At 72.2% G+C, this 56074-nt stretch carries 53 protein-coding genes and 1 tRNA gene (1 of these 54 running past the window's edge); 31 read left to right on the top strand and 23 right to left on the bottom strand.

What is annotated here, in order from left to right:
* Positions 1–60 precede the first annotated feature (60 nt).
* The 6 genes from N5875_RS13705 to N5875_RS13680 all read left to right on the top strand — a co-directional run bounded on the left by N5875_RS13705 (position 61) and on the right by N5875_RS13680 (position 7110).
* Positions 61–1686 carry an ABC transporter substrate-binding protein gene (locus N5875_RS13705; RefSeq protein ID WP_318209042.1) on the top strand — a complete coding sequence of 542 codons (1626 nt, stop codon included), beginning with the start codon at positions 61–63 and terminating at the stop codon, positions 1684–1686.
* A 128-nt stretch (positions 1687–1814) separates the two neighbouring features.
* Positions 1815–2738, top strand: coding sequence for an ABC transporter permease (locus tag N5875_RS13700; protein WP_318209043.1), 924 nt, complete (start codon positions 1815–1817; stop codon positions 2736–2738).
* The gene (locus tag N5875_RS13695) at positions 2731–3717 is read left to right on the top strand and encodes an ABC transporter permease (protein ID WP_318209044.1); all 987 of its coding nucleotides are present in this window, start codon (positions 2731–2733) and stop codon (positions 3715–3717) included. The genes N5875_RS13700 and N5875_RS13695 overlap by 8 nt, the downstream gene beginning before the upstream one ends.
* A gap of 6 nt (positions 3718–3723) precedes the next feature.
* Entirely contained in the window at positions 3724–4707 is a 984-nt protein-coding gene (locus N5875_RS13690) for an ABC transporter ATP-binding protein (protein ID WP_338493934.1), read from the top strand.
* Complete coding sequence (locus N5875_RS13685; protein ID WP_318209046.1) at positions 4700–5833, top strand: dipeptide ABC transporter ATP-binding protein; 1134 nt, start codon at positions 4700–4702, stop codon at positions 5831–5833. Before N5875_RS13690 ends, N5875_RS13685 begins: the two co-directional genes overlap by 8 nt.
* 338 nt (positions 5834–6171) lie before the next feature.
* Positions 6172–7110 carry a hypothetical protein gene (locus N5875_RS13680; protein ID WP_338493930.1) on the top strand — a complete coding sequence of 313 codons (939 nt, stop codon included), beginning with the start codon at positions 6172–6174 and terminating at the stop codon, positions 7108–7110.
* A gap of 1 nt (position 7111) precedes the next feature.
* Here the strand turns inward: N5875_RS13680 and N5875_RS13675 are convergent, their stop codons facing one another.
* Positions 7112–9304, bottom strand: coding sequence for a prolyl oligopeptidase family serine peptidase (locus N5875_RS13675; RefSeq protein ID WP_338493927.1), 2193 nt, complete (start codon positions 9302–9304; stop codon positions 7112–7114).
* Between the two features lie 180 nt (positions 9305–9484).
* On the opposite strand from N5875_RS13675, the gene N5875_RS13670 reads away from it, so the two are divergent.
* From N5875_RS13670 to N5875_RS13655, 4 genes are all read left to right on the top strand, one after another.
* Complete coding sequence (locus tag N5875_RS13670) at positions 9485–9679, top strand: hypothetical protein (protein WP_187622349.1); 195 nt, start codon at positions 9485–9487, stop codon at positions 9677–9679.
* A 34-nt stretch (positions 9680–9713) separates the two neighbouring features.
* On the top strand, positions 9714–10604 hold the full coding sequence (gene mshB / locus N5875_RS13665) for an N-acetyl-1-D-myo-inositol-2-amino-2-deoxy-alpha-D-glucopyranoside deacetylase (RefSeq protein ID WP_338493919.1): 891 nt from the start codon (positions 9714–9716) through the stop codon (positions 10602–10604).
* On the top strand, positions 10601–11017 hold the full coding sequence (locus N5875_RS13660) for a DUF6113 family protein (protein ID WP_338493916.1): 417 nt from the start codon (positions 10601–10603) through the stop codon (positions 11015–11017). The genes mshB and N5875_RS13660 overlap by 4 nt, the downstream gene beginning before the upstream one ends.
* A gap of 73 nt (positions 11018–11090) precedes the next feature.
* Positions 11091–13472: a hypothetical protein gene (locus N5875_RS13655; protein ID WP_338493914.1), complete on the top strand. Its 2382-nt coding sequence runs from the start codon at positions 11091–11093 to the stop codon at positions 13470–13472.
* Between the two features lie 88 nt (positions 13473–13560).
* On the opposite strand, the gene N5875_RS13650 is transcribed toward N5875_RS13655, so the two are convergent.
* Complete coding sequence (locus N5875_RS13650; protein WP_318209052.1) at positions 13561–13785, bottom strand: hypothetical protein; 225 nt, start codon at positions 13783–13785, stop codon at positions 13561–13563.
* 90 nt (positions 13786–13875) lie between these two features.
* Positions 13876–14241, bottom strand: a complete 366-nt coding sequence (locus tag N5875_RS13645) for a DUF1304 domain-containing protein (RefSeq protein WP_318209053.1) — start codon at positions 14239–14241, stop codon at positions 13876–13878.
* Positions 14242–14537: 296 nt separating this feature from the next.
* Here N5875_RS13645 and N5875_RS13640 point away from each other — a divergent pair, with 296 nt between their 5' ends.
* Together N5875_RS13640 and N5875_RS13635 are read left to right on the top strand one after the other, a co-directional pair.
* The gene (locus N5875_RS13640; protein WP_318209054.1) at positions 14538–14993 is read left to right on the top strand and encodes a hypothetical protein; all 456 of its coding nucleotides are present in this window, start codon (positions 14538–14540) and stop codon (positions 14991–14993) included.
* A 1039-nt stretch (positions 14994–16032) separates the two neighbouring features.
* A tRNA-Ala gene (locus N5875_RS13635) sits at positions 16033–16107 on the top strand.
* An 18-nt stretch (positions 16108–16125) separates the two neighbouring features.
* Here the strand turns inward: N5875_RS13635 and N5875_RS13630 are convergent.
* The 4 genes from N5875_RS13630 to N5875_RS13615 form a co-directional block, all read right to left on the bottom strand.
* Positions 16126–17748, bottom strand: a complete 1623-nt coding sequence (locus N5875_RS13630; protein ID WP_338493911.1) for a serine/threonine-protein kinase — start codon at positions 17746–17748, stop codon at positions 16126–16128.
* A complete protein-coding gene (locus N5875_RS13625; RefSeq protein WP_338493908.1) occupies positions 17748–19412 on the bottom strand; it encodes a protein kinase in 1665 nt (554 codons plus the stop codon). The genes N5875_RS13630 and N5875_RS13625 overlap by 1 nt, the downstream gene beginning before the upstream one ends.
* Positions 19413–19547: 135 nt before the next feature.
* Positions 19548–20510 (bottom strand): transglutaminase-like domain-containing protein, encoded by a 963-nt coding sequence (locus N5875_RS13620; RefSeq protein WP_318209058.1) that lies wholly within the window; start codon positions 20508–20510, stop codon positions 19548–19550.
* A gap of 7 nt (positions 20511–20517) precedes the next feature.
* Positions 20518–21519: a GNAT family N-acetyltransferase gene (locus N5875_RS13615; protein ID WP_318209059.1), complete on the bottom strand. Its 1002-nt coding sequence runs from the start codon at positions 21517–21519 to the stop codon at positions 20518–20520.
* Between the two features lie 112 nt (positions 21520–21631).
* Here N5875_RS13615 and fdxA point away from each other — a divergent pair, with 112 nt between their 5' ends.
* Together fdxA and dapC are read left to right on the top strand one after the other, a co-directional pair.
* A complete protein-coding gene (gene fdxA / locus N5875_RS13610; protein ID WP_015035968.1) occupies positions 21632–21952 on the top strand; it encodes a ferredoxin in 321 nt (106 codons plus the stop codon).
* A gap of 87 nt (positions 21953–22039) precedes the next feature.
* Positions 22040–23158 (top strand): succinyldiaminopimelate transaminase, encoded by a 1119-nt coding sequence (gene dapC / locus N5875_RS13605; protein ID WP_318209060.1) that lies wholly within the window; start codon positions 22040–22042, stop codon positions 23156–23158.
* 114 nt (positions 23159–23272) lie between these two features.
* Here the strand turns inward: dapC and N5875_RS13600 are convergent, their stop codons facing one another.
* Positions 23273–23734: an ATP-binding protein gene (locus tag N5875_RS13600; RefSeq protein WP_318209061.1), complete on the bottom strand. Its 462-nt coding sequence runs from the start codon at positions 23732–23734 to the stop codon at positions 23273–23275.
* Between the two features lie 451 nt (positions 23735–24185).
* Positions 24186–25142, bottom strand: coding sequence for a hypothetical protein (locus tag N5875_RS13595; protein ID WP_318209062.1), 957 nt, complete (start codon positions 25140–25142; stop codon positions 24186–24188).
* Between the two features lie 29 nt (positions 25143–25171).
* Between N5875_RS13595 and dapE the strand changes: the two genes are divergently transcribed.
* On the top strand, positions 25172–26266 hold the full coding sequence (gene dapE, locus N5875_RS13590) for a succinyl-diaminopimelate desuccinylase (protein WP_338493898.1): 1095 nt from the start codon (positions 25172–25174) through the stop codon (positions 26264–26266).
* 107 nt (positions 26267–26373) lie between these two features.
* A complete protein-coding gene (locus tag N5875_RS13585; protein WP_015035973.1) occupies positions 26374–27123 on the top strand; it encodes a TIGR00730 family Rossman fold protein in 750 nt (249 codons plus the stop codon).
* A 110-nt stretch (positions 27124–27233) separates the two neighbouring features.
* Here N5875_RS13585 and folP read toward each other — a convergent pair whose 3' ends face one another.
* Positions 27234–28094, bottom strand: coding sequence for a dihydropteroate synthase (folP, locus tag N5875_RS13580; RefSeq protein WP_318209064.1), 861 nt, complete (start codon positions 28092–28094; stop codon positions 27234–27236).
* A 127-nt stretch (positions 28095–28221) separates the two neighbouring features.
* On the opposite strand from folP, the gene N5875_RS13575 reads away from it, so the two are divergent.
* Together N5875_RS13575 and N5875_RS13570 are read left to right on the top strand one after the other, a co-directional pair.
* Positions 28222–28524: a hypothetical protein gene (locus N5875_RS13575; RefSeq protein WP_318209236.1), complete on the top strand. Its 303-nt coding sequence runs from the start codon at positions 28222–28224 to the stop codon at positions 28522–28524.
* On the top strand, positions 28521–29108 hold the full coding sequence (locus N5875_RS13570) for a DNA-3-methyladenine glycosylase I (protein ID WP_318209065.1): 588 nt from the start codon (positions 28521–28523) through the stop codon (positions 29106–29108). Before N5875_RS13575 ends, N5875_RS13570 begins: the two co-directional genes overlap by 4 nt.
* Positions 29109–29141: 33 nt before the next feature.
* Here the strand turns inward: N5875_RS13570 and N5875_RS13565 are convergent, their stop codons facing one another.
* The 3 genes from N5875_RS13565 to N5875_RS13555 all read right to left on the bottom strand — a co-directional run bounded on the left by N5875_RS13565 (position 29142) and on the right by N5875_RS13555 (position 32549).
* The gene (locus N5875_RS13565; protein WP_318209066.1) at positions 29142–30374 is read right to left on the bottom strand and encodes an FG-GAP-like repeat-containing protein; all 1233 of its coding nucleotides are present in this window, start codon (positions 30372–30374) and stop codon (positions 29142–29144) included.
* A 36-nt stretch (positions 30375–30410) separates the two neighbouring features.
* Positions 30411–31661 carry an FG-GAP-like repeat-containing protein gene (locus N5875_RS13560; protein ID WP_318209067.1) on the bottom strand — a complete coding sequence of 417 codons (1251 nt, stop codon included), beginning with the start codon at positions 31659–31661 and terminating at the stop codon, positions 30411–30413.
* 84 nt (positions 31662–31745) lie between these two features.
* Positions 31746–32549, bottom strand: a complete 804-nt coding sequence (locus N5875_RS13555; protein WP_318209068.1) for an enoyl-CoA hydratase-related protein — start codon at positions 32547–32549, stop codon at positions 31746–31748.
* 312 nt (positions 32550–32861) lie between these two features.
* Here N5875_RS13555 and N5875_RS13550 point away from each other — a divergent pair, with 312 nt between their 5' ends.
* The gene (locus N5875_RS13550) at positions 32862–33029 is read left to right on the top strand and encodes a DUF3117 domain-containing protein (protein ID WP_009997451.1); all 168 of its coding nucleotides are present in this window, start codon (positions 32862–32864) and stop codon (positions 33027–33029) included.
* A 136-nt stretch (positions 33030–33165) separates the two neighbouring features.
* Here N5875_RS13550 and N5875_RS13545 read toward each other — a convergent pair whose 3' ends face one another.
* Positions 33166–33831, bottom strand: a complete 666-nt coding sequence (locus tag N5875_RS13545; protein ID WP_318209069.1) for an O-methyltransferase — start codon at positions 33829–33831, stop codon at positions 33166–33168.
* A gap of 142 nt (positions 33832–33973) precedes the next feature.
* Between N5875_RS13545 and sigE the strand changes: the two genes are divergently transcribed.
* The 5 genes from sigE (at position 33974) to N5875_RS13520 (ending at position 38976) form a co-directional block, all read left to right on the top strand.
* Positions 33974–34732 carry an RNA polymerase sigma factor SigE gene (sigE, locus tag N5875_RS13540; RefSeq protein WP_073912007.1) on the top strand — a complete coding sequence of 253 codons (759 nt, stop codon included), beginning with the start codon at positions 33974–33976 and terminating at the stop codon, positions 34730–34732.
* Positions 34729–35676 carry an anti-sigma factor gene (locus tag N5875_RS13535; RefSeq protein WP_318209070.1) on the top strand — a complete coding sequence of 316 codons (948 nt, stop codon included), beginning with the start codon at positions 34729–34731 and terminating at the stop codon, positions 35674–35676. The genes sigE and N5875_RS13535 overlap by 4 nt, the downstream gene beginning before the upstream one ends.
* Positions 35677–35754: 78 nt before the next feature.
* On the top strand, positions 35755–37707 hold the full coding sequence (locus tag N5875_RS13530; RefSeq protein ID WP_338493891.1) for a trypsin-like peptidase domain-containing protein: 1953 nt from the start codon (positions 35755–35757) through the stop codon (positions 37705–37707).
* A gap of 91 nt (positions 37708–37798) precedes the next feature.
* The gene (locus N5875_RS13525) at positions 37799–38275 is read left to right on the top strand and encodes a sec-independent translocase (RefSeq protein WP_318209072.1); all 477 of its coding nucleotides are present in this window, start codon (positions 37799–37801) and stop codon (positions 38273–38275) included.
* 74 nt (positions 38276–38349) lie between these two features.
* The gene (locus N5875_RS13520; RefSeq protein WP_318209073.1) at positions 38350–38976 is read left to right on the top strand and encodes a hypothetical protein; all 627 of its coding nucleotides are present in this window, start codon (positions 38350–38352) and stop codon (positions 38974–38976) included.
* Between the two features lie 47 nt (positions 38977–39023).
* On the opposite strand, the gene N5875_RS13515 is transcribed toward N5875_RS13520, so the two are convergent.
* From N5875_RS13515 to N5875_RS13505, 3 genes are read right to left on the bottom strand one after another with little or no spacing between them, the layout of a single operon-like run.
* Positions 39024–40157 (bottom strand): Mrp/NBP35 family ATP-binding protein, encoded by a 1134-nt coding sequence (locus tag N5875_RS13515; protein ID WP_318209074.1) that lies wholly within the window; start codon positions 40155–40157, stop codon positions 39024–39026.
* Positions 40158–40201: 44 nt separating this feature from the next.
* A complete protein-coding gene (locus N5875_RS13510) occupies positions 40202–40777 on the bottom strand; it encodes a DUF1003 domain-containing protein (RefSeq protein ID WP_318209075.1) in 576 nt (191 codons plus the stop codon).
* Positions 40767–42050, bottom strand: a complete 1284-nt coding sequence (locus N5875_RS13505; protein ID WP_318209076.1) for a CBS domain-containing protein — start codon at positions 42048–42050, stop codon at positions 40767–40769. Before N5875_RS13505 ends, N5875_RS13510 begins: the two co-directional genes overlap by 11 nt.
* 268 nt (positions 42051–42318) lie before the next feature.
* Here N5875_RS13505 and N5875_RS13500 point away from each other — a divergent pair, with 268 nt between their 5' ends.
* A complete protein-coding gene (locus tag N5875_RS13500) occupies positions 42319–43077 on the top strand; it encodes a hypothetical protein (protein ID WP_338493884.1) in 759 nt (252 codons plus the stop codon).
* 60 nt (positions 43078–43137) lie between these two features.
* Here N5875_RS13500 and N5875_RS13495 read toward each other — a convergent pair whose 3' ends face one another.
* Both N5875_RS13495 and N5875_RS13490 read right to left on the bottom strand, forming a co-directional pair.
* Positions 43138–43647 (bottom strand): hypothetical protein, encoded by a 510-nt coding sequence (locus N5875_RS13495; protein WP_318209078.1) that lies wholly within the window; start codon positions 43645–43647, stop codon positions 43138–43140.
* A gap of 25 nt (positions 43648–43672) precedes the next feature.
* A complete protein-coding gene (locus N5875_RS13490; RefSeq protein WP_318209079.1) occupies positions 43673–44800 on the bottom strand; it encodes a magnesium and cobalt transport protein CorA in 1128 nt (375 codons plus the stop codon).
* A gap of 427 nt (positions 44801–45227) precedes the next feature.
* On the opposite strand from N5875_RS13490, the gene N5875_RS13485 reads away from it, so the two are divergent.
* Positions 45228–45812, top strand: a complete 585-nt coding sequence (locus N5875_RS13485) for a suppressor of fused domain protein (RefSeq protein ID WP_318209080.1) — start codon at positions 45228–45230, stop codon at positions 45810–45812.
* A gap of 22 nt (positions 45813–45834) precedes the next feature.
* Here the strand turns inward: N5875_RS13485 and N5875_RS13480 are convergent, their stop codons facing one another.
* Positions 45835–47064: an MFS transporter gene (locus tag N5875_RS13480; protein WP_338493881.1), complete on the bottom strand. Its 1230-nt coding sequence runs from the start codon at positions 47062–47064 to the stop codon at positions 45835–45837.
* 178 nt (positions 47065–47242) lie between these two features.
* Here N5875_RS13480 and N5875_RS13475 point away from each other — a divergent pair, with 178 nt between their 5' ends.
* From N5875_RS13475 to N5875_RS13465, 3 genes are all read left to right on the top strand, one after another.
* Positions 47243–47881, top strand: coding sequence for a DUF6758 family protein (locus tag N5875_RS13475; RefSeq protein WP_209496679.1), 639 nt, complete (start codon positions 47243–47245; stop codon positions 47879–47881).
* Positions 47882–47986: 105 nt separating this feature from the next.
* Positions 47987–48850 (top strand): PHP domain-containing protein, encoded by an 864-nt coding sequence (locus N5875_RS13470; protein ID WP_318209082.1) that lies wholly within the window; start codon positions 47987–47989, stop codon positions 48848–48850.
* 285 nt (positions 48851–49135) lie between these two features.
* Entirely contained in the window at positions 49136–49741 is a 606-nt protein-coding gene (locus tag N5875_RS13465; RefSeq protein WP_318209083.1) for a MarC family protein, read from the top strand.
* A gap of 117 nt (positions 49742–49858) precedes the next feature.
* Here N5875_RS13465 and N5875_RS13460 read toward each other — a convergent pair whose 3' ends face one another.
* Positions 49859–50011 (bottom strand): hypothetical protein, encoded by a 153-nt coding sequence (locus N5875_RS13460; protein WP_086024648.1) that lies wholly within the window; start codon positions 50009–50011, stop codon positions 49859–49861.
* A 175-nt stretch (positions 50012–50186) separates the two neighbouring features.
* Between N5875_RS13460 and N5875_RS13455 the strand changes: the two genes are divergently transcribed.
* Positions 50187–51116, top strand: coding sequence for an NYN domain-containing protein (locus N5875_RS13455; RefSeq protein ID WP_318209084.1), 930 nt, complete (start codon positions 50187–50189; stop codon positions 51114–51116).
* Positions 51117–51212: 96 nt separating this feature from the next.
* On the opposite strand, the gene N5875_RS13450 is transcribed toward N5875_RS13455, so the two are convergent.
* Together N5875_RS13450 and N5875_RS13445 are read right to left on the bottom strand one after the other, a co-directional pair.
* Positions 51213–52100 (bottom strand): alpha/beta hydrolase, encoded by an 888-nt coding sequence (locus N5875_RS13450; RefSeq protein ID WP_318209085.1) that lies wholly within the window; start codon positions 52098–52100, stop codon positions 51213–51215.
* 130 nt (positions 52101–52230) lie between these two features.
* Complete coding sequence (locus N5875_RS13445) at positions 52231–54900, bottom strand: DEAD/DEAH box helicase (RefSeq protein ID WP_338493874.1); 2670 nt, start codon at positions 54898–54900, stop codon at positions 52231–52233.
* 482 nt (positions 54901–55382) lie between these two features.
* Here N5875_RS13445 and N5875_RS13440 point away from each other — a divergent pair, with 482 nt between their 5' ends.
* On the top strand, positions 55383–56074 hold the 5' portion of the coding sequence (locus N5875_RS13440; protein WP_055599553.1) for a ferritin-like fold-containing protein. The gene runs 31 nt beyond the window's last position; the window shows 692 of its 723 coding nt (coding positions 1–692); its start codon is at positions 55383–55385; its stop codon lies off the right edge, out of view.

Below are 56074 nucleotides of genomic sequence, written 5' to 3'. Positions count from 1 at the left end.
CCGTCAATATCAGGTGATATTGGGGCCTAAGTCGGACTTAGGACATTCGGGAGGCACTCCATGCGCGGAGCCACGCACGCCAAGTGGGCCGCTCTGGCCACCGCAGTCGCCCTCGCGGCGACCGCCTGCGGTGGCGACGACAGCGGCGGTGGCGGAGGGGCCGACGGCATCGTGAGTTCCTCGTGGGGCGACCCGCAGAACCCGCTGGAGCCCGCCAACACCAACGAGGTGCAGGGCGGCAAGGTCCTCTCCATGATCTTCCGGGGGCTCAAGCAGTACGACCCGAAGACCGGCGAGGCCAAGGACATGCTCGCCGAGAAGATCGACACGACCGACTCGACCAACTTCACCATCACGGTCAAGGACGGCTGGACCTTCTCCAACGGCGAGAAGGTCACCGCCAAGTCCTTCGTCGACGCCTGGAACTACGGCGCCCACCTGAAGAACAACCAGAAGAACGCCTACTTCTTCGGCCAGATCGAGGGCTACGACAAGGTCCACCCCGAGAAGGGCGAGCCGACCGCCGAGACCATGTCCGGCCTCAAGGTCACGGGCCCCCAGACCTTCACGGTCAAGCTCACCCAGAAGTTCTCCACCTGGCCCATCACCCTGGGCTACGCGGCCTTCTCCCCGCTCCCGCAGGCCTTCTTCACGGACCACGCGGCCTGGCTCTCGAAACCCGTCGGCAACGGCCCGTACACCGTCGACTCGTACTCCAAGGGCTCCCAGATGGCCCTCAAGCGCTGGGACGGCTACCCCGGCGCCGACAAGGCCCAGAACGGCGGCATCACCCTCAAGGTCTACACCGACAACAACACCGCCTACACCGACCTGACGGCCGGCAACCTCGACCTCGTCGACGACGTCCCCGCCTCCCAGCTCAAGAACGTCGAAGCCGACCTCGGCGACCGGTACATCAACGTCCCCGCCGGCATCATCCAGACCCTGTCCTTCCCGTTCTACGACCCGGCCTGGAACAAGCCCGGCCAGGAGAAGCTCCGCCAGGGCCTCTCCATGGCCATCAACCGCGACCAGATCACCGAGACGATCTTCCAGAAGACCCGGACCCCCGCCGTCGACTGGACCTCCCCGGTCCTCGGCGAGGAGGGCGGGTTCAAGGACGTCTGCGGCGAGTTCTGCAAGTACGACGCGGCCGAGGCGAAGAAGCTCGTCGCCGAGGGCGGCGGCATCCCCGGCGGCACCATGAAGATCTCGTACAACGCCGACACCGGCTCCCACAAGGAATGGGTCGACGCGGTCTGCAACTCCATCAACCGCGCCCTCGACAACGACCGCGCCTGCGTCGGCAACCCCGTCGGCACCTTCGCCGACTACCGCAACCAGGTCACCTCGCAGAAGCTCAAGGGCCCCTTCCGGGCCGGCTGGCAGATGGACTACCCGCTCATCCAGAACTTCCTGCAGCCGCTGTACTACACGAACGCCTCGTCCAACGACGGCAAGTGGACCAGCCCAGAGTTCGACAAGCTCGTCAACGACGCCAACGCCGAGCCCGACATCGCCAAGGCCGTCGGACTCTTCCAGCAGGCCGAGGGCATCCTCCGCGACGACATGGGTGCCATCCCGCTCTGGTACCAGAACGGCAGCGCAGGCTACTCGGAGCGGGTCACCAACGTCTCCCTGAACCCGTTCAGCGTCCCGGTCTACGACCAGATCAAGGTCAACTGACGCCGTAGCAGGTCGGAGGCGTACGGCCCGGCCCGCGGACCCCCGCGCCGCCGGGCCGTACGCCTTCTCCGCACCCCGCCGCCACGCGGAGCCACCCCTCTTCCCGGAGCCAACCCCCGGAGCCCCCCATGGGTCGATATGTGATCCGGCGACTGCTGCAGATGATCCCGGTCTTCTTCGGCGCCACGCTGCTGATCTTCCTGATGGTGAACGTGATGGGCGATCCCATCGCCGGACTGTGCGGCGACCGCCAGTGCGATCCGGCGACCGCGGCCCAGCTGGAGAAGGAGTTCGGCCTCGACAAGCCCGTCTGGCAGCAATACCTGACCTACATGGGCAACGTCTTCACCGGCGACTTCGGCACGGCCTTCAACGGCCAGGAGGTCACCGAGCTGATGGCGAACGCCTTCCCGGTCACCATCCGCCTCACCCTCGTCGCCATCTTCTTCGAGATCGTCATCGGCATCAGCCTCGGCGTCCTCACCGGCCTCAAGCGCGGCCACCCCGTCGACACCACCGTGCTGCTGCTGACCCTGGTCGTCATCGCCATCCCGACCTTCGTCACCGGCCTCCTCCTCCAGCTCCTCCTCGGCGTGAAGTGGGGCTGGATCAAACCGGCCGTCTCCACCGACGCCCCGCTCGACGAACTGATCGTCCCCGGACTCGTCCTCGCCTCGGTCTCCCTCGCGTACGTCACCCGGCTCACCCGGACCTCGATCGCCGAGAACAAGCGAGCCGACTACGTCCGCACCGCCGTCGCCAAGGGCCTGCCCCGCCACCGGGTCATCACCCGCCACCTGCTGCGCAACAGCCTGATCCCCGTGGTGACCTTCATCGGCACCGACGTCGGCGCGCTCATGGGCGGCGCCATCGTCACCGAGCGGATCTTCAACATCCACGGCGTCGGCTACCAGCTCTACCAGGGCATCCTCCGCCAGAACACCCAGACCGTCGTCGGCTTCGTGACCGTCCTCGTCCTGGTCTTCCTGGTGGCGAACCTGCTCGTCGACCTCCTGTACGCCGTCCTTGACCCGAGGATCCGCTATGCCTGAGCAGCCTCAGCCGTTCGACGACGGCCGCGCGATCAACCACACCGGAGCCGGCGGCGGAACCGACCTCGCGATGGACGAGGGCGAGACGCTGGAGAAGACCCCGGGCGGCCCCCAGGGCACCGGCGCCGACAAGAAACCCCGCTCCCTCTGGTCCGACGCCTGGCACGACCTGCGCCGGAACCCGATCTTCATCATCTCCGGCCTGATCATCCTCTTCCTGGTGATCATCTCCATCTGGCCGCAGCTCATCGCCAGCGGCAACCCGCTCGACTGCGACCTCTCCAAGGCCCAGGAGGGCTCCCAGCCCGGCCACCCCTTCGGCTTCAACGGCCAGGGCTGCGACGTCTACACCCGTACGGTCTACGGGGCCAGGGCCTCCGTCCAGGTCGGCCTCTTCGCCACCCTCGGCGTCACGATCCTCGGCTCCGTCCTCGGCGGCCTCGCCGGCTTCTACGGCGGCGGCTGGGACGGCGTCCTCTCCCGCATCACCGACGTCTTCTTCGCGATCCCCGTCATCCTCGGCGGCCTCGTCCTGCTCTCCGTCGTCAGCAGCAACAGCGTCTGGCCCGTCATCGGCTTCATGGTGCTCCTCGGCTGGCCGCAGATCTCCCGCATCGCCCGCGGCTCCGTCATCACCGTCAAACAGAACGACTACGTCCAGGCCGCCCGCGCGCTCGGCGCCTCCAACTCGCGGATGCTGCTCCGCCACATCGCGCCCAACGCCCTCGCGCCCGTCATCGTCGTCGCGACCATCGCCCTCGGCACGTACATCTCGCTCGAAGCGACGCTGTCCTTCCTCGGCGTCGGCCTCAAGCCCCCCACCGTCTCCTGGGGCATCGACATCTCCTCGGCCGCCGCATACGTGCGTAACGCCCCGCACATGCTGCTCTGGCCCTCCGGCGCGCTCGCCATCACCGTGCTCGCCTTCATCATGCTCGGCGACGCGGTCCGCGACGCCCTCGACCCCAAGCTGAGGTAGGGACCCATGCTGCTCGAAGTGCGCGACCTGCACGTGGAGTTCCACACCCGGGACGGGGTCGCCAAGGCGGTCAACGGCGTCGACTACTCCGTCGACGCGGGGGAGACCCTCGCCGTCCTCGGCGAGTCCGGCTCCGGCAAGTCCGTCACCGCCCAGGCCGTCATGGGCATCCTCGACATCCCCCCGGGAAAGATCACCCAGGGCGAGATCCTCTTCCAGGGTCAGGACCTCCTGAAGCTCAAGGAGGAGGAGCGGCGCAAGATCCGCGGAGCCAAGATGGCGATGGTCTTCCAGGACGCGCTCTCCTCCCTCAACCCCGTCGTCAGCGTCGGCGACCAGCTCGGCGAGATGTTCCAGGTCCACAAGGGCATGTCGCGCAAGGACTCCAAGGCCAAGGCCGTCGAACTGATGGACCGGGTCCGCATCCCCGCCGCCAAGGAACGCGTCGGCCAGTACCCCCACCAGTTCTCCGGCGGCATGCGGCAGCGCATCATGATCGCGATGGCGCTCGCCCTCGAACCCGAACTGATCATCGCCGACGAGCCCACCACCGCCCTCGACGTCACCGTCCAGGCCCAGGTCATGGACCTGCTCGCCGAGCTCCAGCGCGAACTCAACATGGGCCTCATCCTCATCACCCACGACCTCGGCGTCGTCGCCGACGTCGCCGACAAGATCGCCGTCATGTACGCGGGCCGCATCGTCGAACAGGCCCCCGTCCACGAGATCTACAAGGCCCCCGCCCACCCGTACACCAAGGGCCTCCTCGAATCGATCCCGCGCCTGGACCAGAAGGGCCAGGAGCTGTACGCGATCAAGGGCCTGCCGCCCAACCTGCTGAACATCCCGCCCGGCTGCGCCTTCAACCCGCGCTGCCCCCTCGCCCGGGACCGCTGCCGCACCGACGTGCCCCCGCTCTACGAGGTGACCGAGTCCCCGGTGCCGCGCGCCAGCGCCTGCCACTTCTGGAAGGAGTGCCTCCATGGCTGAGACCGCTGTGACCGCCGCGAAGACCCGGTCGGGCGAGGCGATCCTCGAAGTCAGGGACCTCCACAAGCACTATCCGCTCACCCAGGGTGTCCTCTTCAAGAAGCAGGTCGGCGCGGTCAAGGCGGTCGACGGCGTCGACTTCGACCTCGCCGCCGGCGAGACCCTCGGCATCGTCGGCGAGTCCGGCTGCGGCAAGTCGACGGTCGCGAAGATGCTCGTCAACCTGGAACGGCCGACGTCCGGCTCGATCCGCTACAAGGGCGACGACATCACCACCCTGTCGCCCAAGGCCCTCAAGGCGGTCCGCCGCAACATCCAGATGGTGTTCCAGGACCCGTACACCTCGCTCAACCCGCGCATGACCGTCGGCGACATCATCGGCGAGCCGTACGAGATCCACCCCGAGGTCGCCCCCAAGGGCGACCGGCGCCGCAAGGTCCAGGACCTCCTGGACGTCGTCGGCCTCAACCCCGAATACATCAACCGCTACCCGCACCAGTTCTCCGGCGGCCAGCGCCAGCGCATCGGCATCGCCCGCGGCCTCGCCCTCCAGCCCGAGATCATCGTCGCCGACGAACCCGTGTCCGCCCTCGACGTCTCCGTCCAGGCACAGGTCATCAACCTGATGGGGAACCTCCAGACCGAGTTCTCCCTGTCGTACGTCTTCATCGCCCACGACCTGTCGATCGTCCGGCACATCTCCGACCGGGTCGGCGTCATGTACCTCGGCCGGATCGTCGAGATCGGCAGCGACGCGCAGATCTACGACCACCCCACCCACCCGTACACCCAGGCGCTGCTCTCCGCCGTCCCGGTCCCCGACCCCGAGGCGCGCGCCCACCGCGAACGCATCATCCTCACCGGCGACGTCCCCTCCCCGGCCAACATCCCCTCCGGCTGCCGCTTCCGCACCCGCTGCTGGAAGGCCCAGGAACGCTGCGCCCTCGAAGTCCCGCTCCTCGCCGTCCCGGCCGTCTTCCGCCTCACGGACAGCCCGGCGAAACACGACTCGGCCTGCCACTTCGCGGAGGAGAAGCACGTCGTCCCCACGGAGAACACCGACAACGGCCCCGAGACGCCACCGGACAACGGCCCCGGCCTCTTCAAGAAGCCCGAATCGCCTTAACGCACAGGCAACTTGACGGAATCGGATCCGATATACGAACACGGCAGTCTGTACACCGTACGGCCGTGCGGGTGCCGTGAAACCGGGCCGGGGCGCGCCATGTAGCCCCGGCCCGGACCCCTCTTTTTTGGGCTCGGTTCGCCTCCGGGCGCTTGGTGCCGCGCTCGCAGCCCCGACCGTGCTCGGCCCGATCGTTCCTCACGGGCCTCCGCGCGCTCGGGGGCTGTTCCCCCGGCGCGCCCTTCGGCTCACTCGCCGGCGTGGGCGTCCCCAAGCGGTGCGGGTGGGTTTCCCGGAACCGCTTGTTTCGGTCGGTGGCGACCGTGAGTATCGGGACCGTGACTGTGACACGACCGGCACGTCTCACGGGCGCCGCGCTCTGCGCCGCGCTCGCCCTCACCGCCGCCGTGTGGATCCTCAAGGATCTCGCCGCGCTCGGCTTGCCCGTCGACCTCGCCTGGCACTGGGCCGGGGACCACCACCTCCTCGTCCGGGGACGGTCCGCCACCTCCCTGACCGACGCCGTGCTGCTCGTCGTCTCCGTCGCCGCGGCCGCCGCCGCGATCCGCTCCCGGCACGCGGCCTCCGCGCTCGCCGCCACCGGCACCGTCACGCTCGCCCTGCGCCTGCCCGGACTCTGGGAGCCCGACAGCGGCGCCCTCGTCACCGCGCTCGTCGAACTCGCCCTCGCCGCCGCTCTGATCGTCACCGCCGCCGCCGGCCGCCGCCCGGCCACCGCGTCGTACGAGCCGCTCCCCACGCGCCCGCGTACGGGCCCCGCCGTCGCCGCCGGCGTCCTCCTCGCGGCCGGCGCGCTCGTCGTGGCCCTGTGGGAGCTGTACTGGGCCACCGAACTGCCCGTGGAGATCACCGTCGACCGCTTCACCGGCGGCCGGTCCATCATGAAGGCGGCCCTCGCGCCCCCGCCCGGCTGGCTGTCGCTGATCCTCGTCGCCCTGTACGGGACCGCCGCCGTCTCCGCCTTCGTACGGGCCCGCCACAGCCGGGCCTTCGGACTGCTCGCCGGGGCGTTCCTGGCGGTCGGCGGCATCGCCGAGGTCGCCAGGACCACCCGCTACGAACTGATCGGCCACCTCGGGGACCTCCCGACCGCCGGCCGGCTGAGCGTCCTCACCGCCTTCTTCGGGCTGCTCGCCGGTATCGCGGTGCTCGTCCTCCTCGCCGGGCGCGGCGCCCCCGCCGGCGCGCCGAGCCCGTACCCGCCGGCCGGGATGCCGCCCCCGGCCCCGCCCTACCCGCCGCCGCCCGGCTGGTGACTCAGTCCCGCTTCCCGCCGAGGGACCGCTTCAGGAAGTCCACCTGGAGCAGCAGCAGGTTCTCCGCGACCTGCTCCTGCGGCGTCATGTGGGTGACCCCGGACAGCGGCAGCACCTCGTGCGGCCGGCCGGCCGCGAGGAGCGCCGAGGAGAGCCGCAGCGCGTGCGCGACGACCACGTTGTCGTCCGCGAGACCGTGGACGATCATCATCGGCCGCGCGGGCACCTCCGGCGTGGAGAGCCCGTCGTCGGTGAGCAGCGACTGCGCCGCGTACACCTCGGGATCGTCCTGCGGAGTGCCGAGGTACCGCTCGGTGTAGTGGGTGTCGTACAGCCGCCAGTCCGTCACCGGCGCCCCCACCACCGCCGCGTGGAAGACGTCGGGGCGCCGCAGCACCGCCCGCGCCGCCAGATAGCCGCCGTACGACCAGCCGCGGATCGCCACCCGCTCCAGATCCAGCGGGAAGCGCCCGGCGAGGCCCTGGAGGGCGTCCACCTGGTCGTCGAGGGTCGGCCCGAAGTCCCGGGCGATCGCCTTCTCCCAGGCGGGGGAGCGGCCCGGCGTGCCCCGCCCGTCCGCCACGACCACCGCGAAGCCCTGGTCGGCGAACCACTGGGACGTCAGATGCGCGTTGTGCGCGGCGAGCACCCGCGGCCCGTGCGGACCGGCGTACGGATCCATCAGCACCGGCAGCGGCCCGTCACCCTCCTCGTACCCCGAGGGCAGCAGCACCGCGCAAGGGATCCGCCGCGCGCCGGCCTCCGTGAGCCGCACGCGCGCGCGGAGCAACGGATCCTGGGCGTACGAGGCCACCACCGCGACCTGTTCGCCGTCCCGCAGCACCCGGGCCACGCTCCCCGGCGCCTCCGGCCGCGCCGACACCAGGACGGTCACCGCCCCCGAACGCACCGCGCCGTGCACGCCGACGCCCTCGGACAGCCGCTCCGCGCCCTCCCCGGTCACCCGGTACACATGGATCTCGCCGGTCTCCGGGAGCGCCGCCTCGGCGCCGGCCGACGCCGACACGAGGACGTCGTCCTCCCCGACGTCGAGCACGGCCCGGACGTGCAGCGCGGCATCCGTCAGCACCTCGTCGCCCACGGCCAGGGCCCGCGCCCCGGTCTCGTCCGTGAGCCGTACGAGCCGCCCCTCGCGGGTGCCTCCCGGGCCGGGTCCCGGCGGAGTCCACGCCGGCACCCCCGGCAGCACCTCCAGCCACACCGGGTCCCGCTCCGCCCGTACGGTCGTCGTCTCCCCGGACTCCGGGTCCACCGCGAGGAACAACTGCTCCCGCTGGTCCCGCGCCTGGACCAGCAGCAGCGGCGCCCCGGCCGCCGACCAGTGCACGCGCGCGAGGTACGGATACCGCTCCCGGTCCCACTCCACCTCCGTGCGGACCCCGTCGAGGTCCATGACGAACAGCCGCACGTCCGCGTTGGCCGTGCCCGCCGCCGGGTACGCCACCGACTGCGGCTCCCGGTCCGGATGCGCGGGGTCGGCGATCCACCAGCGCCGTACCGCCCGGTCGTCGACGCGGGCCACGAGCAGCCGGTCCGAGGCGGGAGACCACCAGTGACCCCGGTCCCGGGTCATCTCCTCCGAGGCGATGAATTCGGCCAATCCGTAGGACACATGCGCCTCCTCCGGAACGGCCAGCTCCCGGTCGCCCGAACCGTCCGCGCCCACCACCCGCAGCGCGCCCTCCGTCACGTACGCGACCAGGCGCCCGTCCGGCGACGGACGGGGGTCGATCACCGGCCCCGGCACCGGCAGCTCCCGCGCCGTCCCCGCCCGCAGCTCCGCCGCGAACAGCCGCCCCGACAGGGCGAAGGCCGCCAACTCCACGGCCCCGTCCACCGCGTACGCCACCACGCCCGCCGAGCCCTCCCGGCTCCGCTCCCGGCGCGCCCGCTCCTGCGGCGACAACTCCTCCTCGCCGCCCGCGAGCAGCACCTCCGGATCGGCCGCCACCCGCTCCACGGGCGCGCCGCCGTCGCGGGGCAGGTCGAGGACCCAGAGCCGGTGCGTACGGTCCACACCGGACGCGGCCCGGACGAAGACGACGCGCTCCCCGTCCGGGGAGACCGAGAAGGCACGCGGAACCCCCAGGGTGAACCGCTGGGTCCGGGCGTGACGGCGGGGGAAGGAGAGCCCGGCGGAGGGTGTGGCCGGCTGCTGTCGAGACGAGGTCATGCGGCTGAAACTAGCGCTGTGCGCCCCCCTCGTGCCTCCGTCCGCCGATCGATGCGGCGGCACGGATAGTTATGATCCGTAGCGCTAGGTGGGTATGCATCCGACGGGCCTGCCCCCTGGCACATGCTGATCGACCGAACCACTCGAATATCCGACCGAAGAAGTGTGGAGGTGACCGCCGTGGCACTCTCGATCTCCGTGGTGGTGCTGCTGGCGATCGTCGTCTTCCTTCTGATCCGGAAATCCGGACTGAAGGCCGGCCACGCGGCGGTCAGCGCGCTCCTGGGCTTCTACCTGGCGAGCTCGTCCATCGCCCCGTCCATCAGCACCCTCACCACGAACGTGGCGAACATGGTCGGCGGCCTCAAGTTCTGAGCGCCCCCGCGCGCCGACCTCGTAGGGTGGGGACATGTCCGATCTCCCCGCCCGCCGTCTGCTGCTCGTGCACGCGCACCCGGACGACGAGTCGATCAACAACGGCGCCACCATGGCCAGGTACGCGGCCGAGGGCGCCCTCGTCACCCTGGTCACCTGCACGCTCGGCGAGGAGGGCGAGGTCATCCCGCCCGAACTCGCCCACCTGGCCCCCGACCGGGACGACCGGCTCGGCCCGCACCGGGTCGGCGAACTCGCCGCCGCGATGGCCGAGCTCGGCGTCACCGACCACCGGTTCCTCGGCGGCCCCGGGCGCTTCCGCGACTCCGGAATGATGGGCGTCGAGCAGAACAAGCGGGCCAACGCCTTCTGGAACACGGACGTCGACACCGCCGCCCCGTACCTCGTCGAGGTGATCAGGGAGACCCGCCCGCAGGTCCTCGTCACCTACGACCCCGACGGCGGCTACGGACACCCGGACCACATCCAGGCCCACCGGGTCGCCATGCGCGCCGCGGAACTGGCCGCCGACCCGGCCTACCGCCCCGACCTGGGACCGGCCCACACGATCGCCAAGATCTACTGGAACCGGGTTCCGCGCCCGGTCGCCGAGGCCGGCTTCGCCCGGCTGCGCGCCGAGGGCTCCGCCTTCCCCGCCGCCGCCGCGATCGACGACGTCCCCGGCGTCGTCGACGAGGACCGGATCACCGCCGAGATCGACGCGGGACCGGAGCACACGGCCCGCAAGAGCGCCGCGATGGCCGCGCACGCCACCCAAGTCGCGGTCGACGGCCCGTTCTTCGCCCTCTCGAACGACCTCGGCCAGCCGATCTTCACCACCGAGTACTACGAGTTGGTACGAGGCGTCCCGGGCGCCCCCGCCGGCACCCGCGAGACGGACCTCTTCGCCGGAGTGACCGCATGAGCCCCAAGCCCCCCGCGACGCCGGCGAAGCCCACCGCGCCGACCACGCGCACCGCGTCCACCGTCTCCCGTAACGCCCGATTCGCCTGGTACGCGGGCCTGGCCGTCCTCGGCGCCCTCGTCGGCATCGCGGGCGCCCTCGTCCAAGCCGCCTGGCTCCCCGGCGGCTTGGTCCTCGCCCTCCTTGCGACCGCCGCCCTCTTCTACGGAGGACTGCGAGCCACCGAGAACCAGGTCGGCGTCGTCGCGGGCGCGGTCGGCTGGCTCGTCGCCGTCATCCTGCTCAGCCTCGGACGCCCGGAGGGCGACGGGGCGTTCGGCGGAGGCGTCGGCGAGCTGCTCTTCCTCTTCGGAGGCATGGCGATCGCTGTGATGTGCACCACGCTGGCCCGAGTGCCCCGACCGATCCCGTGAACAGGACGACTTGAGTCCGCAGACGCCCTGACTTCGGCCGGATTGACCGTCGTCAGTCACCCACGGGTCGGCTATGCGACGGCGGCGCCCAGTATGGTGGTGCGCGCCGCCGAACCGCCCGGGTCATACGAGCATCAGCAAGAGCGGGCGGTGGAGCCAACCGGGAGATCCTGCTTTGAGTCGTGAAACTGGTCGAGAGACTGACAGTTCGTCCTCCGGCGCCCAGGGGCGCGGTGGAGCCGCGTACCCCTCGGGTACACCGCCGTACGGATCCCGCCAGTATCCGTCGCTCCACCCCTCGCAGGACGCGCCGGAGGAGAGTGCCGCCGCGCCCGCACCGCCGGAGGAGCCCAAGACCGAGACGACGCTGACGACCCGGATCCGGATCAACATCCCGGGTTCGCGTCCGATCCCGCCGGTCGTGGTCCGCACCACGGTCAACGAGTCGCCCACGGCGTCGCCGGCCACCGCGAAGCCAGCACCGGCACCCGCTCCCGCCGCGGAGCCGGAGCCCGAGCCGACGGCGGCCCCGGAGCCGCCGCAGGCCGAGGAGACGCCGAAGGCGAAGGAGACGAGCGACTGGTTCGCGCCCCGCAAGGCGGCGCCCCCGAGCCCCGCCCCCGAGCCCACGCCGCCCCCGGCACCCACCCCGACCCCGAAGCCCGCTCCGGGCACCACCGGACCGGACGACCGGGGCACCGGCTTCGCGGGCTCCGCGACCTCCGGCGTCCCGACGGTCGGCACCACCCCGTCGAGCCGCCCGCTCCAGGGCAGGCCCGCCGGAGGCAACCCCCTGTACGACGGCGGCACGCCCGCGGGCGGCACGCCGATGTACCCGGGCACGCCCGCGGGCGGCACCCCCATGTACACGGGCACGCCGGCCGGCGGGACCCCGATGTACGACGGGCCCCCCACCGGGGGGACCCCGATGTACGACGGCACCCCCGGCGCCGCCCACCCGGGCGCCGGAAACCCGCTCTACGACGGCACTCCCGCCGCCGGAACCCCGATGTACACGGGCACGCCGGCCGGCGGCACGCCCGCGTACCCCGGCCCCGCCGCGCCGACCGGCCCCACGACGGGCCCGGTCACGGGCACCGCGTCGCTGGGCGGCCCGCCCGCCGGCCAGGGCGGACTGGCCGGCCTGGCAGGCCTCGCAGGACCCTCCGGACCCGGCGGACCGGGACAGGGCGCGGCCTCCCCGTTCCCCGGCGGAGCGCCCGGCGGCGCTCCCCGCATGTCCGACGACACCGCGATCCTCACCCCGCAGGCACCCGCGCCGACCACCCCCGGCCGGGGCGGACCGGGCGGCCCCGGCGGAAAGCGCGGACCGGGACGGCCCGCCGACGGCGGTGGCAACGGCCACGTCTCCGGCGACACCCTCACCAGCGGCATCCCGGTCGTCCCGCCGAAGGCGGCCCGCCCGAACCTCACCCCCCGCATCGAGGAGCAGGCGACCCCGGCCCCCGCGCCGCGCCCCGCCCCCGCTCCCAACCGCGCCGCCCCGGCGAAGAAGGGCCGCTCCAAGCTGGTCCTCGTCGCCGCCGGGCTCCTCGGCATCGCCGGCGTCGCCTACGGCGCCGGGCTGCTCCTCAACCACTCCGACGTCCCGAAGGGGACCACGGTCCTCGGCGTGGACATCGGCGGCGGTACGAAGGAGGAGGCCGTCAACAAGCTGGACGCGGCCCTCGGCAAGCGCGCCGGGACACCGCTCCAGCTCGGCGTCGGCGGCAAGAAGGTCCAGCTCCCGCCGGACAAGGCGGGCCTGGCGCTCGACAGCGTGGAGACCGTCCGCGCCGCCGCGGGCAGCGACTACAACCCCGTCTCGGTCATCGGCTCCCTCTTCGGCGGCGAACGCGTCGCCAGGCCGGTCTTCCCGGTCGACGAGGAGAAGCTCGCCGTCACCCTCGCCGACCTCGCCGGCACGTCCGGCTCGGCGACCGAGGGCACGATCCTGTTCGCCCCGAACAAGGTGACGCCCGTCGAGGGCAAGCCCGGCAAGAGCCTCGACGTCCAGCGCTCGATGATCTCCGTCCGCGACGCCTTCCGCGCCCAGGTGGAGACCGGCCAGAGCAAGCTGGTCGAGCTGCCGGTCACCACCCGGCAGCCGAGCGTCGGCAAGGCCGAACTGGACCGGGCGATGAAGGAGTTCGCGACTCCCGCCATGTCCGACCGCATCACCATCAGGGCGGGCGGCAAGGAGATCCAGTTCGGGCCCGCGCGTTCGCTGCCGCAGATCATCTCCATGAAGGCCACCGACGGCCGTCTGGTCGCGGTCTACGACACGAAGGCGATCGAGCGTCTCCTCGACGGCGCCTTCAAGGGCATCATGATCACCAAGGCCGACGGCACCAAGCAGGAGGTCTCGCCCGAGGACGTGGCCTCCGTGATGGGCGAGGCGCTCCTCGGCAAGACCAAGGGCGAACGTACCAAGACGATCGACCTGAACCAGTAGAGCCGAAAGGCCCGAGCTCCCTGCCCCCGAGCCCCCGCCCGACGACCGTCGGCCGGGGGCTCGGGGCGTGGCGGGGAGGCCGTGGTGATCACCACTCGCCCCCGTACCGCTGCTGCTTGGCCCGCAGCCAGGCCTGGATCTCCCGGGTCTCGGCGGGGGAGGCGGCCCGCAGGTCGGAGGCGTGGATCGTCGCCACGAAGTGCGTGAACCGCACCCGTCGGTGGGCGCCGTCCACGGCGATGACCTTGCCGGGACCGTAGACGTCGGTGCCCGTATGGGCGACGAAGGCGCCCGGGCCGTGAGGGGTGTGCATCGCGAGCCTTTCGTAGGGGGTCGCCGATGGCGATCGAGGGCAACCCGGCATCAGCGGCGGCGAGGGCGGCGCCTGCCTCGAGTGGACGTCTCAGTAGTGGGCGACGAGGACGGCGGAGAGGGCGAGCGCGCCGGGGAGGGCCTGGGCGAAGAGGATGCGGCGGTTGGCCGTGGCGGCGCCGTACAGGCCGGCGATGACGACGCAGGACAGGAAGAAGACCCGGACGCGGAAGGCGGTCGGGTCGTCGGCGATGAGGCCCCAGACGAGCCCGGCGGCGAGGAAGCCGTTGTAGAGCCCTTGGTTGGCGGCCATGGCGGCCGTGTCGCGCGCCATCTTCGCGTCGAAGCCGGAGAAGCGACGGCCGGTCTCCTTCTCCCACAGGAACATCTCCATCACCAGGATGTAGGCGTGCAGCAGGGCGACGAGGGCGACGAGGATGTCTGCGGTCAGCGGCATGGCCGCATTCTGCCGCCGGGCGTCCGGGAGCCGGTGGGAGGCGCGCAACGACTCGCGTAGGGCAGTTCGCGCGAACGAACGGTTAATTCCGGATCCCAAACTGAAAATCAGAAAAAAGTCCTAAAAGCTCGACGGAGGAGCCCCCGGACCGGGAAACTGTTCACAACAGGCCTGCACACAGGCCTCGTTGGACAAAGTCCGCATCACATCCGGGGGATGAAATGGCAGGAACTGCTCGTCGTTGGGCTGCGCGCATATCGGGCGTGGGAGCCGCATCGGCAATGATTTTCGGCGGGATGGCGGGCACGTCGTTCGCTATCGAGAACCCGCCCACGGTCACCATCAGCGTGAACTTCGGCGTGGTTGCGACCACGCACCCGGACACCGTGGGCTGTAACGGCTACAAGGTGGTCGGGACGGGGACCGCCGGAGGGGCGCCGGTCAGCGGTGCTGCCTGGGCGCAGGACGAGGTGGCGTGCACCGCGACCGTCCCGGGCAAGTACGACATCAAGGGGACGGCGACGATGACGGAGAGCGACGGTGACAAGCTCTACATCAGCTACGAGCTCTCCGCGCCGCTGACGTCGGACACGATGGTCTACCCGTCCGGGACGTTCAAGATCCTGCGGGGCGAAGGGAACTTCGAGGACTCGACCGGTGGCGGCACGATGAGCGCCAAGGTCAACCTGCTGGACCACGACCACGCCAGCGCCACGCTGACGGGGTACATCCGTAAGTACTGGCAGGTCTGACGTACCGCCACCCGCCGGGGACGCCCGGCGGGTGGCGGGGGGCTTGGGGTCCTAGGGGTGGGCCGGGTACGCGAGTGTCGGGTGGGACCGCCCTCTTTCCGAGAGTCGCTCCTTCCGGTGGTGCGTCAAGGGCGCTCCCTGCGGTCGCGTCGCTGCGCGATGGCCTTCGGCCACCCTTGACCCACCACCTCCAGGAGCGAAAACACTCTCGGAGGGCGGTCCAGGGGACGGGGTCACGCGTACGGCCCGGGCAGCGGCCGGGGCGGGAGGGCGTGTGCCGGCCGGTGGGTGGGGGCTTGGTTCGCGGCCGAGGGGGATGGGCTTCCGTCGGCCGGTTCGGGTGCGCGGTTGTTGAATGGGGCGGCGGGGCGACGCTTAGCGTCGGAATGCCGATCGGAGCGGGGCTTCAGGCCCCGCTGGTCATTCCCGGTGGGTGGGGGCGTGAGTAACTCTGCACTTCTCGAAGTAGCAGGCCCCAGATTAAGCCTCATTGGGGGTGAATCGCCCTTATCGGGCGATGAAAGTGCAAGAAACTCTCACCGCCACCGCCGAACCACCCACCCACACAGACCAGCGGGGCCTGAATCCCAACCAACCGCCGGCCGCAACCCGCCAAGCCAAGCCGGGCCGCCCCATTCAACAACCGCGCACCCCCAACCCACCGGACTTCACCCACCGGCCCGAGCAACGAACCAAGCCCCACCCGCTCACCGGCACAGCCAAACCCACCGCAACCGATGCCCGGCCTCGCACCCCACCCACAAGCCCCACGCCGCCCACGACGCGCAACCACCCCCGAGGCCCCCGCGTGGCCCCGGCCCTCGGCCGCCCTCCGAGTGTGAAAAGGCGGCCTCCGCCGCCGGGTCAAGGGTGGAGCGAAGCGGAATCGGCGAAGCCGACGCGACGAAGGAGCGCCCTTGACGCGGTGGTGGAGGACGCCACACTCGGAAAGAGGGCGGCCGCACCCGCACCCCCACAGTCGGCCCACCCCAGAAACCCCTCGTCCCCGCACCTCTGCCCCGTTAAGATCGTCCCAAGGGCGGGGTCGTAGCACAGAGGTAATGCGCCGCGATGGCATCTCGGAGGACGCCGGTTCGAATCCGGTCGCCCCGCCCCCTTAAACCTCGCCCTCTCAGGACGCGTTCGGCATCGCCGACACCGCCGCCGCCGAGATCTTCTTGGCCTCCCCCTCGCACGTCTCCGCCTGGTGCCGCTTCCCGCCCAGGGACACGTACACCACCAGGTTTCCCCTGCGGACGTACAGCGAGCACGTCGTCTCCGCGCTGCTCGGAGCGCTCCAGAAGGCCTCGTCCGCGAAGTCGAGTCCCTTCTCCGGGCGTTCGCCCTCCGCGTCGTCCGCGAACTCCGCCTCCTGGCGTCGCGTGCCGTTCTCACTCGCGCCCGCGCTACGGCGCAGCTCCCAGCGGACCATCGCATGCGCGTGGTAGTTCCAGCCGTCCGACTGCGGCTCGTCCTTGTCGTTCCACGAGCAGCTGGTCTCCGCGTTGTCCGAGTAGTCCAGGTACTGGTCCTGGTCCGGGCGTCGTTCCCCCGGCACCGGCAGTTTCGCGGCCACCTCCGAGCAGACCGGCATCGTCACGTACAGGTCCGGCGGGCCTTCCCCCGGCCCACCGTCCCCGAAGTACCACCACGCCCCGGCGCCGAGGACGGCCAGGGCCACCCCCGCCGCAACGAACCGGCCGGTCCGGCCCCTCCGGCCCGCCCGGCGCGGGCGTACCGGGGCGGCGTCCAGCCGTGTGGCCACCGCCGTCGGCGCGGCCGCGCCGCCGCCCGGCGGCAGGACCACCGTCCGCTTGTGGTCATCGCTGCCGCCGGCCCCACCCCCGCCGACCAGCAGTCGGTCGATGTCCCGCCGCTGTTCCGCGATCGCCGCGTGCACCGCCGGTGGCCACTGCCGTGCCACCGGCGCCGCCGGTCCCAGCGACGCCAGGAGCTGCGCGGGCGTCGGGCGGGCCGCCGGGTCCTTCGCCAGGCACCACGTCACGAGCGGGCGCAGTCCGGCCGGTACGGCGGTGAGGTCCGGCTCCGTGTGGACGACGTTGTACAGGGCCTGGAAGGTCGAGGGTCCGGCGAACGGGCTCGCCCCGGTCGACGCGAGCGTCAGGACCGAGCCGAGCGAGAACACGTCGCTCGCCGGGGTGAGTTCCTTCCCCTCGGCCTGCTCGGGCGACATGAACGCGGGCGAGCCGACCACCAGCCCCGTCCCCGTCAGCTCAGTCACGTGCCCGGCCCCGGCCCCGGCTCCCGCCTCCGCCGCCCGCGCGATCCCGAAGTCGATGACCCGGGCTCCGTCCTCCGCCAGCAGCACGTTCTCGGGCTTCAGATCGCGGTGGATCAGCCCCGCCCGGTGGATCTCGTCCAGCGCCGTCGCCAGCTGCACGGCGAGCCGCCGTACCGTCTCCACGGGCAGCGTCCCGGACCGCTCGACCGCCGCACCGAGCGACGGCCCGGCGACGAAGACCGAGGCGAGCCAGGGCGTGGCCGCCTCGGTGTCGGCGTCCATCACGGCCGCCGTGCACGCGCCGGACACCCTCCGCGAGGCCGCGACCTCGCGCCGGAAGCGGGCGCGGAAGTCCTCGTCGGCGGCGAGCCGCGCGTGCACCTGCTTCACGGCGGCGAGCCGCCCGTCCGGTGCGGCGCCGAGGAACACGCGGCCCATGCCGCCGCGCCCGAGTTCGGCGAGGAGCCCGTACGGTCCGGCCGTACGCGGGTCGGTGGGTCCGAGGGGGCGCATCACTGGGCCCCCTCGGCCGTCGTCGCCGTCGCCGTCGCCGTCGTCGTCTTGGTCTTCGCCTTCGCCCTCAGTACCGCCATGGTCTGCTTCCCGAGGTCCTCGGTCACGGCCTCACAAGTCCCCACGGGGTAGTTCGTGCCCTTCACCATGACGAACAGCTCGGCGTTCACGTCCCGGCCGTACAGCACGCAGTAACCGCCGTCCGGCTTGTACCAGAGGGCCTCCTCCACGTAGTCGAGCGTGGAGACGCGCAGGGTCTTGCCCCGCATGTACATGCCCTCGTAGTGGGACTTCGACTGCTCGGCTCCGGTGGGGCCGCCGTTCTTCGAGCGGTAGATGCTCAGAGCGAACGTGATCTCGTCGCCGGAGCGGGTGCTCCAGGTGCACTGGTTCCGCTGTCCGTCCTCCGAGGTGATCGGCGGCCCACCGTCCTTGACCGGGAACGGGGTGAAGCCGGGAGGCCGCTTGATCGCCGCACCGGCCTCCGCGCAGGTCGGGATCGTGCCCGTGTACGCGTCGGCCACCTGGTTCAGCGGTACGTTCCCCGGCGTCGGTACGGGCTCCGGCGCGACCCAGTAGTACACGTCCGCCGCCCAGCCCGTCGCCGCGAACACCGCCCCGGTGACGGTGAGCGCCCCGGCGGTCACGGCGGCGGCGATCCACCTGCGCTGCCGTCGCGAACGCCGTGCGGGCGCGGGTACGGGCGCATGCACGGCCGGCCCCGCGTGCGTCGGTGCCGACCCCATGAGGCGGTCGATCTCCGCCGCCTGCTCCGCGATCCGGCGCTGCACGCCCTCCGGCCACGGCTGCCGCAGCGGGGCCACCGGGCCGATCATGCCGAGCACGTCCTGCGGCGAGGGCCGCAGGCCCGGGTCCTTGGCCAGGCAGGCCTCGACGATCCCCCGCAGGCCCGGCGGGACGCCGTCGAGGACGGGTTCGGTGTGGGCGATGGAGTGCATGAGGGCGGGGACCGAGGTGCCGCTGAACGGCGTGTTCCCCGTGCAGGCCACCACCAGCGTGGCGCCGAGCGCGAACACGTCCGTGGCGGGCGTCGGCGCCTCTCCCCGGACCTGCTCGGGTGCCATGAACGCGGGGGAGCCGATGAGAGCGCCCGTGTGGGTCAGCTTGGTCATCTGGTCGGCGGCCCGCGCGATGCCGAAGTCGATGACGCGGACGCCGTCGTCGGTGAGCAGCACGTTCGACGGTTTGAGGTCGCGGTGGACGAGCCCGGCCCGGTGGATGTCGACGAGGGCCTGCGCGAGACCTGCGGCGAGCCGACGTACGGCCTCCTCTGGCAGCCCAACCGGTGCGGACGCCACAGGGGACCCCGATGCCGCTACCGCCGTCCCCGGGGCTCCCGCTCCCGCTGCCGACGCTCTCGCCCCCGCCAAGGCCTCGCTCAGCGACGGCCCCGGCAGGAACAGCGACGCCAGCCACGGCGTCACCGCCTCCGGATCGGCCTCGACCACCGGTGCCGTGTAGGCGCCGGACACCCGGCGCGAGGCGTCGACCTCCCGCCGGAACCGCGACCGGAACCCGGCGTCGTCGGCCAGATCGGCGTGCACCTGCTTGATCGCGACGAGCTGTCCGTTCGCCGCCGTCCCGAGCAGGACCCGGCCCATCCCGCCCTGCCCGAGCACCGCCAACGTACGGAACGGCCCCACCTGCGACGGATCGTTCGGCCCGCATGGCTGCATGTCGTCGTCACCCTCCCCCGAGAACGCCAGGGGAGTCTAAGGGCTGGGCGGGCGCGCCGACTCGGGCGCCCCTCCCGCACGATCCGGCCCGTCGGCCACGTCCTAGTTGAGCCGTGCCCGCGCCGCCTGCGCCCGGCGCCGGATCGTCGTCGCCGACTCCGGGTCCACCGCGTCCATGACCTGCGCGTACGCCTCCATCTCCGCCGCCCCCGTGAGGAAGTCCCCGCGCTGGACGAGCAGCTCGGCGCGCTCGTAGCGGAGCCGCGCCGGGTGGGAGGGGAGGAGCAGGGAGAGTTCCACCGCCCACAGGGCCACGTCGGAGCGCTCCGGGCGCGGGGCCGCCCAGGCGCGGATGTTGTTGAGGACCCGCAGCACGATCGCCCCGGGCTCGGCGGGCCGGAGCATGGAGCGGTCGAGGGCCTCGCCCGTCGTGCTCGTCACCAGGAGCTCGGCGTCCGGGCCCGTCATGGCGCGGCCGCCCGCGAACGGGTCGGCGAGGTTCAGGTCGGCGGGGTCTCCGAAGCCCACGACGAAGTGGCCGGGCAGCCCGAGTCCGTACACGGGGGCGCCGGCCCGGCGTGCGACCTCCATCCAGACGACGGAGAGCAGGATCGGCAGGCCTCGGCGGCGCCGGAGCACCTCGTGCAGGAGCGAGGACTCCAGGCGCTGGTAGTCGGCGGGCACGCCCACGAAGCCCTCGCGGCTGCCGAGGAGCTCGGCGAGGGCGGTGGTCCAGTCGCCGGTGATCCGGGTGGCGTACGGGAGGAGCCCGGCGAGGCGGTCGAGTTCGATCTCGGCCTCGTTCAGGACGTGCCGGGTGACGGTGGGGTCGGCCACCGCTCCGATCAGCAGGCAGAGCCGGGCGAGGTCGGGCCGCTCCGACCGCGCCTCCTCCGCGAACTCCCGACGCCAGTCGGGCGGGCCGGGGCTCGCGCAGGCATCCTCACCCGCTGCCCCGTCCTGCCGCGGTGGTCCGTCCTCCGGCCCGTCCTCCGGCCCATCCGCCGGTGCGTCCTCCGGCCTGTCCTCCGGTCCGTCCTCCGGTGGTGGTACGTCCTCCGTCACGCCTCCGTCACGCCTCCGCCCATCGGTAGTGGTGGTAGTGGTGATGCGGCGCGAAGCCCATCCCGTCGTACAGCGCCCGCGCGCCGTCGTTGTCCGCCTCCACCTGGAGCCAGGTCGCCGACGCGCCCTCGTCGAGGGCTTGTCGGGCGAGCGCCGTCATGACGGACGTCGCCAGACCCCGGCGCCGCTGCTCCGGGTCCACCTCGACGGCCATGAAGCCGGCCCAGCGTCCGTCGACCACGCACCGTCCGATCGCCGCCGGTACCCCTCCCGTGCCCGCCACGGACGCGAACCACACACTCGGGCCGGACGTCAGCACCGACCGTACCGCCGGGCCCGGTTCGCCGAAGCGCTGGTAGCGGCGCAGCCACGACTCGTCGACGTCGCGGGAGAGCCGTACGGCGGAGACGTCGGCGTCCAGGTCGCCGATTGGGGCCAGGGCCGCGATCCGCACCTCGGCGGAGACCTCGCGCCGCCAGCCGTGCCGGTCGAGGGCCGCGCAGAGCAGCTCCTGGGTGCCCTCGGCGCCGGTGGCGGTCTGGATGTACGCGGGGAGCTTCCTCGCCTCGTACCACGCGCGTACGTGCGTCAGGGCGTCGGCGATCGGCAGCCCGGGATCACCGAGGGGGAGCACCGAGTTGGCCCGCCGGGTGAAGCCGTCGGCGGCCCGCAGGGTCCATTCGCCGAGCGCCTCGCTCTCGACCGGTCGCCACGCGCGCGCGGTGGCGCGGGCCAGCTCGGGGAAGGTGGCGGAGGGGCCGCGGCGGCGGGCCGGGGCGGCCGGGACGGTCTTCCCGGCGACCAGGGTGGATTCCGCGATCCGGACGCTCTCGCCGCTCTTTCGTGTGATCAGCAGCACAGAGTTGTCCCATGATGTGAGAACGCCGACCGCGTCGGTGAACTTCTCACCCGCTGCCGCTGAGTCCGTCACGTACCGAACGGACACACGTTTTCCCACGTCAGCGCTGGTGATTCGGACCTCAAGGCGCCCTCCGCCGGTGAATTCCACAGCTTCTCCGCCCCTCCTGTTCGGATCGCCCCCAAGAACGGAGATACTAGGTGCGGGCATCGACGACGCCGCGCTCCCGCGCAGACCAGCCCTATCGAGGAGGAACGACAGCGTGACCTACGTCATCGCGCAGCCTTGTGTCGACGTGAAGGACAAGGCGTGCATCGAGGAGTGCCCCGTCGACTGCATCTACGAGGGCAAGCGGTCCTTGTACATCCACCCGGACGAATGCGTCGACTGCGGGGCCTGTGAGCCGGTCTGCCCGGTTGAGGCGATCTTCTACGAGGACGACACCCCGGAGGAGTGGAAGGACTACTACAAGGCGAACGTCGAGTTCTTCGACGAGCTCGGTTCGCCCGGTGGTGCCTCCAAGCTCGGCGAGATCGAGCGCGACCACCCCTTCATCGCCGCCCTGCCGCCGCAGAACGGCTGATTGAACGACCGCATCCGGTCCCGTACGGCCTCGCCGCCGTACGGGACCGAGGCGTTTCCCCGTACGTACCAGGAAGTGAGCCAAACCGTGAGCGCAGTCTCTTCGCGCCTGCCCGTCTTCCCCTGGGACAAGCTGGAGCCGTACAAGAAGACGGCCCTGGCGCACCCGGACGGAATCGTGGACCTGTCCGTCGGCACGCCCGTCGACCCGGTCCCCGCGCTGATCCAGGAGGCCCTGGTCGCGGCGGCGGACTCGCCGGGCTATCCCACGGTCTGGGGTACGAAGGAGCTGCGGGACGCGCTGACCGGCTGGTGCGAGCGGCGGCTGGGCGCGGTGGGCTTCGCGCACGAGAACGTGCTGCCGGTGGTCGGCTCCAAGGAGCTGGTGGCCTGGCTGCCGACGCAGCTGGGTCTCGGCGCCGGTGACGTGGTGGCGTACCCGCGGCTCGCCTACCCGACGTACGAGGTCGGGGCGCGGCTCTGCGGCGCGACCCCCGTCGTCTACGACACGGAGACATTTGCGGGTGACCCCGCGGGCACCGAGCTGGACCCGGCCGGGCTCAAGCTGCTCTGGCTCAACTCGCCGTCGAACCCGACCGGCAAGGTCATCGCCAAGGACGAGCTGACCCGGATCGTGGCCTGGGCGCGCGAGCACGGCGTCCTCGTCTTCTCCGACGAGTGCTACCTGGAGCTGGGCTGGGAGGCCGACCCGGTCTCCGTGCTGCACCCGGACGTCTGCGGGGGCTCGTACGAGGGCATCGTCGCCGTCCACTCGCTGTCCAAGCGCTCCAACCTGGCCGGCTACCGCGCCGCGTTCGTCGCGGGTGACGCGGCCGTGCTCGGCGAGCTGCTCCAGATCCGCAAGCACGGCGGCATGATGACCGCGGCGCCGGTGCAGGCGGCGACGGTCGCGGCGCTCGGCGACGACGCGCACGTGGCCGAGCAGCGGGAGCGGTACGCGGCCCGCCGGGCGGCGCTGCGGGCGGCCCTGGAGGCGCACGGCTTCCGGATCGAGCACAGCGAGGCGAGCCTGTACCTGTGGGCGACCCGGGACGAGCCGTGCTGGGAGACCGTGGCGTATCTGGCGGAGAAGGGCGTTCTCGTGGCGCCGGGCGACTTCTACGGCGAGGCGGGGGAGCGGTTCGTGCGGGTCGCGTTCACGGCGACGGACGAGCGGGTCGCGGCGGCGGTCAAGCGGCTCGGCTGACCGTCCAGGGCATCGTCCGAGACATTGTCCGGGACATCGTCCGAGACGTACGCGGAAGGGCCCGGGGAGCATTCGCTCCCCGGGCCCTTCCGCGTGAACTGCTTCCCGGTCGGGTCAGCCGCCGACGGGCAGGCCACCGAGCGTCTGGCCGGTCGGCAGGCCGCCGAGGCCGCCGCCGAGGGCGCCGCCGGTCGGGCCCTCCGCGCTCTCGGCGGCGGCGCCGGCGGTCTTGCCGACGACCTCGCCCGCGCTGCCGGCGGTGTCACCGGCGACCTGCTGGGCGGCGGGGGTGGCGGTCTTGCCCGCCGAGCCGACCGCCTCGCCGGCGGCGGGGACGGCCGTGCCGACGGCCTGGCTGCCGGTGGCGCCGACGACGCCGGTGGCGGTCTGCGAGGCGCTGTCGACGGCGGTGCCCGCACTGGCGGCGTCCAGGGCGGAGATGCCGCCGAGGGCGCCGGTCGGCGCGAGGCTGTGGTCCAGGGCGCTCGCGGAGCCGGCCGCACCGACCACGGGGGCTGCTCCGGCCGCGATGAGGAGGGCGGCGCGGGCGATCCGACGGGTCAGGGGGAGGGACATGGTGCTCCTTCGACGAGGTGCGAGGTGTTGTTCGGACGCAGTGACAACCGGCCCCGGGGCGGGGGAGGTTGCGGCGGTCGAAGGTAAAGAATTGGTAATGCGTCGTATTGTCGGGTGGGGAGGAAGGCGGACGAACACGTCATTGCGTAGCCGTCTGCCGAACCGTCACTTCCCTTGTCCCGCATGGGAATCGAGGGGATGGGGCGCGATGCGGAAAAGACGGCGCGGAAGGGTCGCGAATTTCTCCGGACGCGCACCGGTGTCATGCCACGGGCGAGTGAATCGCCGTACGGGTGATCGGCTTCGGATTGACCGGAGACCGGAGACCGGTGGCCGAGCGACCGGAGGCCGGTGGCCGAGCGACGGTAGATCGACTGCCGATACCCGGAGACCGACCGCCGGTCACCCGGAGGCCGACCGCCAATCACCCGGAGATCGACTGCCGAGCGGGCTACTTTGCGAGTCGCATGCGGACGGATTCCCCGCCGGAGGCGGGCGCGCCCAAGGTCTTCGAGGCCCCTGAGACCTTCGACCAGCCGCCCCGTGCCTCCCCCGCGCGCCACACCCGGTCCCCGTACACGACCTCCGTGATGCGCAGCGTCTCCGCCCGCGCCACGGCCCACTGCGCCAGCTCCCAGCCGCGCCGCGCGTCCGAAGCCGCGCCCCCGGCCCTGGCCGTCGACCGGACCGGCACCACGAGCACCGGCGGCTCGGCCGCCGACCGGCCCGCGCTCGGGCCGCCCGTCACGGCCGTCGGAGCCGCCTTCTCACCGAAGGCGCGTACCAGCTCCGTGCGCACCTTCTCGGGATCGCCCGGACGGCCCTCGGCCTCGCTCGCCGTACAGGAGAGGGCGGCCGGAGACCGGCCGGTCAGCGCGGCCGACAGAAGGGTGGCGTCCGGCTCGTGCTTCGCGTACGCCTGCGGGAAACCGCTCTTCTGCACCTTCTGCGCCGCCACCGTCAGCGGCAGCCGCGAATAGCCCGGGACCTTCTCGAGACCGTCGTAGAACTTCCCCGACGAGTACACCGGGTCCATGATCTGCGCCGGCGTTCCCCAGCCCATCGAGGGCCGCTGCTGGAAGAGACCGAGCGAGTCCCGGTCGCCGTGCTCGATGTTCCGCAGGGCCGACTCCTGGAGGGCCGTCGCCAGGGCGATGGTCACCGCCCGCTCCGGCAGGCCCCGGGAGGTGCCCACGGCGGAGATCATGGCGGCGTTCGACGCCTGCTCCGGGGTGAACTCGTACCGGTTGTCCCCGGTGCCGACACTGCACCGGGGCGTGCCGCTGCTCCCCGTCATCTGGTGGAAGGCCACGTACGAGGCAAGGCCGAGGAGCGCGGCGAATGCGGCCGCGGAACGGGCGAGGCGGCCGCGACGGCGGGGGCGGGTGGGCTCGGACACGGGGCCCACCGTACTGGAGGCCGCGTTAGGGTCGGCACATGGCTGACATCACCCCGCTCGACATGCCCCTCGACCTGTCCCAGGACGGGGCCGCGCTCACCGCCGCCCTCGTCGACTTCCCGTCCGTCAGCGGGACCGAGCAGCCGCTCGCGGACGCCATCGAGCAGGCACTGCGCGCCCTGCCGCACCTCACGGTCGACCGGTACGGAAACAACGTCGTGGCCCGTACGCGCCTCGGCCGCGGCGAGCGGGTCGTCCTCGCCGGTCACATCGACACCGTGCCGATCGCCGACAACGTGCCCTCGCGGCTCGACGAGGACGGCATCCTGTGGGGCTGCGGCACCTCCGACATGAAGTCCGGGGTCGCCGTCCAGCTGCGGATCGCCGCCACCGTCCCCGAGCCCAACCGGGACCTCACGTTCGTCTTCTACGACAACGAGGAGGTCGCCGCCCACCTCAACGGCCTCGGGAAGATCGCCGACGCGCACCCCGACTGGCTGGAGGGCGACTTCGCCGTCCTCCTGGAGCCGTCCGACGCCCAGGTCGAGGGCGGCTGCCAGGGCACGCTGCGCGTGATCCTGCACACCGCGGGCGAGCGGGCCCACTCCGCGCGGTCCTGGATGGGCTCCAACGCCATCCACACCGCCGCCCCGATCCTCGCCCGCCTCGCCGCCTACGAGCCGCGCAAGCCGGTCATCGACGGCCTGGAGTACCACGAGGGCCTCAACGCCGTCGCGATCCAGGGCGGCGTCGCCACCAACGTCATCCCCGACGCCTGCACGGTCACGGTCAACTACCGGTACGCCCCCGACCGCTCCCCGGCCGAGGCCCTGGCGTACGTCCGCGAGTTCTTCGCCGACTGCGACATCGCCGAGTTCGTGATCGACGACGAGAGCCCCGGCGCCCTGCCCGGCCTCTCCCACCCGGCGGCGGAGGCCTTCATGAAGGCCGTCGGCGGCAGCGCCCAGCCCAAGTTCGGCTGGACCGACGTGGCCCGCTTCAGCGCCCTCGGGGTGCCCGCGGTCAACTACGGCCCCGGCGACCCGATCTACGCGCACAAGCGGGACGAGCACGTGCCGGTCGACCGGATCCACCACTGCGAGGCACGGCTCCGCGACTGGCTGACCGCCTGACCGCCCGACTTCCCTCGTCCCGACTTCCGTAATTTCGCGTTTCGTCACCTCTGTGGTCCTACGCTGACCGGACCAGAAGATCGTTGGATCGACGGAGGGAGCAGGCCATGGGTATCCCTGAGGGGGAGACGAAGCCGGAGGAGCAGCGGCTCGGGCCGGTGCTCAGGCGCCGGGACCAGGTCCAGCCGGGCACCACGGACCAGCGGCTGCTCGACACCGAGGGCGACTCGGAATGGGTGCACACCGACCCCTGGCGGGTCATGCGCATCCAGTCCGAGTTCGTCGAGGGCTTCGGCGCCCTCGCCGAACTGCCGAGCGCGATCAGCGTCTTCGGCTCGGCCCGCACGAAGCCGGACTCGCCGGAGTACGAGGCGGGCGTACGGATCGGCAGGGCGCTCGTCGAGGCCGGCTTCGCGGTCATCACGGGCGGCGGCCCCGGCGCCATGGAGGCGGCCAACAAGGGGGCCCGGGAGGCCAAGGGCGTCTCGGTGGGCCTCGGGATCGAGCTCCCCTTCGAGCAGGGGCTCAACCCGCACGTCGACATCGGCGTGAACTTCCGCTACTTCTTCGTCCGCAAGACGATGTTCGTGAAGTACGCGCAGGGCTTCGTGGTCCTGCCCGGCGGCCTCGGCACCCTCGACGAGCTCTTCGAGGCGCTCACCCTGGTCCAGACCCGCAAGGTGACCCGCTTCCCGATCGTCCTCTTCGGCACGCAGTACTGGAAGGGCCTCGTGGACTGGCTCCGCGACTCGGTCGTCGCGGGCGGCAAGGCCTCGGAGCGGGACCTGCTCCTCTTCCACGTCACGGACGACGTGGACGAGGCGGTCGCCCTCGTGACGAAGGAGACCGGCAAGTAATCAGCCCCGCCGGCGTTTGAGGCGCGGGGTCCGGGGCGGAGCCCCGGTTTCGGGAAGGGGCGGGGTGGGGGAGAGGCCCGCCGCAGGCGCCCCTTCCCCACCCCGTCCGACTACGCGAGCCCGCGCCGGGCCACGGCGGGCGGCCGGTGCCCGGCGATGGACGCGACCATGTCCAGCACCTGCCGCGTCTCGGCGACCTCATGCACCCGGTACACCTGCGCCCCGAGCCACGCCGAGACGGCCGTCGTCGCCAGGGTCCCGAGGACCCGCTCCTTCACCGGCCGGTCGAGCGTCTCGCCGACGAAGTCCTTGTTGGAGAGGGAGACGAGCACCGGCCACCCCGTCTCCGCCATCTCCCCGAGGCGCCGCGTCGCCTCCAGGCTGTGCCGGGTGTTCTTCCCGAAGTCGTGGCCCGGGTCGATCATGATCGCGTCCCGCCGCACTCCGAGCGCGACCGCCCGCTCGGCGAGTCCCACGGTCACGCGCAGGATGTCGGCCATCACGTCGTCGTACTCCACGCGGTGCGGCCGCGTCCGTGGCTCCGCGCCACCCGCGTGCGTGCACACGAGCCCCGCGCCGTACTTCGCGGCCACCTCGGCGAGCCCCGGGTCGACCCCGCCCCACGCGTCGTTCAGGACGTCCGCGCCGGCCTCGCAGACCGCCGCGCCGACGTCCGCCCGCCAGGTGTCCACGCTGATGACGACATCGGGGTGGCGCCTGCGGACCTCCGCGACGAATCCGACCGTGCGCCGCGCCTCCTCCTCGGCCGTGACCTCCTCGCCGGGGCCCGCCTTCACCCCGCCGATGTCGATGATCGCCGCCCCCTCGGCGACGGCCTGCTCGACGCGGGCGAGCGCCGGCTCGTCCCGGAAGGTGGCGCCCTGGTCGTAGAAGGAGTCCGGCGTCCGGTTCACGATCGCCATGATCACCGGCTCGTGCGGCCCGAATTCACGCCGTCCCAAGCGCAGCATCCCTTTTGTCCTCCCTCGTGTCCGTTCGCCTGCGACCCTAGCTGTCGGTGGCGCATGGCACGATCGGCACGGGACGTTTTCCACTCCGGGGAGAGGCGCGCAGGTGTTCTGGTTTCTGCTCATCACGATGGTCGTGGTCGTGGCCGCGGTGACCCTCGCCGTGGTCGGCGGCGGCGACAGCGAGGTGCTGCCCGAGGTGGCTCCCCAGGAGCTCGTCGACCCCCTGCCGGCCGCCCGCCCGGTCGACCGCGCGGACGTCGAGGCGCTCCGTCTCCCCGTCGCGGTCCGCGGCTACCGGATGGCGGACGTGGACGACGTGCTGGTCCGCCTCGGCGCCGAGCTGGCCGAGCGGGACGCCCGGATCTCGGAGCTGGAGGAGGCGCTCGCGGGAGCGGCCGCCGCCGGTGACGGAGAGGACGGGCGGGCATGACGGCCGGCGGCGCGGTGCCGGGCCCGGACGGGCGGCTGCGGTGCCCCTGGGGCCTGTCGACCGAGGACTACGTGGCCTACCACGACGAGGAGTGGGGCCGCGCGGTCCACGGCGACGACGCCCTGTTCGAGCGGCTCTGCCTGGAGGCCTTCCAGTCGGGTCTGTCGTGGATCACGATCCTGCGCCGCCGCGAGGGCTTCCGGGCGGCGTTCGCCGGTTTCCGGATCGCCGCGGTCGCCGAGTTCGCCGACGCGGACCGCGAGCGGCTCCTCGTGGACGCGGGCATCATCCGCAACCGGGCCAAGATCGACGCGACCCTCGCCAACGCGAAACTGCTGGCCGGCTGGGCACCGGGCGAACTGGACGAGCTGATCTGGTCGTACGCCCCCGATCCGAGGACCCGCCCGGTCCCGCGTACGGTCGCGGACGTCCCGGCGGTCACGGACGAGTCCACGGCCCTCTCGAAGGCCCTCAAGAAACGCGGCCTCCGCTTCATCGGCCCGACGACCGCGTACGCGTTGATGCAGGCGTGCGGGCTGGTCGACGACCATGTGAAGGGGTGCGTGGCCCGGGGCGGGGAGTAGCCCCGGACCACTGATTCCGTTCGGACGTCCGGATCAGAAGATGTGGACGGAGGGTGCGGTGATGTCGTACCCCGTCTCGAACTCCGGCGCGCGGAGACCGCCGACGCCGTCGTTCGCGTACACGTACAGCGACGAAGCCTCGATCGTCCGCATGATGTCGCCGAGTTCGTCACCGGTCACATCGCCGGTGGCGACGAGCGGGGTGCCCGACGGCCAGGCGTACGGCAGCCTGACCCGGGCGCCGAAGGAGCCCCGGCCGTTCCCCGGGTAGAGCCAGAGGGCGCGGGAGCCGTCGCGGGCGACCAGGTCGGACCTGCCGTCCCGGTTCATGTCGCCGGGCGCCGCGAGTGCGTTCATGGCGCTCCAGCCACCGCCGACCCTCGTGCGGGCGCCGAACCAGCCGCGGCCGTTGCCCGGGTACGTCCAGAGGACACCGGCGGTGTCCCGGGCGACCAGGTCGCGGCGGCCGTCGCCGGTGATGTCCCCGACCGCCTCGATCTCCTTCATGGTGTTCCAGCCGCCGCCGATCTTGAGGCGGGGCTTGAACCAGCCCTTGCCGTTGCCCGGGTAGAGCCACAGCACGCCGGCCCGGTCGCGGGCGTAGACGTCCTCGTGTCCGTCGCCGTCGTGGTCGCCGTGGCGGACGAGTGCGGTCATGGCGTTCCAGCCGCCGCCGACCAGGGCTCCCTTGGTCCGCCCGTCGGCGTCGCGTACGCCGTCGAGGAACCAGAGCCGGCCGGCCCCGTCACGTTCGAGCAGGTCGCCGGTGCCGTCGTCGTCGAGATCGCCGAACCTGGACTGGGCCGGGAGTCCGTCCGGGCGGGGAGTGGTGCCGGTGTCCCAGTCGATCCACGCCTGACCGGTCTCGACCTCCCACTGGGTGCCTCCCATCCGGATCGAGCTGATGGCGTTGTCGGCACCGGACGAGGAGCCCGGGCCCAGGTCGCCGTCGCCGCGCTGGTGGGGGCCGACCAGCAGCAACTGCTGCCCCGAGTAGTCGGCGGCCAGGTAGAGGATGGCCCACTTGTCGCTGCGGTTGAAGTAGGACGAGATCGTGTTGTTCCAGGTGCCCAGGGTGGGCTGACTGGCAGAGATGACCTTCATCTCGCCGCCGTAGCGGGGGTCTTTGAAGACACAGAAGCTGCCCGCGGGGCAGCGGTACTGGTCGGCCGACGCGGCGGGCGCTGCGGTCAGCATCGTGGCCAGGGTGGCCGCGGTGGTCACGGCGGCGGCGAGGGCACGCCGGATTGCGTAGGTGCGCGTCATGGCGCGGGATCCGTTCCTGAGGAGAGTCGGAAGGGGTCAGAAGACGAAGCTGCTGCTGCGGAGCTGGCCGAAATTCAGCGGGGCGCGCAGACGCCCGTCACCGGTGCCGGGGTAGACGAGCAGGTAGGTATGGCCGTCCCAGCCGAAGGGGGCGCCCGAGGCGTGTGCGACCAGGTCGGGCCGGCCGTCACCTGTGATGTCGCCGAGGCCCGCGAGCTCCTTGTGGCCGTTCCAGCCGCCGCTGCCGATGAGCTTGCGGGCGCCGAACCAGCCGAGCCCGTTGCCGGGGTAGAGCCAGAGCCGGCCCGCTGTGTCACGGGCGATCAGGTCGGCCTTCTTGTCGGAGTTCATGTCCCCGGCGCCGACGAGTTCGTTGATGGACTCCCAGCCGCCGCCGACCTTCTTGCGGGTGCCGAACCAGCCCTTGCCGTTGCCGGGGTACGTCCAGAGGACCCCGGTGGCGTCGGTGGCGAGCAGGTCGCCCTTGCCGTCGCCGGTCAGGTCCCCGGCGGCCGTCAGATCCCGCAGGGAGTTCCAGCCGCCACCGATGAGGCGGCGGGGCTTGAAGGTGCCCTTGCCGTCGCCGGGGTAGAGCCAGAGGGAGCCGGCGCCGTCGCGGGCGTAGACGTCCTCGTTGCCGTCGCCGTCCTGGTCGCCGTGCCGGGTCAGCTTCGTCATGGCGTTCCAGCCGCCGCCCACGAGGCGGCCGGTACTGGGACTGTACGGAGCCGTGTTGTGTACGGACCACAGCTGGCCGAACGGGTTGCGGCCGAGTACGTCGGCGTACCCGTCGCGGTCGATGTCGCCGAAGGCGCCCGTCGCGGGCAGCGGCGCGGGCCGGGACCCCAGGGCTTCGGAGAGCGTCGGGTAACGGCTCTCCCAGCTGCAGAAATCGTCCGCCTCGGGGCCGATGTCGATGGAGCTCACCGCCCTGTCGAGGCCGGGGTACTGGCTCTCGTCGAAGGACGTCGAGTTGTACAGGTGGTGTGAGCCCTCGGGAGCGAGGCCGGGCTCCGGGTAGAAGCACGCGGCGTACACGCCGGAGTGGTTGTTGACGAAGGACCGGATGCGGTTGTCCCAGGCGCCCAGGGACAGCATCGGCGTCTTGAGGACGAGCATCTCGCCCTGGTACAGCGGCTGGCTGAAGACGCAGAGGGAGTCCTGCGGACAGCGGTCGGCCCCGTCGGCCGCCCGCGCGGGCGAGGGCAGGACGGCGGCGGACAGGCCCAGGGCCAGACCCGCCGTGAGCGCGCCGCGAAGAAGGCGCGCCGAAGGAGATGGACGCACGGAACCCCCCAGGTATGTGCGTACGAATGGTGAGCGGATCCTATAGACGCGCCCACCACTCGTACGAACGGGTTCCGGGGTCCGTCACCTGCCCAGATACTTCGGCTTCTCCTTGGCGATGAAGGCGCGGACCGCGATCGTGTGGTCCTCGGAGGCGCCCGCGCGGTTCTGGAGTTCCTCCTCCTTGTCCAGTGCCTCGGACAGCGAGTGGTCGGCGCCGTAGGCGAGGGACTCCTTCAGCGCCGCGTACGCCACCGTCGGGCCCTCCGCCAGCTTGCGGGCCACCTTCTCGGCCTCGGCGGCGAGGTCGGCGGCCGGGACCACGCGGTTCGCGATGCCCAGCTCGTACGCCTCCTGGGCGCTGATCGAGCGGGGGAAGAGCAGCAGGTCGGCGGCGCGGCTCGGGCCGATCACGCGGGGGAGCGTCCAGGACATGCCGGAGTCCGCGGTCAGGGCGACCCCCGCGAAGGAGGTGTTGAACGAGGCGGTGTCCGCGACCACCCGGTAGTCCGCCGCGAGCGCGAAGCCGAAGCCGGCCCCCGCCGCGACACCGTTCACGCCGGCCACGACGGGCTTGCGCATGCCCGCCAGTGCCGTGGTGATCGGGTTGTAGTGGTCCCGGACCGTGTTCATGGTCTCCCGGGTGCCGTTCTCGTGGTCCGCCATGAGCAGACCCACGTGTTCCTTCAGGTCCTGACCGACGCAGAACGCCCGCTCGCCCGCCGCGGTGAGCAGCACCGCCCGTACGGCGGGGTCCGCCGCGGCCGTCTCGGCGGCGTCCCGGAGGGCGACTTTCGCCGCCACGTTCATCGCGTTCATGGCCTCGGGCCGGTTGAGCGTGATGGTGGCGAGCCCGTCGCTCACCTCGTACAGCACCGTGTCGGCCATGGGGTTCCCTTCGCCTCTTTGCGTGGTTGACCTGCACAGCATGGCGGACATCACCCGCCCCGCCCATGTGAGCTGCGTCAAAGATTTGAAGGGCCCGGCCGGACGCCGAGCGGCGAAGTATCGCAGGCCGATCGCCGAAATGTGGGGTTTTGAGAGAGCGCGTTGCGCAAGCGATGCCAATCGATGTTGGTCATCGGGTCCTGCCATGCGGGATAATGACCTGGAAGCAATGTGTTCGAAGCCGGTGACGCGTGCTCCAGGTCATGGAGCTGCCCGGCTGACAATGAGCTGGTTTCAGGAAGGGGAACAAGCATGGCGGCCATGAAGCCGCGGACGGGTGATGGCCCGCTCGAGGTGACCAAGGAGGGGCGGGGCATCGTCATGCGCGTTCCGCTCGAAGGCGGCGGTCGGCTTGTCGTCGAGCTGACTCCCGACGAGGCCGAGGCGCTGGGCGATGCCCTGAAGAAGGTCGTCGGCTGACTCTCCCTCGCATCCTGACCACTGCCCCGGCACGGCCCGCCCGTGCCGGGGCAGTGGTGTGTCCGGGGTGGGGCAGTGGTGTGTCCGGGGTGGGGCGGCGTGGGGCCGGGGGTGGGTCCGGTCGGTTGGGGACTGCTCAGCCGCGGCGGACCGCGCACAGCAGGCCGTCGCCCACCGGCAGCAGGGAGGGGATGAGCTCCTGGCTCTCCCGCACCGTGCGCAGCAGCTCACGGACCCGCTGGACCTCGGCCGGCTGGGCCCCCGAGTCGACCGTACGGCCGTCCGCGAAGACGCCCTCGAAGCAGACGAGCCCGCCAGGTCGCAGCAGGCGCAACGATTCAGCGAGGTAGTCCAGGTACTCGAGCCGGTCGCCGTCGCAGAACACGAGGTCGTAGCCGCCGTCCGCGAGGCGCGGCAGGACGTCCAGGGCCCGGCCGGGGATGAAACGGGCCCGGTTGCCCGCGAAGCCCGCCGCACGGAACGCCGTCTTGGCGAGCTGCTGCCGCTCCGGCTGGAGGTCCACCGTCGTCAGGACGCCGTCCGGTCGCATCCCGAGCAGCAGATAGATGCCCGACACGCCGGTGCCCGTGCCGATCTCCGCCACCGCCTTCGCGTCCGCCGTGGCCGCGAGCAGGCGCAGCGCCCCACCGGTGCCCGGCGACACCGAGGGCAGCCCTGCCTCCCGGGCCCGCTCCCGGGCCCAGTGCAGAGCTTCGTCCTCGGCGACAAAGGCGTCGGCGAACGACCAGCTCGTCTGCCGGTTGGCGGTAATGGCCCTCTCCTGTCCCCGTAGTTGACGCAACGGTGACTGTATCCGCTGTCAGCGGGAACCCGCAGATGGGACCGGGCGTTCACCAGGGGAAGGACGCGGCAGGAGGAAGCCGGGGGAGCCGGTTCCAAATTCGCGTAAAGATTCTTATCCGGAGCTAACGGGCGAGGTGGCTATGGTAGGGGCTCCACTGGACACCACCAGAGCCGACAGGGGAGGTGCGGCTGCGCCTGTGGATCGGGGAGGAGTGCTTCGGCGTCTTCTCAGGTCGGCGGGTGAGCCGAAATCCGTGACCGACACCGCTGACCGAATCCGCACCGCCGACTCCGCGCCCACCACCGCGACCTTCGCATCGGATGCGGAATCGCAGGCGTGGACTCCACCCACCTGGGAGGAGATCGTCAGCACGCACAGCGGCCGGGTGTACCGCCTCGCCTACCGGCTGACCGGCAACCAGCACGACGCCGAGGACCTGACCCAGGAGGTCTTCGTCCGCGTCTTCCGCTCGCTGTCGACGTACACGCCGGGCACCTTCGAGGGCTGGCTCCACCGCATCACCACCAATCTCTTCCTCGACATGGTCCGCCGCAAGCAGCGCATCCGTTTCGACGCGCTCGCCGACGACGCCGCCGAGCGGCTGCCCAGCCGTGAGCCCTCGCCGCAGCAGGTGTTCAACGACACCCACTTCGACGCCGACGTGCAGCAGGCCCTCGACACCCTCGCGCCCGAGTTCCGTGCCGCGGTCGTCCTCTGCGACATCGAAGGACTGTCGTACGAGGAGATCGCCGCGACCCTCGGCGTGAAGCTCGGCACCGTCCGCAGTCGTATCCACCGCGGGCGCTCCCACCTGCGCAAGGCCCTCAAGCACCGCTCGCCCGAGGCACGGGCGGAGCGTGCCCTGGCCTCCGTCGGATGGGAGGCAGGGACAGCGTGAGCGGCACACGTCCCTCGTCACCGTCCCCCGCGGAACACCACCTCGGGGACCGGCTGGCCGCGCTCGTCGACGGCGAACTCGGCCATGACGCCCGCGAGCGGGTCCTCGCCCACCTCGCGACCTGCGCCCGCTGCAAGGCGGAGGCCGACGCGCAGCGCACCCTCAAGAGCGTCTTCGCCTCGGCGGCTCCGCCGCCGCCCTCGGAAGGTTTTCTCGCCCGACTGCAGGGGCTACCCGGGGGCCCTGGTGAGCCGGGAGGCCCCGGCGGACCGCGAGGCCCCCTCGAAGAACTCCTCGGCGCGGGCGGCGTGAGGTCCGACGGCTTCGCCACGGCGGCCGTCGTCACCCCGCGCCCCGCACACGACGCCCCCCAGACCGGTTTCCGCATCCACGACGTCGGCGACCGTGCCGGATCCTCCTGGCGCGGCCGGCGCTTCGCCTTCGCGGCGGCCAGCGCCGTCTCGTTCGCGGCCATCGCCCTCGGCGGCACCCTGCCGCTGGAGGCCTCGGTGAACGCGAGCGGGCGCGGCGGCCAGGGCACCGGCACGGCGGTCACGCCGCTGCGCGCCCCGGCCACGGGCCCCGGCGGCGGCACTGCCGCGGTCCGGGGCACCCGCTCCGGCGAGCGCGGAGCCCAGTCCGTCGACGGCGCGCCGGTGACCTCGGGGGCTCCACTGACCCCCGGGACCCCGGCGGCGCTGCCGCACGGGCCGGTGTCGCCGGTCGGTCCGGGCACGGCCCCGGCGGGCGCCGTTCCGCCGAGCGCGGTGCACTCCCCGGCCATGCCCCTGGTGGCGGTACGGCTCCGGGACCCGGCCACGCAGTCGTTCCTCGCCCTCTCGCCGTTCATACGACCGACCGGGCCGGCCCTCCAACTGGCCTTCGGTCCCGGCCCCAGCCCGGCGCCCAGCCCGACCGCCGCACCGCTCGGCTCCCACCGCTGACGCGCGACCTGGTTGAATCCAGGGACAGGGGCGCCCGCCCAAGGGGGCGCGGACGGGTCAGCGGGTTGCGGGGAGAGCATGAACAACGGGAAGCCGAACTGGTGGAGCCGGCCGTCGAGCGCACCGGAGGCGGCACGGATACCCTCGCCGCCTCCGACCGACGACCTCACGGAGGGCGCCACGGCCGTCGCCGCGCATGACGCCGACGGCGACTTTCCGCTGCCCGCGCCGCAGCCGCCGGCCGAAGCACCTGAGGTGCCGGCCGCCGGCAGCGTCCTGGCCGACGTGACGGATGTGGCGGATACGGCAGGTGTGGTGGATGCGGCCGGTGTGACGGATGCGGCGGTGCCGAGTCAGGCCGTCGCCGCCGACGTGCCCGTCGTGCCGCTGACCAAGAGCGAGGCTCCCGCCCCGGCGGACGCGGCTCCGGCGGACGCGGTCCCGGCGGACGCGGCCCCGACCGAGGCCCTCCCGGTGACCCGGACTCAGGCGACGGAGACTCAGGCGGCCGGGGCTCAGGTGACCGACGCTCAGATGACCGAGGTCCTCCCGGTCCCCGACGCCCCCGTCGCCGACGCCCCCGTCGACGCCCCTCCGGCCGCGGTCGCCCCGGCGCCCGCCCAGCCCGCGCCGACGCCCCTGCACGCCCCCGACGAGTACCGGACGCCGCCCTACGGCGAGCCCGGACCCTGGGCGCCCGCGCCGCCCGTCCAGCGCCCCCCGGCGTCCGTACCGCCGCAGCAGGCCCACGTACCCCCCGTACCGCCGCAGCCCCAGCCGCACCCGCAGCCGCACCCCCACCCCCCGCTCCACGCCCAGGGTGGCGGCGTGCCGCCGCAGACCGGTGCGCCCTGGGTGCAGTACGACCCCTGGGGGGCCGGCGGGTCCGGGCTCCCGCCCCTGCCCGCGAAGAAGTCCCGCAAGGGGCTCGCCATCGCCGGTGCGCTCGCCTTCGCGCTCGTCACCGGGGTCATCGGCGGCGGCATCGGCGCCTACGTCGAGCGGAACGGCGGCATCACCACCGTCGAGCTCCCGCAGTCGGACGGCGGCGACACCGACCGCGCCCCGGACAGCGTGGCCGGGATCGCGGCCAGTGCCCTGCCCGGCGTCGTCACCCTGCACGTCAAGGGCGGCGGCTCGTCCGGCACCGGCACCGGCTTCGTCCTCGACACCAAGGGCCACATCCTCACCAACAACCACGTCGTGGACGGGGCGCAGTCATCGAGCGACATCTCGGTGACCTTCTCCAGCGGCGAGACCGCCCGCGCCAAGGTCGTCGGCAAGGACACCGGCTACGACCTCGCCGTCGTCCAGGTCACCGGCGTCTCCGGCCTCAAGCCGCTGCCGCTCGGCAACTCCGACAACGTCCGCGTCGGCGACCCCGTCGTCGCCATCGGCGCCCCCTTCGACCTCTCCAACACGGTCACCTCCGGCATCATCAGCGCCAAGGAGCGCCCGATCACCGCGGGCGGCGAGAAGGGCGACGGCAGCGACATCAGCTACGTCGACGCCCTCCAGACCGACGCCCCCATCAACCCCGGCAACTCCGGCGGCCCGCTCCTCGACTCCAAGGGCCGGGTCATCGGCATCAACAGCGCCATCCGCGCCGCCGGCGGCTCCGGCGAGGGCGAGGGCGCGGGCGCCTCCCAGCCCGGCTCCATCGGCCTCGGCTTCGCCATACCGATCAACCAGGGCAAGCGCGTCGCCGAGGAGCTCATCAACACCGGCAAGGCCACCCACCCCGTCATCGGTGTGAGCCTCGACATGCAGTTCAACGGCGACGGCGCCCGGGTCGGCGAGAAGGGCAAGGACGGCGCCGCCGCCGTCACGCCCGGCGGCCCCGCCGCGAAGGCCGGGCTCCGGCCCGGCGACGTCATCACCAAGGTCGACGGCCAGCGCGTGCACAACGGCGAGGAGCTGATCGTGAAGATCCGCGCCCACCGCCCCGGCGACCGGCTGGAGCTCACCCTGACCCGTGGTGGCAAAGAGCTGACAAAGACCTTGACGCTCGGCTCGTCCCAGGGCACCTGAGCGCCATGTGGCCGACACCGGGAGGTACCCGTCCGGCAGTTTCGGCGGGTACCGTGGACCGGGCCCTTGACCGGCATGAAGGAGCTACTAGGTGTTCAGCGACATAGGCGCACTCGAGCTGGTGACGCTCGTCGTCCTCGCCGTGCTCGTCTTCGGGCCGGACAAGCTCCCGAAGGTCATCCAGGACGTCTCGCGCTTCATCCGGAAGATCCGTGACTTCTCGGACAGCGCCAAGGAGGACATCCGCAGCGAGCTGGGCCCGGACTTCAAGGACTTCGAGTTCGAGGACCTCAACCCGAAGACGTTCCTCCGCAAGCAGATGGAGCAGAACGAGGACCTCCGGGAGCTCAAGGAGCTGCGCGGCAGCTTCGACCTCAAGAAGGAGATGAACGACGTCGCCGACGCGGTCCACGGCCGCGAGCCGCAGCCTTCGGCCGTCAACGGTTCCCCGTCGGCCGGCGGTTCCTCCGGCACCGTCACCTCCGCCAACGGCACCCCGGACCTGCTGAAGAAGCAGGACAAGCCGGACACCACGGAGCGTCCTCCGTACGACTCCGACGCGACCTGACGACGGGCTGTCACCGACCCGACGCGTCGCGGTGGCTATCCTCCCTCTGTTGACAGAACGAGGAGGCGGCCGAGATGGAGACCACGAGTCGGGTGGAGGGCGTGCCCACGGCCCGGCGTACGGCCGACGGCTATCTGCGCGCACCCTTCGCCTGGTACGGCCTCGACGAGGCGTTCACCGGGCCGCGCTGGCTGATGCAGGTCGGCACGGCGGCGGACGGCAGTGTGCAGCACGGGTCGACCGGGCACGGTGAGACCCCGTCGATAAAGACGGACGCGAGCGGCGCGGAGAAGGAGCGTTTCACGGTCGTCGTGACCGTGGCCGCGAGCCCGGTCCGGCGGACCGGTGACGGCACGGGCGTCCTCGACGCCACCACCGTGTCCTCGGCGGCCTGGCTGGCCGGCTCGGGGCTGCTCGTCCACACCTGGCCCGCGTCGCTGGACCACGCGACGCGGGACAACTGGCTGGACCAGCAGACCGAGACGGCCTTCGAGCTGGCCGACGACCTCGACGGGGCGGAGTGGTCGACGCTGTCGCTGCCGGTGGACGGGGTGCCGATGCCGTTCCACTACCGGGAGTCGGAGTTCGGGTGGGTCCTCGCGGGGTCCGCGGCGGGCGTGCACATCGGGGCGTACGGGCGTGGGATGAGCGCGTACGGGCTGGGGTTCGCCCAGATCAAGGACCTGGACGCCTACGCGTAGAACGGCGAAGGGGCACCCCGCACGGGGTGCCCCTTCGCCGCAAGCGGTCAGAACTTGTTGCGTGGCGTGATGCCCAGGCTCATGCCCGAGAGGCCTCGCTGGCGGCCGCCGAGCTTGCCGGCGATCGCGCGGAGGGCCGCGCCCGCCGGGGAGTCCGGGTCGGAGAGGACGACGGGCTTGCCCTCGTCGCCGCCCTCGCGGAGCCGTACGTCGATCGGGATCGAGCCGAGGACCGGCACCGTGGCGCCCGTGGTCTGCGTCAGACCGTCGGCGACCCGCTGGCCGCCGCCCGTGCCGAACACGTCGACCATCTCGTCGCAGTGCGGGCACGGCAGGCCCGCCATGTTCTCGACGACACCGACGATCTTCTGGTGGGTCTGGACGGCGATGGAGCCGGCCCGCTCGGCGACCTCGGCCGCCGCCTGCTGCGGGGTGGTGACGACCAGGATCTCCGCGTTCGGGACGAGCTGCGCGACCGAGATCGCGATGTCACCGGTGCCCGGGGGCAGGTCGAGCAGGAGGACGTCCAGGTCGCCCCAGTACACGTCCGCGAGGAACTGCTGGAGCGCGCGGTGCAGCATCGGGCCGCGCCACACCACCGGCGCGTTGCCCGGGGTGAACATGCCGATCGAGATGACCTTCACGCCGTTCGCCGACGGCGGCATGATCATGTTCTCGACCTGGGTCGGACGGCCGTCCGCACCCAGCATCCGCGGCACGCTGTGGCCGTAGATGTCGGCGTCGACGACGCCGACCTTCAGACCGTCGGCGGCCATCGCCGCGGCCAGGTTCACGGTGACGGAGGACTTGCCGACGCCACCCTTGCCGGAGGCGACCGCGTACACCCGGGTCAGCGAGCCGGGCTTCGCGAACGGCACCTCGCGCTCGGCGCTCGTGCCGCGCAGCGCCGCCGCCAGCTCCTTGCGCTGCTCGTCGCTCATCACGTCCAGCGAGACGTCGACGCCGGTGACACCCTCGACGCCGGAGACGGCCTCGGTCACCCGCTGGGTGATGGTCTCGCGCATCGGGCAGCCGGAGACGGTCAGGTAGACCGTGACGGCGACCTTGCCGTCCGGTTCGATCTCCACCGACTTGACCATGCCGAGCTCAGTGATCGGTTTGTTGATCTCGGGGTCGTTCACCGTCGCCAGTGCTTCGAGCACCGCGTCTTCCATAGCCATACCGACGATGGTACGGCGCCGACCACCGGCCCATGAAAGGCCTGTCAACGGTCGGGTACGTCACTTCCCCTGGTGTCGGCCGACGGGAATAGATCCCGGCGCTCCTCCAGGTCCTTGATCAGGTCCTGGAGCTCCGAGCGGATCCAGTCGCGGGTGGCCACCTCGCCGAGGCCCATCCGCAGCGCCGCGATCTCCCGGGTGAGGTACTCGGTGTCCGCGATCGACCGCTCGTTCTGCTTCCGGTCCTGTTCGAGATTGACCCGGTCCCGGTCGTCCTGCCGGTTCTGCGCGAGCAGGATCAGCGGCGCCGCGTACGAGGCCTGGAGGGACAGCGCGAGCGTCAGGAAGATGAAGGGGTACTCGTCGAACTTGAGCGCGCCCGGCGCGAAGATGTTCCAGACGACCCAGACGATGATCGTCAGGGTCATCCAGACGAGGAACCGACCGGTCCCCAGGAAGCGGGCGATCCGCTCCGAGAGCCGCCCGAACGCCTCGGGGTCGTACTCCGGAAGCAGCTTGGCCCGGCGCTCGCGCGGCAGGTCGAGCCGGATGCGGGGGCCCGGACGGTCGCGCTCCCGGTCACGGTCCCGCTCGCGGTCCTGCGTGCGCTCAGCCGCCATGCCCGGCCCCCTCCTCGTGGAAGTCGGTCTCGCGCCAGTCCTCCGGCAGCAGATGGTCGAGCACGTCGTCGACGGTGACCGCGCCGAGCAGCGACCCGCTCTCGTCCACCACGGGCGCCGCGACCATGTTGTACGCGGCGAGATAGCTGGTGACGGCCGGCAGCGGGGTGTCCGGGCCGAGCGGCGGCAGGTCGCTGTCCACGATCGAGCTGACGAGCGTGAACGGCGGATCGCGAAGGAGCCGCTGGAAGTGCACGGTGCCCAGGTACTTGCCCGTCGGCGTCTCGTCCGGCGGCCGGCACACGTACACCTGCGCCGCCAGCGCCGGCGACAGGTCCTGCTGCCGGACCCGGGCCAGCGCGTCCGCGACCGTGGCGTCCGGCCGCAGCACGATCGGCTCGGTCGTCATCAGACCGCCCGCCGTGCGCTCCTCGTACGCGAGCAGCCGGCGGACGTCGGCCGCGTCGTCCGGCTGCATCAGCGTCAGCAGCCGCTCCTTGTCCTCCTCCGGCAGCTCGGACAGCAGGTCGGCCGCGTCGTCCGGGTCCATCGCCTCCAGGACGTCGGCCGCGCGCTCCTCCTTCAGCTTGCCGAGGATCTCGATCTGGTCGTCCTCCGGCAGCTCTTCGAGGACGTCGGCGAGCCGGTCGTCGTCGAGCGCGGCGGCGACCTCGGCACGCCGCTTGGGCGGGAGGTGGTGCAGCGCGTTGGCGAGGTCGGCGGGGCGCAGCTTCTCGAAGGTGGCGACCAGGCTCTCGGCGCCCTGCCCGTGCTCCTCCAGGGAGAAGCCGGTGACCCCCGACCACTCGACGGTCAGCGTCTCGCCCTTGCGGCTCAGCACCCCGCCCTTCCCCTTGCGGACGAAGACCTTGTCGATCTCCCAGTCGCGGCGGGCGGGCAGCTGCTGGATGGCGACGTCGAGGACGGTGACCTCCTCGCCCTCCTGCCCGCCGGGCCCCACGAGCCGGACACGCCGGTCGAGGAGTTCGCCGAGGACGAGACGCTCGGTGGGGCGCGGTTCGAAGCGGCGCATGTTGACGACACCGGTCGTGATGACCTGGCCGGACTCCACGCCCGTGATCCGGGTCATCGGTACGAACACCCGGCGGCGGCTGAGGACCTCCACGACCATGCCGAGGAGCCGCGGCGGCCTGCGGCCGACCCGCAGCATGGCCACCAGGTCGCTGACCCGGCCGACCTGGTCGCCGACGGGGTCGAAGACCGGGACTCCCGCGAGGTGGGAGACGAAGATCCGGGGGGCGCCTGCCGCCATGCCACGCGCCTCCTCGGTGCCGCACGATTCGAGTCATTGCCGAGCTTTGCCGGGTTCAGGCTAGCCCGTGCCGTTCCGCCCCGCCCCGGCAGCGCCTCCGTACGGCTGCTGCCGGGCGCTTCACCCGGCCCGGGTACGCTGCGGTCTGCCGTCCCCACCGGCACGCCGGCCCTCCCACCCGGCAGAACCGGCAGCACAGAGGGCCGCCGCCCGGGTCTCCCCGTACGGGCCGCGGTCCGTGTCCCCCACGACATGAGAGGCAGCGCTGATGGCCGTTCGTGCCGCGTCGTCGCGTATCCACCGGGCGGTCGCGCCGCTCGCGCTCTGCGCCGGTCTGACCGTGGGGCTCACGGCCTGCGGCGCCGATCCGGACGAGGGGACCAACGGGGTCGGGAAGCTCTCCGCGACCGAGATCGAGGGGAAGGCGCGGTCCGCCGCGGACACCGCGCGGGCGGTACGGCTCTCCGGCACCCTGGTCAGCAAGGGCGACACCTTCAAGCTGAACATGCGCCTCAAGCAGGACGGCGCCACCGGCTCGGTGACGACGAAGAACAGCACCTTCGAACTGCTGCGGGTCGGCGAGGCGCTCTATCTGAAGGCGGACGCGGGCTTCTGGTCGCACGACACCCAGGGCAGCGACGAGCCGACGGAGGCGGACGCCGAGGCCGCCGACAAGCTCGACGACAAGTATGTGAAGGTGCCGCAGGGCGACCCCGCGTACAAGCAGCTGCGCGGCTTCACCGAGATGGACCTGCTGCTGACCGGGCTGACCGGGCTGCACGGCGAGAAGGTCAAGGGGGACCGGGACCAGATCGGCGGGGTCCGCACGGTCAAGGTCAAGGGCGGCGCGGACGGCGAGGGCGGCACCCTCGACGTGGCCCTGCAGGGCGACCCGTACCCGCTGCGGTTCGCGCGGGGCGGGGGAGCGGGCCTGGTGGTGCTCTCCGAGTGGAACAAGGACTTCCCGCTCACCGAGCCGTCGAAGGAAGAGATCCTCGACTACGGCAAGCAGCTGCCCAAGACCTGATGCGGGGCCGCGGCCACGGCGCGGATCCCGGACGGCGGCTCCCGCGGACCTGACGCCGGTTCAGCGTCGCTTGCGGCGCTTGAGCAGCAGCTTCGGGAGACCGGACGGCACCGGGTCGCGGGTCGTGGCCGCCGAGGGCAGCGGTACGGCCGCCAGGGAGTCGTCCGGCAGCTCCGTGGTCGAGGACCGGGGGTCGAGCCGCAGGACCCGGCACTCGCGCCCCCAGCGGCCCGTCATGGCCTCGCCGTCGGGTGCGTTGAGCCGCTTGCCCTTCAGCTCGGCGACCGCCGCGTCCCACTCCTCGGTGCCGTGCGCGATCTCGCGCACGGCGGCGGTCCAGGCGACGAGACGGCCGCCCTTGTCCTTGCTGCGGACCGTGACCTCGGCCGTCCCGCCGTCCACCAGGCCCGGCAGCGGCTGCTCGCCGGGGCCGTCGCCGACGACGAACGCGGCGCCGTCGAACCAGACGTGCCAGAGCGCGCGGGCCGGGCCGGTGCCGCGGACCCACACCAGGCCGGACTTCTTGGTGGCCTCCTCGACGAGGGCGGACCCGAGCTGCTCTTCAGTCATGGCCCGAAGCCTAGCCCCCGGGCGGTCACAGCCAGCCGTTGCGCTTCAGCGTGCGGTGGATGGTGAAACAGATCGCGACGATGCCGGTCAGCACCATCGGGTAGCCGTACTTCCAGTGCAGCTCGGGCATGTGGTCGAAGTTCATGCCGTACACGCCGCAGACCGCCGTGGGGACGGCGACGATCGCCGCCCACGAGGTGATCTTGCGCATGTCCTCGTTCTGCGCGACGGTCGCCTGCGCCAGGTTGGCCTGGAGGATCGAGTTGAGCAGTTCGTCGAAGCCGACGACCTGCTCCTGCACGCGCGCGAGGTGGTCGGCGACGTCCCGGAAGTACTTCTGGATGTCGGGGTCGACCAGTCGCATCGGCCGCTCGGAGAGCAGCTGCATCGGGCGGAGCAGCGGCGTGACGGCCCGCTTGAACTCCAGCACCTCACGCTTCAGCTGGTAGATCCGGCCGGTGTCCGTACCGCGTGTCGAGCCCTTCGCGGCCGGCGAGAAGACGTCGATCTCCAGCTGGTCGATGTCGAGTTCGACGGCGTCGGCGACCGCGATGTAGCCGTCGACGACATGGTCGGAGAGGGCGTGCAGCACGGCCGAGGGTCCTTTGGCGAGCAGCTCGGGCTCGCCCTCGAGGCGGTGCCGGAGGTTGCGCAGGGAGCCCTGGCCGCCGTGCCGGACGGTGATGACGAAGTCGGGGCCGGTGAAGCACATCACCTCGCCGGTCTCGACGACCTCGCTGGTCGCGGTGAGTTCGGCGTGCTCGACGTAGTGGATCGTCTTGAACACGGTGAAGAGGGTGTCGTCGTACCGCTCCAGCTTGGGCCGCTGGTGGGCGTGGACGGCGTCCTCGACGGCGAGCGGGTGCAGCCCGAACTCGGCTGCGATACCGGCGAATTCGGCCTCGGTCGGCTCGTGCAGACCGATCCAGGCGAAGCCGCCGTTCTCCCGCACCCGGCCCATGGCGCCGCGCGGGGTGAGGCACTCGCGGTCGTCGATGCGGCGTCCGTCGCGGTAGACGGCGCAGTCGACCACGGCGCTGGAGGCCGTGTGGTCACGGGTCGGGTCGTACGAGGTGTACGTGGTGGGGGTCTTGCGCAGGGGGTGCCGCAGGCTCGGACGGACGGCGGCGCGCAGGTCACGGATCATCGACATGGGCATGCTCCTTCACGGAGAAGCCGTCGGCGAGCGTGGAACAGCCCGGAATGGGGACGTGGAGCTACGTCGTCCACAAAGCGGGCGGCACCGAGAGGTCGCGGTGACGGCGTTCGCTACAGACAGGCAAAGGCGAGATGCTCTTCCGTCGTGCGAGATGCCGGGGAGGCGGGCCCGTACGGATACGGGCCGGGAATCACCGGAAGTGCGTGCGCACCGGGCTCGGGTGCGGGGCGGAAGAGCGGCTGGTACTGCCCGATCGACTTCGGTCCATCGCAGCCCCACCTCCTCCGGCCGGTCCCTCGTGAGGGATGACGTGTGACGAGTAGTCGGGAGTTCGGGACTCCCGACCAGCGGCCAAGACTATCAGCCGACTGAGGGTCAATCCCTTCCTTTGCCCGTTCCATACGCGCTTTATGCTCAGCACATGGGAGAAGTTCTTGCTCTGGTCGAGGCCCGGTTGCGGACGGCGCTCGGAGAACCGGACGCGCGGGCCGCGGTGACGTTCCTCGGCACGGACCGGATCGAGGTGCTCCGCTTCATCGACGGCGACCTCGTGCGGTACGCGACCCTCGGCATGTCCGCACAGCCGATGGCCGACCCGACCGCCGCGCTCGCCGACCCGGTCAAGGGCCCGCGCGCGGAGCTCGTGCTGACCGTACGGGCCGGCCTCGCGGACACCGACAAGGTGCTGCGGCCGCTCGCGGTCCTCGCCGCGACCCCGCAGGTCGAGGGCGTCATCGTGGCCGCGGGCGCCTCGCTCGACGTCGGCGACCCGCTCTGGCCGGGCGCCGCCTTCACCTCGGTCCTGGTCGCCGAGTCCGGGGGCCTGGTCGAGGACCTGGAACTGGACGAGCCGATGGACCCGGTGCGTTTCCTGCCGCTGCTCCCGATGACCTCCAACGAGGCGGCGTGGAAGCGGGTCCACGGGGCGCAGGCCCTGGAGGAGCGCTGGCTGGCGCAGGGCACGGACCTGCGCGATCCGCTGCGCAGGTCCGTGAACCTGGACTGAGCCCGTCCGACGGGGGTGCGGCTCAGCCGGCGAAGACGCCGACGCCGTCCTCCGTGGCGTGCTTCGGGGCCAGTTCCCGGGCTTCGAGGGTGAGGGCGTCGCGGCGGACCCGGACGACCACGGCGCCGAGCACCGCGGCCACGCCCGCCACCACGAACGGCATGTGGACGTCGCTCCACTCCTCGATCTTCGGGGCGAGGTACGGGGCGGCGGCCGCGGCGAACCAGCGGACGAAGTTGTAGCCCGCGCCGGCCACCGGGCGCGGGGCGTCCGAGACGCCGAGGGCCAGCTCGGTGAAGACGGTGTTGTTGACGCCGATGAACGCGCCCGACAGGACCGTGCAGACGATCGCGGTCGTGTGGTCGCCGTACCCGAGCACCACCACGTCGGCCGCGAGCAGCACCAGTGAGCCGCCGAGCACGGTGAGCGAGCCGAAGCGCCGCTGGAGCCGTGGGGCGACCAGGACCGAGAAGACGGCGAGCAGCAGACCCCAGGCGAAGAACACGGCGCCGGACTTGTACGGCGTCATGTCCAGTACGAACGGGGTGAAGGCGAGCACCGTGAAGAACGCGTAGTTGTAGCAGAACGCGGCCGCCGCGGCCGAGGCGAGACCGCCGTGGCCGAGCGCCCGGATCGGGTCGAGCAGCGAGGTCTTGCGGGCGGGAATCGGCTGTTCCTTCAGGAAGACCGTGATGCAGAGGAAGCCGATCGCCATCAGCGCGGCCGTGCCGAAGAAGGGGTAGCGCCAGCCGGCGTCGCCGAGCACGGCGCCGAGGAGCGGCCCGCAGGCCATGCCGAGGCCGAGTGCCGACTCGTAGAGCAGGATCGCGGCCGCGCTGCCACCGGCCGCGGCGCCGACGATCACGGCGAGCGAGGTCGAGACGAAGAGCGCGTTGCCGAGTCCCCAGCCGGCCCGGAAGCCGACGAGTTCGGCGACGGAGTCCGAGGTGCCGGCGAGGGCGGCGAAGACGACGACCAGCGCGAGTCCGGCGAGCAGGGTCCGGCGTCCCCCGATGCGGCTGGAGACGAAACCGGTCACCAGCATCGCGACGGCGGTGATGAGGAAGTACGAGGTGAAGAGCAGCGACACCTGACTGGGCGTCGCGTCCAGACCCTGGGCGATCGACGGCAGGATCGGATCGACGAGGCCGATGCCCATGAAGGCGACGACGGACGCGCCGGCGGTGGCCCAGACGGCCGGTGGCTGACGCAGGATGCTGCCTCCGTCGGCGCATTCCTCTGCTTGCTCCATGGCTGTCGCTCCTCCGCGTCGAGATGGTTGCTATATACACAGAATAAGTTAGAGCGACTAATGAATGCAACATACATCTATATCGGGGGGTGGTAGGGGGTGAACGGCACGGGCCGGACGGGTGATCGTCGGTGATCGTCCTTGACGCGGGGCCCCGGGGGTAGGACCGTTGAGCCCTATGAGGGGCGAACCCAGTTGTCCGAAGTGTGGTGGCCGGGTCAGGGCGCCCGGGCTGTTCGCCGACTCCTGGCAGTGCGATGTGCACGGCGCGGTGCACCCGCTGCAGCCCGTGATCCCGCCCAGTGTCGAGGCCCTCGGCGTCGTGGTGCACCGGTCCCACGTGCCGGTGTGGATGCCGTGGCCCCTGCCCGTCGGCTGGCTCTTCACCGGAGTCGCGTACGCCGGTGACGACCGCAGTGGCGGACGCGCGACCGCAGTCGCCTGCTCGGGGCCCGGGCCGCTCGGCGGCATCGGCGAGCTGCTCCTGGTCGCCGAGGAGCTCGGCGTCGGCCTCGGCGCCCGGTACGCCGGCATCGACGGCCCCGACCCCGGCGCGGGCATGGCCATCGACAAACCCCCGCAGACGAAGGTCCTCGCCGCCGGACGCCCGACGCCGCTCTGGCATGTCAACGGTGCCCCGCAGGACCGCGCGGTCTTCGCGGGGGAGGCGCGCGGCCTCTGGCTGTGGGCGATCGTCTGGCCCGAGCAGTCCGGCCTCCTGATGTACGACGAGCTCGTCCTGACGGACCTGCGCGACGCGGGCGCCGAGGTCGAACTCCTACCGTGCGGGGCGCTGACACCGAGGCTGCTGAGCTGACGCGAGCCCGGCCGGTCCGGCCGGCTCCTTCCGTACGGGCGTGTTCGATTCGCCCGTTATGCTGGAGCGTCCCTCGTCCGTGCCGAAGTCCTGGAGTACCGCGTCGTGCGCATCGACCTGCACACCCACTCCACGGCCTCCGACGGTACGGACTCCCCGGCCGAGCTCGTCCGCAACGCGGCCGCCGCCGGGCTCGACGTCGTCGCGCTGACGGACCACGACACCACTCGGGGCCACGCCGAGGCGATCGCGGCACTGCCCGAGGGGCTGACCCTCGTCACCGGGGCCGAGCTGTCCTGCCGGGTCGACGGCATCGGCCTGCACATGCTCGCGTACCTCTTCGACCCCGACGAGCCCGCGCTCCTCGCCGAGCGCGAGCTCGTCCGCGACGACCGGGTCCCGCGCGCGCGTGCCATGGTCGGCAAGCTCCAGGAGCTCGGCGTCCCCGTCACCTGGGAGCAGGTCGCCCGGATCGCCGGCGACGGCTCCGTGGGCCGCCCGCACGTCGCCGAGGCGCTCGTCGAGCTCGGCGTCGTACCCGACGTGTCCGGGGCGTTCACGCCCGAGTGGCTCGCCGACGGCGGCCGGGCGTACGTCGAGAAGCACGAGCTCGACCCGATCGACGCCATCCGCCTGGTCAAGGCGGCCGGCGGCGTCACCGTCTTCGCCCACCCGCTCGCCGTCAAGCGCGGCCAGGTGCTGCCCGAGGCCTCGATAGCCCGGCTCGCCGAGGCCGGACTCGACGGCATCGAGGTCGACCACATGGACCACGACGAGGCGACGCGCGCACGGCTGCGCGGGCTCGCGAAGGAGCTGGGTCTGCTGACCACCGGCTCCAGCGACTACCACGGCAGCCGCAAGACGTGCCGCCTCGGCGAGTACACGACCGACCCCGAGATCTACGGCGAGATCACCCGCCGTGCCGCGGGGGCCTTCCCCGTCCCCGGCGCGGGGGGATCCGCCGCCTAGCCTCTGGTCGCCGGGTTCCACAGGGCCCGGAACCTCTCCGCGGGACCCGTCTCCCGGCCGGTCGGCCGGGAGGTCCGGCGCGCTCCGTGCCCTGCCCCGCGTGCGGGCGCGGGCCGGGCGGCCCGTCCCGAACCTGCCCAGTGGCTTCCTTCGTCCTGGTCCGCCCCCTCATGGCTCCGCGCCGTGACATGGGGTGGCGCTCTTCCTGCCCTGCCGTCGGAATCCTGCATTCCGCCCCGCCGGGTCACACCCCACCGTTCGACCTCTCCCGCAAGGCACCCCACCGTGTTCGACGTCGCCGTCTTCGGCTCGCTGTTCCTGACCCTCTTCGTGATCATGGATCCCCCCGGGATCACCCCGATCTTCCTTGCCCTCACCTCCGGCCGCGCCACCAAGGTGCAGCGCCGGATGGCCTGGCAGGCCGTCGCCGTGGCCTTCGGTGTCATCACCGTCTTCGGTCTGCTCGGCCAGCAGATCCTGGACTACCTGCACGTCTCCGTCCCCGCGCTGATGATCGCGGGCGGTCTCCTGCTGCTGCTCATCGCGCTCGACCTGCTCACCGGCAAGACCGACGAGCCCAAGCAGACCAAGGACGTCAACGTCGCCCTGGTCCCGCTCGGCATGCCGCTGCTCGCCGGCCCCGGCGCGATCGTCTCGGTCATCCTGGCCGTCCAGAACGCCGACGGCGCCGCCGCGCAGGTCTCCGTCTGGGCCGCCATCGTCGCCATGCACGTCGTGCTCTGGCTGACCATGCGGTACTCGCTGCTGATCATCCGGGTCATCAAGGACGGCGGCGTCGTCCTGGTCACCCGGCTCGCCGGCATGATGCTCTCCGCCATCGCGGTGCAGCAGATCATCAACGGCGTCACACAGGTCGTCCAGAACGCCTGACGCGCCGGGGAGCGTGTCCACCCGGCCCGCCGGCCCCCGGACACCACTGCGCCCCCGTACGGATTCCGCTCTTGCGAAGTCCGTGCGGGGGCGCGGTGCGTGGGTGGACCGGGCCTGTTATGAGGCCGAGGTCTCGGCGGGGCGGATCCAGATGCGCTGGCCGATCGAGGCGGCCTGCTGCACGATCCGGTTGACGGAGGCGGCGTCCACGACGGTCCGGTCGACGGGCGTGCCGTCGATGTCGTCGAGTCGCAGGATTTCGAAGCGCACAGGCTTCTCCCTTCGTCTGAGTTGATCCTCCTGGTGGAGAACTGCGTTACGTATGGGTCCAACGACATGCATCCTGCAAACATTCCTTACGCTAAGGAAAATTTTCGGATGTCTAACTACTAACGGGTAGGAGGGTGTGGCGGCCGGGCCCGGAGCGGCGGAGAATGAGCCCCGTATGAACGACGCAGACACCACTCAGGTGACCGAGACCGACGCCCGCCTGCGCGCACTCGACGCACGCATGGAGCGCACCAATGAGCTCCTCCAGCGGATGCTGGCCGAGGTCGCCAAGACCCCCTCCACCCACGCCATCTTCGTCGACGCAGGTTACGTCCATGCTGCGGCCGGGTTGCTGGTGACGGGAACCGAGGACCGGCGCTCCTTCGACCTCGACGCCGAGGGCCTCATCGAGGCCTTCATCGACAAGGCCCGCACGATCTTCGCCGACAGCAGACTGCTCCGCGTCTACTGGTACGACGGGGCAAGACGCCGTATCCACACCCCCGAGCAGCAGGCCATCGCCGAACTGCCCGACGTCAAGGTGCGCCTCGGCAACCTCAACGCCAACAACCAGCAGAAGGGCGTCGACTCCCTGATCCGCACCGATCTGGAGTCCCTCGCCCGCCACCGCGCCATCAGCGACGCCGCCCTCGTCGGCGGCGACGAGGACCTCGTGTCGGCCGTCGAGGCCGCCCAGGGCTACGGCGCCCGCGTCCACCTCTGGGGCATCGAGGCCGCCGAGGGCCGCAACCAGGCCGAGGCGCTCCTCTGGGAGGTCGACAGCCAGCGCACCTTCGAGCTCGACTTCTGCCGCCCCTACGTCACCCGCCGCCCCGTCACCACGTACGAGAACGAGGGCGAGCCGCCGCCGTCCCGCGAGGAGGTGCGGTTCGTCGGCGCCCAGATCGCGGCGACCTGGCTCGGCGAACGCGGCCGGGACCGGCTCGCCGAACTCCTCCCGGGCGCGCCCTATCTGCCGGGGGCCGTCGACCAGGACCTGCTCGTCGAGGCGGAGCGCCTGCTCAGCCGCTCCCTGCGCGGCCACGCGGCACTCCGGCGCGCCCTGCGGGACGGCTTCTGGCAGCACCTCAAGGCACAGTTCTGACGGCTGCCCGCGGGGGCGCCGAGGTCTCAGCGGGCGGTGCCGACTCCGGCGGGGGCCGAGGTCAGCGGGCGGTGCCGATTCCGGCGGGGGCCGCCGTCAGCGGGCGGTGCCGATTCCGGCGGGGGCCGCCGTCCGCTCCCAGAAGCCGGTGAGGCGGTCCGTCAGCTCCTGCGGGTGCGACACGTTGGGGGAGTGGCCGGCGCCCGCCACCACCGTGTGGTGCGCTCCCGTACGAGCGGCCGTCGCCGCGAGCGCGGCCGTGGGCCAGACCATCTCGTCCGCCCCGTACGCGATGTGCAGCGGCATCCGCAGCGCGGCGAGCTCCGCCGTACCGTCCTGACGGCTGAGCAGCAGCCGCCCGGCGCCCGCCAGTTGCGCGATCCGGGTCCGCATCCAGCGCCGCCGCAGGAAGCCCGCGAGCTGCGGCCTGTCGTCGGTGTCCGGCTCCTCGCCCCGGCTGTCCAGCCAGCACATCAGCTGCCACACCCGCTCCTTCGACAGGAACGCGAGGGAGACGCGCAGCACGCGCACCCGGACGCGCTGCGGCCGGGCGACCCGGCCCGGGCCCGAGGAGAGCAGGGTGAGGGAGCGGAAGGCGGCGGGGGCGAGCGAGGCGGCCCCGCGGGCCACCAGGCCGCCGAACGAGTGGCCGAGCAGATGGACCGGGCCGTCGCCCAGCGCCGCGGCCTGCGCCACCGCGTCGAGCGCGAGCGCCCTGCGGCGGTAGCCGGCCCGGCCGCGCGGGCCCGGGGACTGGTACTGACCGCGCCCGTCCACCGCCACGGCCCGGTACCCGGCCTCGCTCAGCGGACCGAGCAGGGCCAGGAAGTCCTCCTTGCTGCCGGTGTACCCCGGCAGCAGCAGCACCGTCCCGCGCCGCTCGCCCCGGGGCTCCGTGTCGAGCACGGCGAATTCGCCCCGCGCGGTCACGAGGTGGTGGGCACGGGTGCCGGGCGGCAGGAGGAGGGACCGGGGCTTGCTCATGTCTGGACTGTAACCGCGCGCGCCGAGGCCGGCCCGGGACCCCCTGTCCGTACGACGAACGTTGTTGATCACACGACCGCGGCCCGGCCCCTGGGGAGGGGCCGGGCCGCGGTCATGAGGGCGGGCGGGATCAGCTCTCGGGCTGAGCGGCCGCCGCCTTCTTGGTGGTGCGACGGCGCGGGGCCTTCGGGGCCTCGGCCTCGACGGCCTCGGCGACCGGCTCCGCGGCGGCCTTCTTCGTCGTACGGCGACGGGTCGGCTTCTTCGGCTCCGAGGCGTCGGGCGCCTCGGCGGCGACGGCCTTCTTGGCCGCGCGACGACGGGGAGCCTTCGGGGCCTCCTCGGCGGCCGGAGCCTCGACGGCGGCGACGGTCTCGGCGACCACCGGCTCCGCGACGGCCTTCTTGGCGGTACGGCGACGGGGAGCCTTCTTCGGCTCCTCGACCGGGGCCTCGACGACCGGCGCCTCGACGACCGGGGTCTCGACGACGGCCGGAGCGGCCTCGACGACGGCCGGGGCCTCGGCGACGACGGCCGGGGCCGCCTTGGTGACCGGGGTAGTGACGATCACGGTCGCGGCCGCGGTGGACGTGGCCGGCGAACCGGCGGCCTTCCGGACCACACGGCGACGCGCGGGCTTCTTCGGCTCCTCCTCGACGACCGGCGCGGGCGCCGGCTCGACGACGGGCTCGACGACCGGGGTGGAGGTCACCGGCGAACCGGCGGCCTTCCGCACCACACGGCGACGACGCGGCGCGGGAACCTCGGCCGTGACCGCCGCGGCGGCCTCGACGACGGCCTCGACGGGCGCGACAGCGGCCGCGACCGGCTCGGCCACCACCGGAGCGGCGGCGACGGTCTCGGCGACCGGCTCCACGACGGCCTTCTTGGCGGTACGGCGACGGGGAGCCCGCTTCGGCTCCTCGGCGGCCGGGGCCTCCACGACCGGCGCCACGGCGACGGGCGCCTCGACGACCGGCGCGGCCTTCGCGGCGCGCAGGGCGGCAGCGGCCGTCTCGACCGTCTGGAACGACACGGTGTCCTCGACCGGGCGGGCCACCCGGGGACGACGACGGCGCGGGGCCGGGGTCGGCTCCTGGGCCACCGGGGCCGGGGCGGCGGGCGCGGTGCGCACGGCCTCCGGACGGGCGGCGGTACGGCTGCGGCGGCGCGGGGCCTTCGACTCGGCGGCCGGGGCCTCGACCACGGCGGCCTCGACCACGGCGGCCACGGGCGCCGGGGCGGCGTCCTCGACCACGGTCCGGGCGGCCGGAGCCTTCCGCTCGGCCTGGGCAACAGCCGCGGGCGCGGCCTGGGCGGCCGGAGCCGACTGGGCGGCCTGGGCCACCGGCGCCGAGCCCGGGGCGCCGACACGGGTGCGACGGCGGCGACGCGGGGTGCGCGGGCCGGACTCGGCCTTCGCCTCGTCCGTCACCGGCGCGGTCTCGACGGCCGGGGCCGCGGAGGCCGCCGGCGCCGCGGCGTCGTCGAGCTCGCCGCCACGGGTACGACGGCGCTGACGCGGGGTCCGCGTCCGCTCCGGGCGCTCCTCGGTCCGCTCGGTCCGCTCGTTCCTGTCGTTCTTCGGACCGCGCGCACGGCGTCCGCCGGGCTCGCCCAGGTCCTCGAGCTCCTCCGCGCCCAGACCCGCACGGGTCCGCTCGGCGCGGGGCAGGATGCCCTTGGTGCCCGCCGGGATGTCCAGCTCCTCGAAGAGGTGCGGGGACGAGGAGTACGTCTCGACCGGGTCGTGGAAGTCCAGCTCAAGAGCCTTGTTGATGAGCTGCCAGCGCGGGATGTCGTCCCAGTCGACCAGGGTCACGGCGGTGCCCTTGTTGCCCGCGCGGCCGGTGCGGCCGACGCGGTGGAGGAAGGTCTTCTCGTCCTCCGGCGACTGGTAGTTGATGACGTGGGTGACGCCCTCGACGTCGATGCCACGGGCGGCGACGTCGGTGCAGACGAGCACGTCGACCTTGCCGTTGCGGAAGGCGCGCAGCGCCTGCTCGCGGGCGCCCTGGCCGAGGTCGCCGTGGACGGCGCCGGAGGCGAAGCCGCGACGCTCCAGCTGCTCGGCGATGTCGGCGGCCGTGCGCTTGGTGCGGCAGAAGATCATCGCGAGCCCGCGGCCGTTGGCCTGCAGGATGCGGGAGACCAGCTCCGGCTTGTCCATGTTGTGCGCGCGGTAGACGTGCTGCTTGATGTTGGCGACGGTGGCGCCCTCGCCGTCGGGCGAGGTGGCGCGGATGTGCGTCGGCTGCGACATGTAGCGGCGGGCCAGGCCGATGACCGCGCCCGGCATGGTCGCCGAGAACAGCATGGTCTGACGCTTCGCCGGAAGCATGTTGATGATCTTCTCGACGTCGGGCAGGAAGCCCAGGTCGAGCATCTCGTCGGCCTCGTCCAGGACGAGGACCTTGACGTGGGACAGGTCGAGCTTGCGCTGGCCGGCCAGGTCGAGCAGACGGCCGGGGGTGCCGACGACGACGTCGACGCCCTTCTTCAGCGCCTCGACCTGGGGCTCGTACGCCCGGCCGCCGTAGATGGCGAGCACGCGGACGTTGCGCACCTTGCCGGCGGTGAGGAGGTCGTTGGTGACCTGCTGGCACAGCTCGCGGGTGGGGACGACGACGAGCGCCTGCGGGGCGTCGGTCAGCTGCTCGGGCTTCGCCCGGCCGGCCTCGACGTCCATGGGAACGGTGACGCGCTCCAGGATCGGCAGACCGAAACCGAGGGTCTTGCCGGTGCCGGTCTTGGCCTGGCCGATGACATCGGTGCCGGTCAGGGCGACCGGGAGGGTCATCTCCTGGATGGGGAAGGGGGTGACGATGCCGACGGCCTCAAGGGCTTCGGCCGTCTCGGGGAGGATTCCGAGGTCTCGGAAAGTCGTAGTCAGGGTGCTGCCTCTTCTGTGGACGCGGTGCGAGGCGAACGAAGGGGGTCGTACCGTGCCGGGAACTGTCGGCGCGATCGTGGGATCGCTGCCGGGTGGCACGGGACCACTGCCGTCGCTCGAGCGTCGTACCGCTGAGGTGACCCTTCCGCGGGTCCGCCGGAAGGGCTGTCGGGCCGGAGCCGATCGGGCCACCGACCGGGCATCCTCATTCATGAGTCGGCCCACCGAATACGTCCGAACGTGCGAAAGCATGTCCGCATACTCAGCAGGCGCCTTATCACTGTACCCCGGAATCGCGCATGTGTGTTGAGAGAAATGGTGATGAGGGCACGGTCACACTGACTGACCAGCGCCTTCCCCCGGTGCCCGAGCGGGCTATTGTGCGCTCCATGGAGACGCCTGACAACGCCACACCCACCGGGATCGCAGCCAAGGACTGGGCGACGGCTTCCGCCGAGCCGCAGTACCGCGCCGCCGTCATCGACCTCCTCGGCGCCCTCGCCTACGGAGAGCTCGCGGCCTTCGAACGGCTCGCCGAGGACGCCAAGCTGGCGCCGACCCTCGCGGACAAGGCGGAGCTGGCGAAGATGGCCTCCGCCGAGTTCCACCACTTCGAGCGGCTGCGCGACCGTCTCGCCGCCGTCGACGCCGAGCCGACCGCGGCCATGGAGCCCTTCGCCAAGGCGCTCGACGACTTCCACCGCCAGACCGCGCCGTCGGACTGGCTGGAGGGCCTGGTCAAGGCGTACGTCGGCGACTCGATCGCCAGTGACTTCTACCGGGAGGTCGCGGCCCGGCTCGACTCCGACACGCGCGGGCTCGTCGTCTCCGTGCTCGACGACACCGGCCACGGCAACTTCGCCGTGGAGAAGGTCCGCGCCGCGATCGACGCCGACCCGCGCGTCGGCGGCCGGCTCGCGCTCTGGGCGCGCCGTCTGATGGGCGAGGCGCTCTCGCAGGCGCAGCGTGTGGTCGCCGAGCGCGACGCGCTGTCGACCATGCTGGTCGGCGGTGTCGCGGACGGTTTCGACCTCGCGGAGGTCGGCCGGATGTTCTCCCGGATCACCGAGGCCCACACCAA

The organism is Streptomyces sp. SJL17-4 (assembly GCF_036826855.1).
Lineage (GTDB): Bacteria > Actinomycetota > Actinomycetes > Streptomycetales > Streptomycetaceae > Streptomyces.
This window is presented reverse-complemented; position numbering and strand designations above follow the sequence as displayed.

What these genes read in the sequence shown, in the direction of transcription:
- N5875_RS13705 (WP_318209042.1), top strand. Translation starts at nt 61, where the DNA reads ATGCGCGGAGCCACGCACGCCAAGTGGGCCGCTCTGGCCACCGCAGTC.
- N5875_RS13700 (WP_318209043.1), top strand. Translation starts at nt 1,815, where the DNA reads ATGGGTCGATATGTGATCCGGCGACTGCTGCAGATGATCCCGGTCTTC.
- N5875_RS13695 (WP_318209044.1), top strand. Translation starts at nt 2,731, where the DNA reads ATGCCTGAGCAGCCTCAGCCGTTCGACGACGGCCGCGCGATCAACCAC.
- N5875_RS13690 (WP_338493934.1), top strand. Translation starts at nt 3,724, where the DNA reads ATGCTGCTCGAAGTGCGCGACCTGCACGTGGAGTTCCACACCCGGGAC.
- N5875_RS13685 (WP_318209046.1), top strand. Translation starts at nt 4,700, where the DNA reads ATGGCTGAGACCGCTGTGACCGCCGCGAAGACCCGGTCGGGCGAGGCG.
- N5875_RS13675 (WP_338493927.1), bottom strand. Translation starts at nt 9,304, where the DNA reads ATGACCTCGTCTCGACAGCAGCCGGCCACACCCTCCGCCGGGCTCTCC.
- mshB (WP_338493919.1), top strand. Translation starts at nt 9,714, where the DNA reads ATGTCCGATCTCCCCGCCCGCCGTCTGCTGCTCGTGCACGCGCACCCG.
- N5875_RS13660 (WP_338493916.1), top strand. Translation starts at nt 10,601, where the DNA reads ATGAGCCCCAAGCCCCCCGCGACGCCGGCGAAGCCCACCGCGCCGACC.
- N5875_RS13655 (WP_338493914.1), top strand. Translation starts at nt 11,091, where the DNA reads ATGCGACGGCGGCGCCCAGTATGGTGGTGCGCGCCGCCGAACCGCCCG.
- N5875_RS13650 (WP_318209052.1), bottom strand. Translation starts at nt 13,785, where the DNA reads ATGCACACCCCTCACGGCCCGGGCGCCTTCGTCGCCCATACGGGCACC.
- N5875_RS13645 (WP_318209053.1), bottom strand. Translation starts at nt 14,241, where the DNA reads ATGCCGCTGACCGCAGACATCCTCGTCGCCCTCGTCGCCCTGCTGCAC.
- N5875_RS13640 (WP_318209054.1), top strand. Translation starts at nt 14,538, where the DNA reads ATGGCGGGCACGTCGTTCGCTATCGAGAACCCGCCCACGGTCACCATC.
- N5875_RS13630 (WP_338493911.1), bottom strand. Translation starts at nt 17,748, where the DNA reads ATGCGCCCCCTCGGACCCACCGACCCGCGTACGGCCGGACCGTACGGG.
- N5875_RS13600 (WP_318209061.1), bottom strand. Translation starts at nt 23,734, where the DNA reads ATGTCCCTCCCCCTGACCCGTCGGATCGCCCGCGCCGCCCTCCTCATC.
- dapE (WP_338493898.1), top strand. Translation starts at nt 25,172, where the DNA reads ATGGCTGACATCACCCCGCTCGACATGCCCCTCGACCTGTCCCAGGAC.
- N5875_RS13585 (WP_015035973.1), top strand. Translation starts at nt 26,374, where the DNA reads ATGGGTATCCCTGAGGGGGAGACGAAGCCGGAGGAGCAGCGGCTCGGG.
- folP (WP_318209064.1), bottom strand. Translation starts at nt 28,094, where the DNA reads ATGCTGCGCTTGGGACGGCGTGAATTCGGGCCGCACGAGCCGGTGATC.
- N5875_RS13575 (WP_318209236.1), top strand. Translation starts at nt 28,222, where the DNA reads ATGGTCGTGGTCGTGGCCGCGGTGACCCTCGCCGTGGTCGGCGGCGGC.
- N5875_RS13570 (WP_318209065.1), top strand. Translation starts at nt 28,521, where the DNA reads ATGACGGCCGGCGGCGCGGTGCCGGGCCCGGACGGGCGGCTGCGGTGC.
- N5875_RS13565 (WP_318209066.1), bottom strand. Translation starts at nt 30,374, where the DNA reads ATGACGCGCACCTACGCAATCCGGCGTGCCCTCGCCGCCGCCGTGACC.
- N5875_RS13555 (WP_318209068.1), bottom strand. Translation starts at nt 32,549, where the DNA reads ATGGCCGACACGGTGCTGTACGAGGTGAGCGACGGGCTCGCCACCATC.
- N5875_RS13550 (WP_009997451.1), top strand. Translation starts at nt 32,862, where the DNA reads ATGGCGGCCATGAAGCCGCGGACGGGTGATGGCCCGCTCGAGGTGACC.
- sigE (WP_073912007.1), top strand. Translation starts at nt 33,974, where the DNA reads ATGGTAGGGGCTCCACTGGACACCACCAGAGCCGACAGGGGAGGTGCG.
- N5875_RS13530 (WP_338493891.1), top strand. Translation starts at nt 35,755, where the DNA reads ATGAACAACGGGAAGCCGAACTGGTGGAGCCGGCCGTCGAGCGCACCG.
- N5875_RS13520 (WP_318209073.1), top strand. Translation starts at nt 38,350, where the DNA reads ATGGAGACCACGAGTCGGGTGGAGGGCGTGCCCACGGCCCGGCGTACG.
- N5875_RS13515 (WP_318209074.1), bottom strand. Translation starts at nt 40,157, where the DNA reads ATGGCTATGGAAGACGCGGTGCTCGAAGCACTGGCGACGGTGAACGAC.
- N5875_RS13510 (WP_318209075.1), bottom strand. Translation starts at nt 40,777, where the DNA reads ATGGCGGCTGAGCGCACGCAGGACCGCGAGCGGGACCGTGACCGGGAG.
- N5875_RS13505 (WP_318209076.1), bottom strand. Translation starts at nt 42,050, where the DNA reads ATGGCGGCAGGCGCCCCCCGGATCTTCGTCTCCCACCTCGCGGGAGTC.
- N5875_RS13500 (WP_338493884.1), top strand. Translation starts at nt 42,319, where the DNA reads ATGGCCGTTCGTGCCGCGTCGTCGCGTATCCACCGGGCGGTCGCGCCG.
- N5875_RS13495 (WP_318209078.1), bottom strand. Translation starts at nt 43,647, where the DNA reads ATGACTGAAGAGCAGCTCGGGTCCGCCCTCGTCGAGGAGGCCACCAAG.
- N5875_RS13490 (WP_318209079.1), bottom strand. Translation starts at nt 44,800, where the DNA reads ATGTCGATGATCCGTGACCTGCGCGCCGCCGTCCGTCCGAGCCTGCGG.
- N5875_RS13485 (WP_318209080.1), top strand. Translation starts at nt 45,228, where the DNA reads ATGGGAGAAGTTCTTGCTCTGGTCGAGGCCCGGTTGCGGACGGCGCTC.
- N5875_RS13480 (WP_338493881.1), bottom strand. Translation starts at nt 47,064, where the DNA reads ATGGAGCAAGCAGAGGAATGCGCCGACGGAGGCAGCATCCTGCGTCAG.
- N5875_RS13475 (WP_209496679.1), top strand. Translation starts at nt 47,243, where the DNA reads ATGAGGGGCGAACCCAGTTGTCCGAAGTGTGGTGGCCGGGTCAGGGCG.
- N5875_RS13455 (WP_318209084.1), top strand. Translation starts at nt 50,187, where the DNA reads ATGAACGACGCAGACACCACTCAGGTGACCGAGACCGACGCCCGCCTG.
- N5875_RS13450 (WP_318209085.1), bottom strand. Translation starts at nt 52,100, where the DNA reads ATGAGCAAGCCCCGGTCCCTCCTCCTGCCGCCCGGCACCCGTGCCCAC.
- N5875_RS13445 (WP_338493874.1), bottom strand. Translation starts at nt 54,900, where the DNA reads ATGACCCTCCCGGTCGCCCTGACCGGCACCGATGTCATCGGCCAGGCC.